Source organism: Corynebacterium mucifaciens (genome assembly GCF_012396315.1).
Taxonomy (GTDB): domain Bacteria; phylum Actinomycetota; class Actinomycetes; order Mycobacteriales; family Mycobacteriaceae; genus Corynebacterium; species Corynebacterium mucifaciens.
This window is the reverse complement of the sequence record NZ_JAAXPF010000001.1, coordinates 1-56,381: the sequence shown is the minus strand read 5'-3', so window position 1 is coordinate 56,381 and position 56,381 is coordinate 1. Positions and strand designations below refer to the sequence as shown.

Sequence of the window (56,381 nt, the reverse complement as noted above, 5' to 3'; positions counted from 1 at the left end):
CCAGCCGCGTCGTTATCGGACACCGTGATCGCGGCGCGAACGTCGCTCTCCAGCCCGGGCTGTGTACGCGTAGCCGCGACAGCGATGGGCACCTTCATCGTGGACCATGCGGGGGTGGCATCAGTGAACCCAGCTGTCACCGGGCCTCGCTCCCCTACCGTAGCCACGCCGATCTCACCGCCGAACGCGGCCGTGACGTCGGCCACCGTGGCGTCGAGAAGCGCTTTCGCTTCGCCTGAGGCCACCGGTGCTTCTGGGCCGGGGGCATCCGACGTCAGCGGCGCAGAGGCAGGAGTCTCGGCCACGAACGACGTCGAGGTAACCACCACAGTGTCCTGTTCGCTTGCGCCTGAGCACCCGGCAAGCACGGAGCATGCGATCCCGAGCGCGCCCGTTAGGCGGCTGGCCTTTACCAAATGCGCACCCGGGCGTTGTTCCCGCCGGAGCAATATACGACTTCGTCACCGGAGCACGACATACGGTAGGTCAACTTGGTTTCTGGGCTATACGCGCTCACCGTGACCTCCGTCGTGCCCGTGCTGGCGTAAGCATCCTGAAACGCCGCGAACACGTTGGGAGCGAAACTTGCGGTGGTCACACTTGTGTCTGGCGCGTAATGGGAATACGTGCGCTTTTTCGCCGCCGGCTCAGGCGCGGGCGCCACGGACTCCGGCGATTGGGCGCTCGAGCCTGGAAGGGTGTGTCTCCACGACCGTGCTGGTCACCGGCTCGCTGGTGTGCGTAAACGCCCCGGAGCCTCCCAGAAACGCGAGTACGCCAACGAGCGCGGCGAGCAGGAGTGCAACGAGCAGAGCAACCACGTATTCGGCCCGCCTCGCTTTTCCGGTTGCTGGTAGCCGGCCGGATACTGTTGGCCGTAGGGTGGCTGCGGATACTGCTGACCGTACGGCTGCTGCTGGTACTGCTGCCGCGGCACGGCGCCGAACTGCTGCGTGGCCTCGTTGTTCGGACCCGCCGAGTGCGGCTGGTCAGGTGTCCACTTGCTGGAGCCTTGATTCGTCATGCCCGCGCCTCCCGTACGGCCCCTGCACGGCACCGTTAACAATCACTGCTTTCGTCTGTGAGAAGCCTAGCAGCGCGCTGTGGGCAAGTCGCCGCGCATTGCGGCAAGCCCGTCGGCGAGCTCGCCGAGCATGCGGAAGCTGCCTTCGTACCCCTTCGTGTTGTGGGCAGTGATCGCCACGGCGATGTCGCCGTTCGGCCCAGGGATGAGACCGAACTGACGGGCCAGGTGCCCACCCTGGTAGGTGTACCACCCGCCCTTGTAGCGGGCGCCGCCGATGCGCCCCAGCCCCCAGTGCTGGTAGTCCACGATGCGCCCCATCATGTCCAACACCGGCTCGTGGCCGGGCACGCAGCGCAAGCCGGAGGCGAACTCGGCCTGGTCGCTGGTGGTCCACAACGTGCTCATTCTGGCCGTAACCGGGGTCGACGTCCGTGAACCCGCTTCCTGGATCACGCGTTCGTACCCAGCGGCAGGCACGCGGGCGAACATGCGGTGCGCAGCCGGGTTGTCGGAGCGCGTCACAGCGATCTCCGCATCGGGGTACATGGACTGATCCTGCCGCAACGCCGCGATGGAAAGCGGCACCTTCATGGTGGAAAACGCCGGCACCGGGCTGTTGTCGCCCGCGGTGAAGCCGCCGACGGACACCGCCGCTCGCCCACCGTGGCGCGCCACCACATCCGCCACAAGACGGTCCAGCTGCGCTTGAATTTCCGCGGCAGATGCCGCGTGATGCTGACCCGACGCAGTCAACGGCAGCGGCAGACGCACCGCGTCACGCACCTGCTGCGGCAACTGGTTGTACGTCTGCACAAAGGGCTCACCAACCACCGGGATCTGTTCGATCGCGGTGTAATTCGGCACGGAGGACGTGGGAAGCGCGAGGCCCGCGGTGAGGGCCAGCGCAGCGACCTTGGAGGGCACGATACTGCCTTTCTAGTGGGCGAAGTGACGGGTGCCGGTGAGGTACATCGTCACACCCGCTTCCTTGGCGGCGGCAATTACTTCTTCGTCACGGATGGACCCGCCGGGCTGGGCCACGGCCTTCACACCAGAATCCGCGAGCAGCTGGAAGCCGTCGGCGAAGGGGAAGAACGCGTCGGAGGCCGCGACCGCGCCATTGGTGCGGTTGTGGCCCTCGTCGAGCGTGTTCGCGCGGTCGACGGCGAGTTTCGCAGAATCAACTCGGTTGACCTGGCCCATGCCAATGCCTACCGACGCCCCTTCGGCCGCAATCAAAATGGCGTTCGACTTCACGCATCGCACGGCGCGCCACGCGAACTCGAGGTCCGCCAGCGTCTGCGCGTCAGCGGGCTCGCCGGCTGCAAGGGTCCAGTTCGCGGCGGAGTCGCCCTCCGCCTGGAAGCTGTCGCGCTCTTGGACGAGCCAGCCGCCGGCGATCTGCTTGCGCTCTTCGGTCTGTTGCTTGGGCTCGACCTGAAGGATGCGCAGCTTCTTCTTTGTTTGCAGCAGCTCCAGCGCGTCCGCAGCGTAGGACGGCGCCACCACGACCTCGGTGAAGATCGGCTTGATCTGCTCGGCCAATTCCAGCGTGACCTCGCGGTTACAGGCGATCACCCCGCCATACGCGGAGACCGGGTCGCAGGCGTGTGCCTTCTTGTGCGCGTCCGCAATCGAGGTGTCGGACACCGCCACGCCGCACGGGTTGGCGTGCTTGATGATGGCGACGCACGCGCGCTCGTGGTCCCAGGCGGCGCGCCACGCTGCGTCGGCATCCTGGTAGTTGTTGTAGCTCATTTCCTTGCCGCCGAGCTGCTGCGCGGCCGCAAGGCCCCAGCCTTCGCCCTCGAGGTGCGCAGCCTGGTGCGGGTTCTCGCCGTAGCGCAGCGGCGTCGTGTCCGGGCCGGAAACGGGGCTGTCTGCCCCCAGCTGCGAGGCGAGCCAGGCAGATACCGCGGTGTCGTACCGCGCGGTGTGCGAAAAGGCGTCGAGCGCGAGGTGCTTACGCTGCTCGAGCGTGAAGCCGCCGTTGTTGACGGCTTCCACAACGTCGCCGTACTGCTGCGGGGAGGTCACAACTGCCACGGACGGATGGTTCTTCGCCGCGGCGCGGACCATCGAGGGGCCGCCGATGTCGATCTGCTCGACGCACTCATCATAGTTCGCGCCGGAAGCGACGGTCTCCTCGAACGGGTAGAGGTTGACCACCACCAACTGGAACGGCTCAATCCCCAACTCCTCCAGCTGGGCGACATGGCTGTCCTTGCGCAGGTCTGCCAGGATGCCGGAGTGCACGCGCGGGTGGAGCGTCTTCACACGGCCGTCGAGGACCTCCGGGAACCCGGTCAACTCCGCCACCTCAGTCACGGCAACGCCAGCATCAGCGATGCGCTTGGCGGTGGAGCCGGTGGAGACGATTTCCACGCCTGCCTCGCCCAGCGCACGGGCCAGATCCTCCAGCCCGGTCTTGTCGTACACACTGATGAGGGCGCGCTTGATGTCCCGCTTCGCCTCAGTTGACATTGAACACAGCCTTTCCGTTGACGATGTCGGCGTTGCGCAGCAGCTCCACAATTTGCTCCCGCTCAGCCTTCTTAATGCGCTCGTGCAGCTCCGCCTCAGTGTCCCCCGCGTCCACCTCGACCGCTCGCTGGGCAATAATTCGCCCGCTGTCCAACCCGGCGTCCACGTAGTGCACGGTGCACCCGGTCACCTTCACCCCGTGCGCCAGCGCGTCTTTCACCGCATGAGCGCCCGGGAAGGAGGGCAGCAATGATGGGTGGGTGTTGATGGTGCGCCCCTCAAACTGCTCCAAGAACGCCGGCCCGAGGATGCGCATGAAGCCCGCGGAAACGACGATGCCCGGCTCGGCCGCGGCCACCGCCGCGGCGAGTTTGGCGTTCCATTCGTCGCGGTTGGCCTCCATTGGCACCACGGCTGTGCGGATTCCGGCGTCTTCCGCACGCTGGATTCCGGGGCACATCTGGTCCGCCACTACCAGCTCAACCCGGTAACCCGCCCCTTGGGCGTCGAGAATCGCTTGTAGCAACGTGCCAGTACCCGAAACGAGGACAGCCACCGATTTTGCAGAGTCACTCACGGCGAACAGTCTAACTACCGCTACGCGCGGTCGCGCGTTGCCTCACTAAGGCCACCCCGCGCACGAGCGCGCCCGTCAGCGCCACCCACACAAACAGCAGCGACGCCAGCGCAAACGGCTCTGCGCCCACAAGGCCGTACGCCCCGGCATCGCCCGATGCGAACACACCGACGAGCGCGCCGAAAAGCGCGGCCCACGTTGCGGCTGCAGCGACATCCTCGAGGCGCAGAGGCTTTGCGACGAAGGCCAGCGCAAGCACCGTCGCCGGTACGACCAGCACCACTGGCGCCCACTGCGGCATGGTTGCCGGGATCGCGGCGAAGAGCGGCAGCGGCGGGTACGGCACGTTCGAGGCGACGAAGACGCTGACGTCCGCTCCCCCATATTTGAAACTGCCTCCGAGCATGAGGGTTAGCTGGGCTATGACCGCATTTGGCAGATACAGCACGCTTAGTAGGAGCAGCGCGACCGTGTCGCCGGCTCCGAGCTGAGGATACTGCGCGAGCAGGTCACTGACCCGGTTGTAACCCAGCGCAAGAGTGACCACGTACACAACACCCGCTGCGGCGAACAGGCGCGTACCCAGGCGAGCCGCGCTCGCCGCGGCGTCAACCGCCTCCACCGGCACCCCGCGGCGCTTTGCCAGGGCGCGCCACACCACGCGGCGCACGCCGAGGACGAAGCCGACGAGATGCACAATCACCGGGCACATAAGCGCGAGTGCCACCGGCGGCATTTCTACCGCGTACACGTGGGAGGCGTCGAAGACCATAAACAACGCGATGATGCTCAAGACCAGTGGTGCCCCCAGCACGAGGCCGAGCAGTGCCAGCAGATCCAAAACGCTGACGCGCCCCGCGGTCGCCTTTCGTACCTGGGCCGCAACCACGGCCACCACGCCAATGACGGGCAATAAGGGCATCGCCGACAACGTGATGCCGTCGATGCGAAGCGGCACACCATGGAGCGCCAGCCAGGCCTCACCCACCGCACCTGGGAGATACGTGAGGCTCCAGCCGCCGACCAGAATCACCGCGAAACACACTGCAATAACACCGAGCACGACCGCGAGATTCGGCACGAGCGCATTCGGCGCGTAGTGGCGCAGTCGTTCCTGTGTAGTGGCGGGCGCCGCGTCTGGCTGCGCCGTGCGCTTGATGCCGGTGATCTTGCGGGTCGATCCGCCCCTACGGCTTTGGCGGCGGGCTTCCGGCTGACGGGGCCTCTGACTGGGTGTAGTGCTCATCGTGCTTTACTCTGCCACCCTGGCTTTCCGGCCTTGCACAGTGACACCCGAGCCTCAGTTCCCGCCGCCGTGACATGTAACGCTTCGCGGCCAGCCAGCGATGTACAAGAACTTTCAGTTTCTATCTTGCTCCGGTGAAACCGATTCGTTACAGTAACCTCTCGTAGATAACAGGAAGGTCACATTCCACCTGTGAGCAGCAGAAGAAAGTGACCAACGCAAGATCTCGAAGAGGGCACATGTTCAACTCCACAAAGCAGGGTGGCAAGCACCGCAAGCAATCCGCCAACAAAGGGCGCGTTGCCGTTGTCGCGGCAGCCACCGGTGCCGTTTCCACCGCTGGTTTTTCTGGTCTCGTCGCCGGTGCCATCACCAGCAACCAAAGCGATGATCAGGATGTGAACATCGAGCTCGCGGCTGATACCGACGAGCTGCAGACGAGCGGCACCACCGAAAATGCCGCGTCCGCGGAAGCAGCTCCGCAGATCTTGGCCATCGCCGAGTACAAGCCGGTAGAGAACCTTTCCGAGCAGCTGGACAAGGCCGTCCACCACTCCGAGGAGGTCGCCCGCCTGGACGAGGCTGCACGCGCGCCGCTGTTTACCAAACCCGCGGATGGCGCCTACACCTCGGGGTTCGGCGCGCGCTGGGGCACGTCGCACAACGGTGTCGACATCGCGAACGCCCTGGGCACCCCGATCTACGCCGTCGCCGGCGGCACCGTGATTGACTCCGGCCCGGCGCAGGGGTACGGCAACTGGATCCGCATCCGCGACGAGGACGGCGCGATCACCGTTTACGGCCACATGCAGTCCCTCTACGTCTCCGTCGGCGACGTTGTGCAGCCTGGCCAGATCATCGCTGGCATGGGCAGCGAGGGCTTCTCCACCGGCTCGCACGTCCACTTCGAAATCTGGCCCGACGGCGTAACTCCGATCGACCCGGCCTCGTGGCTGGCGGCCCGCGGTATTACCTTGTAAGCCACAACGGCGCGCTCTCACGCGTGGGGCCGTCCGCACCAACACCGGTGCGGGCGGCCCCACGCGCCGTTTCGGCATGTCGCGGGGGTAACCGCGTCACCCCCTCAGAAATACCATTGACAACATTTTTCACTCCAGCAACACACGTGGTGAGCTGTATGGACGCTGGAATTTCTCCGACTTTTCGAACAAACGTGCACGTCACAGCGTTGCGACAGGGGCTTTCAACCGTTAGATTCGACGCCTGTGTGCGTGGCCGAGACCGCGCCTGACCCGTTTACAGCGTGAGAAAAGGTATCCCTCCACTATGAACCGACGTCTCCCTTCGAGCCTCGCAGCCGTCTCGGCCGCAGTGGCGTTGGCACTTGTCATCGCCCCCACCCCCGCCAATGCCGTGACCATCACGATCGGCGGCACCCCCATCTCCGACGCAAACCAGGCTCTCGACGCGGCAACCAAGGCGGCGGACGCGATTAAGGAAAGTGGCGCGACGATCACCGCTGGCGAATACAAGGTTGTGTACGACCCCCGCGCCCTCGATGCCCCGCTGGCAGCCGCGTTCGCGCCGGCCCAAAGCAGCGACTGGGTTGCGCCGCAGCGCGGGCGCACTGCTGACGGCCGCACTGTTGTGCTTCCTGCGTCCGGCCGCTGCACCTCCGGGTTCGGCTCCCGCTGGGGCACCGTGCACCAGGGCATCGACATTGCCAACTCCCTTGGCACCCCGATCTACGCGGTGATGGACGGGACGGTCATCGCCGCTGGCCCGGCCCGCGGTTTCGGCAACTGGGTTGTCATCAAGCACGACGGCGGCGAAGTGTCGGTCTACGGCCACATGCGCTATTACGACGTGTCCGTTGGACAGCGCGTGAGCGCCGGGGAAAAGATCGCCTCCATCGGCAGCGAGGGCCAGTCCACCGGCCCGCACCTCCACTTCGAAATCAAGCCTGACGGGCAGACCCAGGTGGACCCCGTGCCGTGGTTCGCGGCCCAGGGAATCCGGATCTAACCGAACTAGAGCTTCTCCATCGGGACGCCGCCGATTGTGATCAGGCGAACCGTGCCCGAGGAGCCGAAGTCGATGGTGACAGTCTCGCGAACGCCAGCACCCTCAACCGCCATTACGGTTCCGAGCCCGTACTTGGCGTGGTTGACCCTGTCACCCACCGCCAGATTGAGGTTCTTGTGCACCTTCGTGCCGGTGCCGCCGCGTCGAGCACGGGGCTGGGTGCGGGTCCGCGAGGTTGCGGGGGCGCCCCATGCGTCCGAACTGAATGAGCGCTCCGGTTCCAGGCGGCGCCAGTCGATGAGATCCTCCGGGACCTCTGCGAGGAAGCGGCTGGCAGGGTTTGTCACCGGCGAACCCCACGACGCACGCAGGATGGCCCGGGTGAGGTAAAGCTGCTTCTTCGCGCGGGTGATGCCCACGTACGCCAGACGGCGCTCCTCCGCGAGCTCCGCAGGGTCCCCGAGGGCGCGCAAGTGCGGGAACTGCCCGTCCTCCCAGCCGGTGACGAACACCACCGGGAACTCCAGCCCCTTCGCGGTGTGCAACGTCATCAGCGTGACCACACCCTGCTCATTGTCCGGCAGCTGGTCTGCGTCCGCAACAAGCGAGACCTTCTCTAGAAACGCCTGCAGCGACCCCGGGGCAGGCTCCCCTTCTTGCATGACCTCCCCGAGCTCCTCATCCGTCATGTACGCCACCTGGTTCGCAGCCTCGGAGGAAAACTCGCGCGCGACGGAGACCAGTTCGTTCAAGTTGTCCAAGCGGGCGCCGTCCTGCGGGTCGTTGGACGCCTCGAGCTCCCCGCGGTAGCCGGTGTCGTCTAAGACACGTGTGATTAGGGCGCCGAGGTCGGGCATGCCCGTCACCTCGTTACGCATATCAGGCATGGCCTCGCGAATCTGCTGCATCATTTCGACGAAGCCGCGGATGGCGTTGACCGCGCGTGCGCCTAGCATCTCGACGTTGCCCTCCGAGGCGTCGATAAGCGCCCGCCCGAAGCTCACGCCTGCGTTGTCGGCGTGGAGCGCGACCATGGCCTGCGCCTTGTCGCCGATGGCGCGCTTCGGCACGTTGACGATCCGCCGCAGGCTCACCGTGTCATCCGGGTTTTCCAGAACCTTCAGGTAAGCGACGATGTCGCGGATCTCGCGCCGCTCGTAGAAGCGTGTGCCGCCGACAACCTTGTACGGAATCCCCGAGCGGATGAAGATGTCCTCCAGCGCGCGGGACGCATTGTTGGTGCGGTACATCACCGCCATATCCGAATATGGCACCCCTTTGTCGGCGAGCGCATCGATCTCGGAGGCCACGAAACGCGCTTCATCGTGCTCGTTGTCGGCGACGTACCCGACGATCTTTTCGCCGGACCCTTGATCGGTCCACAACTTCTTCGGACGGCGCCCCTCGTTCTGCGCAATGACGGCGTTCGCGGCGCCCAGGATGTTCTGGGTGGAGCGGTAGTTCTGCTCGAGCATGATGGTGCTGGCATTCGGGTAGTCCCGCTCGAACTCCTCGATATTGCGGATGGTCGCGCCGCGGAACGCGTAGATCGACTGATCCGAATCGCCCACCACGGCGAGCTCCGGCGCGTCCGGGCCGGCGCCGACAAGGGTGTGGATGAGCTCGTACTGGGCGTGGTTGGTGTCTTGGTATTCGTCCACCAGCACGTGGCGGAAGCGGCGGCGGTAGTAATCCGTCACCTGCGGGTGTTCCTGGAAAATCCTCACGACCTCCCCGATGAGGTCGTCGAAATCGAGGGCATTGGACCGGCGCAGGCGGCGCTGGTACTCCACGTAGACCTTGGCCACGGTGGTCTCGAACGGGTTGTGGGTGCGCTCCGCATTCGTCAGCGCCTCGTTCGGGCCAATAAGCTCATTCTTCAAGTTTGAGATCCCGTTGGCCAAGGTCCGCGGGGTGAACTTCTTCAAATCCAGGTTGAAGTCCTTGGCGATCATGCCAAGCAGGCGGCGCGAATCGTCCGAGTCGTAGATGGTGAAGTTGGTATTCAGCCCAGGTACGAGCTGCGCCTGTTGCCGCAAAATGCGCACGCACACGGAGTGGAACGTGGCCACCCACATCCGCCCCGCCTCTGGGCCGACAAGCTGGCTCACCCGCTCCTTCATCTCAGCCGCGGCTTTGTTGGTGAAGGTGATGGCGAGGATCTGCCACGGCGCAACACCACGGTGCTGCAACAAGTAGGCGATGCGCCGGGTGAGCACCGCAGTCTTGCCGGAACCCGCACCTGCGACGATGAGCAACGGGCTGCCTTCGTGGACCACGGCCGCCTGCTGCTGCGGATTCAAACCCAGAGTCAGATCAGTCATGGCCGTTACTGTACTAACGCCACCGACACGACCCGCGCGGGTGTTCGAACTGGCATAATCACCTGCCATGAGCGAGCTTGAAATCCGCATGCCTTCCGGCACAGATGACCCACTTTCGGACGCGGAGATTCAGGCGTACCGCAAGGAGATCGACCGGCTAGACCGCATCATCCTTGACGCGGTGAAGCGCCGCAGCGAGATTTCCCGGGCGATTGGCAAGACCCGGATGGGCTCCGGCGGCACTCGCCTAGTGCACACGCGTGAGGTGGCCATCATCAACCAGTTCCGCGACGAGCTGGGCGAAGAAGGCCCCGGCTTGGCGCAGATCCTCCTGCGGCTCGGCCGGGGCAAGCTGGGGTAGTTCCCGGGCGTCGCTCCGGGCGACGGGAGTGTCGGTTAGTCCTCGTCCAGCGAGTCGAGGACGACGTCGAACTCCAGCAGCTCGGCGGACTGAGACACCGGCTTGCGGGGCTGCTCCCCTGCGCTTTCGCCGTGCCCGGCGCGGCCGGCACCTTCCCACCACGCCTGGTACGACTCCTCGTCAGCCCAGCGGGTGACCACGAAGTAGCGCTCCTCGCCCTTGACAGGGCGCAGCAGCTGGAAACCTTCAAAACCGCGGTGGCCGTCGATGGAATGCTTGCGTGCGGCGAAACGGCGCTCCAGCTCCTTGCCGGCCCCCTCTGGGACAGTGATTGCGTTGATTTTCACGATGCTCATGGTCGCCATTATCCACGCGGGGTGACTTCCGCACGCCCTCTTCGGGTTTTGACTACCTTTGTTCCAGGATCAACCAACCGCCACCCGGAAGGCCGACATGCACAACATCACGTCCACAAAAAGCTGGGGCGCGCTGGAAAAACTTCACGCGGAGAAGTCCCGCACCACATTGAGAGACCTGTTCCAAGCGGATGCGCAGCGCGCCCAGCGCTACACCTTCGACGCTGCGGGCCTGCGGGTGGATCTGTCGAAAAACCTGGTGGACGACGACATTGCAAGGCACTTGCTCGCGCTCGCCGATGAGGCGGACCTGGGCAACCGCATCGCCGCGATGTTCCGCGGCGAGCACATCAACGCCACCGAAGACCGGGCTGTGTTGCACACTGCCCTCCGCGCCCCGGCTGGCACAAAGCTCACTGTGGACGGCCAAGACGTCGCCGCAGACGTGCACGAGGTGTTGGGCCAGATGCGCGAATTCGCTTCGCAGCTGCGAAGCGGCGAGTGGGTTGGCCACACCGGCAAGACAATCACCAAGGTGGTCAACATCGGCATCGGCGGCTCCGATCTCGGCCCGGCAATGGCGACGCGAGCGCTGCGTACGTACGCCACCGCGGGGATCACCGCAGAGTTCGTCTCCAACGTGGATCCGGCGGACATGACCCGAGTACTCGGCGAGTTGGATGCAGAGCGGACGCTGTTCATCGTCGCGTCCAAGACGTTTACCACCCAGGAGACGCTAGCCAATGCGCACGCTGCGAAGCGCTGGCTGCTGCAGCAGTTCGACGGCGACGAGTCCGCAATTGCCAAACACTTCGTGGCCGTGTCCACTAGCGAGGAAAAAGTCGCCGAATTCGGCATCGATACCGCCAACATGTTCCCGTTCTGGGACTGGGTCGGCGGGCGCTACTCCCTGGATTCCGCAATCGGGTTGAGCCTCATGGCGGTCATCGGCCCCAACGACTTCATGCGGATGCTAGACGGGTTCCACGCCATGGACGAGCACTTTCGCCTCACCCCGTTCAGCGAGAACGTGCCGGTCTTGATGGGGTTGCTTAACGTGTGGTATCGCAACTTCCACAAGGCGCAGACGCACGCCGTCCTCCCCTACTCCCAGGACCTCGCGCGCTTCCCTGCGTATTTGCAGCAGCTCACCATGGAGTCGAACGGCAAGCACACGCGTATCGACGGCGCAAGCGTCGACCACGACACCGGCGAGATCTACTTCGGCGAGCCGGGCACCAACGGCCAGCACGCGTTTTTCCAGCTCATCCACCAAGGCACCACGCTCGTGCCAGCGGATTTCATCGGCTTTGCCAAACCGCGCCAAGACCTTCCCACCGCATCCGGTGAAGGATCCATGCACGATCTCCTGATGGGCAATCTGTTCGCGCAGACGAAGGTGCTGGCATTCGGCAAAACCCAGCGAGAAATTGAGAACGAGGGTGTACCGCACGCGCTGGCACCGCACAAGGTCATGCCGGGCAACCGACCGAGCACCACCATCCTCGCGGAGGAGCTTTCCCCGCACAGCCTCGGCGCGCTCATCGCGTTGTACGAGCACATCGTGTTTGTCGAGGCCGCCATCTGGGGCATCAACGCATTCGACCAATGGGGCGTGGAGCTGGGCAAATCCCAAGCCAACGACCTCGCTGCAGCCGTGGCTGGGAAAGAACAGCCCGCGACGGGCGATGCATCCACAGACAATTTGATCACCTGGTACAGGGAGCACCGTTAATGGGCGACGCAATTTCATCCGAGTCCTATACCCCGCGCCAACGCACCACCTACAGGCGCCGGCTCGAAGACGAACTGGAGCGTTTTGACCGCCACCTGCAAGGCGCAGAGTTTGTGGACCACGGCACGATCGGGCTGGAGCTCGAACTCAACCTCGTTGACGACGCCATGCGGCCGCACCCCAACAACCAGGCGGTGCTGGCGCTGTTGGACGACGAGTACCAGTCCGAAATCGGCGCGTACAACGTGGAGATGAACCACCCGCCGTTGAGCATTGCGGGTGACGGCCTCGCGCGGCTTGCCGACGGCGTCGCCGAGCGCCTCGCCATCGTGCGCAATGCCGCCGAAGAGGCGGGCTCGCACCTGGCGATGGTGGGCACGCTTCCCACCATGAGCTCGCAGTTTCTGGACAGCGACGAGTGGATGACCCGGGAGAACCGCTACGCCGGGCTGAATAGCTCCATCCTGGAATCGCGCGGCGAGCTGGTGAAAATTGACTTCCGGCGCGACGAGAAATACACGCACTACTTCGAGACCATCGCGCCGGAATCGACGTGTACCTCGATGCAGCTGCACCTGCAGGTAGCGCCGAACCGCTTCGCAAGCGCGTGGAACGCCTCCCAAGCGATTGCGGGAGTGCAGGTGGCCTTGTCGGCGAACTCGCCGCTGTTTATGGGCCACAAGCTCTGGCACGAATCGCGCATCCCGGTGTTCAAGCAGGCCATCGACACCCGCACCAAGGAGCTTGTCAACCAGGGCGTGCGTCCGCGGGTGTGGTTCGGCGAGCGCTGGATCACCAGCGTGTTCGACCTTTTCGAGGAAAACGTGCGTTACTTCTCTCCCCTGCTGCCGGAGGGACGCGCGGAGGCAGGCGCGCCGTTCATGAACGGCGACAACCCGGGCTTGCACTACCTCAACCTGCACAACGGCACGATCTGGCGGTGGAACCGGCCGATTTACGATCCGAATGGGGAGGTCAGCCACCTCCGCGTAGAGAACCGTCTGTTGCCCGCCGGGCCCACCGTGACCGACATCGTTGCAGATGCGGCGTTCTACTACGGGCTGGTTAAGGCGTTGAGCAACCAAACCCGCCCGGTGTGGTCGCGTTTGAGTTTCGACGCGGCGGAGCGCAACTTCCTCGCTGGCGCCAAGCACGGCATCCAGGCGGAAATGGAGTGGCCGACGCTGGGGTCGGTTGGCGTGGCGGAGCTCGTCGAGAAGCATTTGCTGGAGCTGGCGTCCGAGGGCCTGCGCTCGCTTGAGGTCGATCAAGCGTGCGCGGACGAGTACCTCGGCGTGATCGAGGGAAGGGTGCGCACCCGCCAAAACGGCGCTGTCTGGCAGCTCGCCGCGCTGGAGCGGGTGGCGTCCGAATCGAAGCCGCTGACGAAGGAGCGAACCGAAGGCTTGGCCCGTGTTGTGCGCCAATACCTAAAGAACTCGCAGGCAGACGCGCCGGTGCACACTTGGACGCTCGAGGTTGAGTAGGGCAAGATAGGCCCAATGCAGAGCATCATCGACTGGATTGTGGGTCTGATGGAGACCCTCGGTGCGCCCGGCGTGGGCGTGGCGATCCTTTTGGAGAACCTGTTCCCGCCGATCCCCTCCGAGGTGGTGCTGCCGCTCGCCGGCTTCACCGTTGCGCAGGGCTCGCTGAACATGTTGAACGTGTTCATCTGGTCTGTCCTGGGCTCCGTCATCGGCGCCTACGTGCTGTACGGCGTCGGTGCGTGGCTGGGGCTGGAGCGACTGCGCAAGATCGCGGACTGGATGTGGCTGGTGCGTGCCTCCGACGTGGACGCGGCGATGAACTTCTTCCACAAATACGGCAAACCCAGCGTGTTTATCGGCCGGCTCATCCCCGGCGTGCGCTCGCTGATCTCCATCCCCGCTGGCCTGGACCGCATGAACCTGCTCACCTTCGGCCTGTGGACAACGCTGGGTTCCGGCATCTGGAACGCCATCCTGATCTACCTGGGCTACATCCTCGGCGATAACTGGGAAAAAGCGACCGGCTACGCGGACACGTATTCCAGCGTCATCTACGTGGTGCTGGCACTGATCATTTTGGGCTTCCTGGTGTTCTTCATTCGCCGTGCGGTGCGGGAGCGCCAGGCTCAGGCTGGCACTGCGGGCACCACCAAATAACCCGCTCGAGGTCCCCTTCCCCACCGAGGAAGCCCTTGGTGATTAAGGTGCCGCATCGACTGCACGGCTTGTTGTTGCGGCCGAACACGTAGCTCGTCTCCCCCGCCCGTTTGATCCCTGTGGTCACGCGGACGGGGGCGTCTTTATTGGCCCACATCAGGCGTCGTGCCAGGCGCACATGCTTCTCGACGTCCACGTTCCGCACCAACTCTGCCGGGTGGGTACCGGCGAGAAAGTTGATCTCCGCGCGGTACTCGTTGCCGATGCCGGCGAGCTTCCGCTGATCCAGCAGCGCGCGCCCAATCTCACGGTCGGGTTCGGCCTGGATGCGCCGTACCGCCTCCTCCTCGTCGAAGTTCGGGTCGAGCAGGTCTGGCCCGAGGTAGCCCATCTCCTGGTCGTACTCCCTCGCCGGGAAGACGCGGACTAGGCCGAGCCAGAAGCCGACCAGTTCGATGTCGGCCTTTGGCGCGTCGCTAAGCCTGAGCACCACGCGTGCGGCGTGGCCGGGCTTTTTCCACCTGGCGCCGGCGCGGTGCATGGACCAGGTGCCCTCCATTTTCAGGTGAGTGTGCAGAATCTGCGGCTGGTGGCCGTCTTTGCCAAACTGCATGAAGAGGTGTTTGCCGTAGGGCCAGACGCGCTCGCAGGTCATGCCGGTGAAATCAACGGTGGCGTAGCGCGGCACGCGGATGCTGGTCGCAGTGACCTCGCGGCCTGCCATCCACTGCAGGCGCTTGGAAAGCTGGTAGACAGAATCACCTTCGGGCATAGTGACGTCTATGTTCCGCTTTCTGCGCAGTATCTTCAACACTGGCCCGACGCCGGAGGAATCGCTGGTGGGTTTCCTCCCGGACATGGACGCCGCGACCGAGTGGGCGCGCGGGGTGCTCGCGGAGACCGGCACCGACCCCAAGGAGCAGTTTGTGCGCGCGGTGAAAGACGTGCGCGAGGCGAACCCGCGACTCAGACTTGTGGCAGCTAACCACCTGGTCAAGCAGCTAATTTAGCACACCTGTTCTATTTTTGGTTTGATGTGTCGGGCACACCGATACATTGACCCTCAACACCCGCGAAATGTTGCGGAAAGGAGGGTGCGATGTACGAAGTTGCCCAGCTCGTGGACCAGGTCGTCGACGGCTTGTCGCAGTTGCGTCAGCTTCTCGACGATCCTTCGGCCCTCCCCCTCGCCACCATCACCCGCGACATCGCGCGCCTCGAACGCGCGATGGACAAGAAGGCGTACGTGGATGCGTCCTTCGCGCAAGCGTGCGTGCTGGCGGACGCCGGCAAGCTGGTCGGTGCGAACCACCCGGACGCGTACCTGACTGAGAAGCTCGGCATCTCGCGCGGCGAGGCGTACAACCGAATCGCGCGGGCGAAGGCGCTGTTCGCACCGCCGCCTCCGCCTGAGCCGGATTTGGGTGGACTTTTCGAGGAGGACGGCTCGGACGAGGACCGCATCGCCGCTGAGGAGGCCGCGCGCAAGGCCGCTAAGGAAGAAGCGGAGCGCCGCCGAAAGGACCAGGAAGAAGCGCGCAAGCGCGCCGACGAAATTCCGGCCGCCAAGCAGGACATCATCCGCCGCGAGCTAGACAAGCTGCTCAAGGCAGCCGAGGGCGAGCGGATGCGGATCTATGCCCGCGCGATGGAGCAGGCGAAGTACCGCGACGAGAAAGATCTGCGGCAATTGGTCAAACGGCTGGTCGACGAGGCGAACAAGCCGTACGCGAAGGCGAACCCGAACGCGGGGTTTGAGAAGCGCGAGGCATCGCTGGGCAAAGAGAACAGTGACGGCACCTACGGCGTGACGCTTTCACTCACCCGTGGCGACTACGCCCTATACAAGGCGCTCACTGACAAGGGCCTGTCGCCGAACTCCAACATCCCCGAAGAACTCCAGGGCGATCGCGACCCGCGCACGAAGGGCCAGCGCCGCTACGACCAGTTCATGGCCATCCTGCGCCAGTTCGAAGAGGACCAGCAGGCGGCTAACGGTGGCGCAGCATCGGTGGTTGTCTCGGTCACCCTGGACGACCTCGCGGAGGCCGACACCAACACGCTGTTCCAAACGAACGTCGGGGTGGAGCTCAACGCCTTCGATTTGGTTCGGCTGGGCATGGACGGCACGAGCGATTTCCTGCTCACCGTCGACGGTCTGACCGGGGTGCCGCTGCACCTCGGCCGTTCCCGGCGGCTCGCATCGGTGGGTCAGCGCATCGCCATGTTCGCCGTCCAAGGCGTGTGCGCTTGGGCCGGGTGCACGACCGCCATGAGCGAGTGCGAGGCCCACCACATCATCTCCTGGCTGCGCTATGGTGCCACCGACATCGAAAACCTCACCGGCCTGTGCCCCACCCACCACCGGTGCAACAACGACCACCGGGACGGCTCCTTCAACAAGGGGTACATGGACTACGACCCCGACACCGGCGGTGCCGTCTTGGTCAAAGCGGACGGCAGCCGCCATACCAACACCTCGGACGCGGCCATGCACTCTGCCGTCAACCGGATCCGGGCGAAACGTGCAGCAACGTCGGCTCCACCACCTGCAGAAACTCACTGGCCGACGTCTCCACCGCCACCGGGGCGCGCGGCCCAGGCCAACCATCGACCCACCCACCGGATGCCGTTGCGGCCCTAGAAAGCATGCGCTTCCAATGTGAACTAGTCATCGAAGCTCAAACCGTCCGGAGGCTCAGCCCTGTCGTCGTCCAGCTCCCCCAGTGCCTCGGCCACGCTCCGGCCGCGCCGCTTCGGCGGCGCCGCAGCCTTGCCGCCGATCTTCACGCCCTTGTGGCTCACGGTCGCGCCGTAGCCCTTCAACTCGAATGCGGGCCCGCCGTTTAGTTTCTCCACCCCCAAGGGCTGCATCCGTCCTGCCCTGACAGCCTGCGTCAGCGCGTCGATGACGAGGGGCATCGGGTCGTCAATCCCCTCCGGGAACGCGTCGAAGAACGTGGTCATCGTTTTGCCCCCGCGGGTGACGTGGGCGGCGAGCAGGCCGTCGATGAGCACCACCATTGCGCCTGCCGAGCGGGTAGGGCCCTGCTCCGGCCACGGGAGCGCGGCACCGTAGGGGTTCGCGGGGTCGGTCGCCGCGAGCACGTGCACGTGCGGGTTTTTCGCGCCCGACGGCCACCCGACCAGGTCGTCAGAATCCTGATGCCCGCGCAGCCGATCAATGGTCGCAGGCGTGGAGAACTGAGAGGCACCCAATCCGTCGACGAGGTAACCGCGCATCGCTTTGCCGCTTTCCTCAAAACCCGACAGGGTCTTGTAGGCCAAGGCGAACCCGCCGAGGATGTCCTCCGCCACCACAGACCCGCGGGTGACCACCCCGTAGCGGTCCAGCAGCGACTCCCCCAGCGCCACCGAGCAGCGCGTCGCGTCCGCGTCCGGCTCCGGCGTGAGCGACCAGCGGCCGATCATGTCGGGCGGGGTGAGCGTGGCAAAGCTGGTGCGGCCCGAGCGCACCCTGCTTCTCGACGGCCTCCGCTTCGCCCGGTGCGCCGTCTTCCCGCCAGCCAGGCGCGCCCGGATAGGGGCGAACGAGTCTGGCGACAACAACCCAGCCTCCACCAGATCCCACATGGCCTCCCGGAGCTCCTCGGTGGTCGTTGTCGGCTCAAGCAGATCCTGGAACAGGAACCCGCCGCCGCGGCGCACCTTTTCCATCACTTGAGACTGGGTGAGCGACAACAGCGGCTCGTCCACCTGCGGCATGAGCTGCGCGGCGTAGTCGGCGGGCAGCAGCATGATCCACGGGTCGCGAGCGCCGGCCTTGCCCGCGCCGACGATGCTGATCTCGCCGCTGGCCGTGAGCTCGTCGAGCATGACGGGCGAATAATCCCCCACGCGGGCGGGCAGGATGTGCGATTCCCAGGCGGACGCGGGCAGCCGCACACCGGCTAATTGCTCCAGCACCGAGTACACGCCGTCCGCCCCGCGCAGCGCGGGCACAACACCAGCCGGCGCGACGTTCGACCACGCCGGCAGGAAGCGCCCGTACGCCGACTGCGAGACCGGCCGGGTCTGGGCGCGCGCCGCCGCCAGCGACCGCGAACGGATGATCCGCAGGACCTCAGCGGCAACGTATTCTTCCTCGTCGATCCCCTGCCGGTAGCGCCCGGGGATGACTTTGTCCTTCTCTATGAGCCGCGACAGCGGCTCGTGGGCAGCGCCGACCGCCAACCCGAACGCGTCCGCCAAGTCGCGGAGCGTGAACGGGCCGCGGGTGCGCACCCAGCGGCCAACCAGCTGCGCCAGGGCGTCAGGGATGGTCTGCACCTGCGCGGCCACGCCGGGCGGGACGGGCACGCCGAGGGCGTCGCGGAGCAGCGGCGCGTCGAGGGTCTGCGCGACGTGCTCCCGGCCGCCGATGCGCACCCGCATCATGCGCCCGTGCAGGCTCTGTTCGAGCGAGTTCAGGGGCACCGTGGTGTAGAGGCGGAGCGCGTCGATAGGCACGGGCCCCACGATGCGCAGGGTGTCCGCGAACTGCTCCGACGTTTCGGCGCGGCCCACGCGCCGCAGCGACGCGTCGACCTCCTCGATGATGTCCGCGTCTAAGAGTTCGCGCAGCTCAACGGTGCCGAGCAGCTTGGCCAGCAGCGACGGGTCGAGCGACAGCGCCGCGGCGCGCTTCTCGGCCAGCGGGGTGTCGCCCTCGTACATGAACGCGCCGGTGTAGTTGAACAGGAGCGACGACGCGAACGGGCTTGGCGTATCCGTGGTCACCTCGGCGATGCGCACCCGGCGGGTGTTGACGTCCCGCATGACCTCCTGCAGCGCGGGGAGGTCGTAGACGTCTTGGAGGCATTCGCGCACCGTCTCCAGAATGATGGGGAACGACGGGTAGTTCCGGGCGACGTCGAGCAACTGCTCGGCGCGTTGGCGCTGCTGCCACAGCGGTGCGCGCTTGCCGGGGTTTCGGCGCGGCAACAGCAGCGCACGGGCGGCGCACTCGCGGAAGCGGGAGGCGAACAGCGCCGAGTTGCCCACCTGCTCGGTGACAATGTCGGCGATCTCGTCCGCGTCGAACTGGAACAGGCTGCCGTCCGGCTCCTTGTCCCCCTGCGGCAGGCGCAGCACGATGCCGTCGTCGCCCGCCACCGCCTGGGCGTCCATGCCGGTCTCCTGCGCCACACGCCAGCCTGTCGCCAGCGCCCACGCGGCGTTAACCCCTTTGCCAAACGGGGTGTGCAGCACCACCCGCCAGTCCCCCAGCTCGTCGGTGAACCGCTCGAGCACCAGCGTGGTTTCGTCCGGCAGGATGCCGGTGGCCTCCTCCTGCTCCTCGAGGTATTGCAGAAGGTTCTTGCGGGCGCGCTCGTCCAGGCTGGGGTCGAGGGAGCTTTTTGCTTCTCTGCGGAACGCGCCCAGGGCTTTCCCGAGTTCATAGGGCCGGCCCAGCCCGTCGCCGGTCCAGAACGGCAGGCGCCCGGTGTGCCCCGGCGCAGGAGACACCTGCACCTGGTCGCGCGTGATGTTTTCGATGCGCCAGCTCGAGGCGCCGAGGGTGAACACATCGCCGACGCGGGACTCGTAGACCATTTCCTCGTCCAGCTCCCCGACCCGGCGGGGGGCCTTGTCCCCTTCCTGCGAGCCGAGCAGGAAGACGCCGAACATGCCGCGATCCGGAATGGTGCCCGCGTTGGTCACCGCCACCCGCTGGGCGCCGGGACGGGCCTTCAAGGTGGAGCCCTCGAGGATGGCCCGCGGGCGCAGCTCGGCGAAGTCCGTGGAGGGGTAGATGCCGATAACAAGGTCGATCACCGAGTCGTACACCTCGCGCGCGAGGTCGCGGTACGGCCACGCGCGGCGGACCGTGTCGTACCACTCGTCGACATCCAGGTCCTCCACCGCAACCGCGGCGACGGTTTGCTGCGCAAGCACATCCAGCGGGCTGCGCGGGGTGTGCAGCTCCTCGATGAGCCCCTCGCGCATCCGGGGCACCGTCACCGCCGTCTGCACCAGGTCCGAGCGGTGTTTGGGGTAAAACGCGCCCTCGGACACCGCGCCCACCGAGTGCCCGGCGCGCCCCACGCGCTGCAACCCGGATGCGACCGACGGCGGGGATTCGACCTGGATCACCAAATCCACCGCGCCCATGTCGATACCCAGCTCCAGCGAGGACGTGGACACCACCGCGCGCAACGAGCCTTCCTTCAGCATCGTCTCGGTCATCGCCCGCTCGTCCTTGGACACCGAGCCGTGGTGGGCGCGCGCGATCACCGGGGTGGCGTGGCCTGCGGTATCCACGGATTTCATCAGCTGCGCCGGGGGCCGACGCGTTGCGGGGCTTAACGCCTCCGGGTCGTGCTCTTTCGCCCACAGCTCGTTGAGCTGGCTGGTCAACCGCTCGGCGGTGCGGCGCGAGTTCACAAACACGACGGTGGAGCGGTGCTCCATCACCTGCTGGTACACCGCCTGCTCGATGTGCGGCCAGATCGAGTTGGTCGCGCCGGGCGGCGGCGGAGACGACTCATCGTCGTCGGACAGTGCGTCGTCGAAGATTGCGTCGCCGATGGTCGAGGCGTCTTCGGGCACGGGCAGGTCGGACATGTCGTCCACAGGCACGCGCACGTCCAAGCGCCAGCGTTTCTCCGCCGGCGGGTTGATGATGGTGGTCTTGGGCCCGAGGAAGTTGGCCACCGCCTCGATCGGGCGCACGGTAGCGGAAAGCCCGATGCGCTGGAAATTACCCGCGAGCCGTCGCAGCCGCTCGAGCGACAAGGCGAGGTGCACGCCGCGCTTCGTGCCGGCGAGCGCGTGGATCTCGTCCACGATGACCGTGTCGACAGTTCTCAGGATGCCCGCCGCCTTGGAGGTGAGCATGAGGTAGAGCGACTCGGGCGTGGTGATCAAGATGTCAGGCGGCTTGCGCAGCTGCCGGTTGCGCTCGCTCTGCGGGGTGTCGCCGGAACGCACCGCCACGGAGATGTCCGGCATGTCGCGGCCCAGGCGCTGCGCCACGCGGGCAATGCCGTTGAGCGGTGCGCGCAGGTTGTTCTCCACATCCACACCGAGCGCCTTGAGCGGGGAGATATAGAGGACACGCACGCCGCCGTGCGTGGAGGCGTGAGCGCCGTCGATAGGCAGGGCCTGCTGCCCGGCGCGCTCCACGAGAGCGTTGAGGGACCACAAAAACGCAGCCAGGGTCTTACCGGAGCCGGTTGGCGCGACAACGAGCGCGTTCTCGCCCTGGCTGATTGCCTCCCACGCGCCCTCCTGGACTTTGGTGGGCGCTTCGAACACCTCCTCGAACCACGTGGCCACCTGCGGGTGGAAGCGGGAGAGGATTGGCGAGCTCATTGTGCAGACTTTAGCCTGCGTAGCCGAGTGGGCGGTAGAGTCGGACGCATGACTGCTCAGTACTCGGATTCCCGGCTGACAAACCTCATTGCGGAGGGCACTGGGGAGATCCTCAAAGGCGTGCGCGGGGTGGGGCTGCTACGCGGCCGCGAGCTCGGCGAGGCGGGCGACGAGCTCGCGCAGAATTGGATTGCGCGCGTGCTTGCGCAACACCGGCCCGAGGACGGTTTCCTGTCCGAGGAGGCCGCGGACGACCACGACCGGCTGAGCAACGACCGCGTCTGGATCGTCGACCCCCTCGACGGCACGAAGGAATTCGCCACCGGCCGCCAGGACTGGGCGGTGCACGTCGCGCTTGTGGAAGACGGGGTGCCCACTCACGCAGCGGTGGGGCTGCCGGACCTGGGCGTGGTGTTCAAGTCGTCCGACGTGCGGCACGTCTCGGGCCCTTTTGCGGGCAAGGTGGCGATGTCGCGCAACCGGCCCCCGGCCGTGGCCGCGCACGTTGCGCAGGCGCTGGGCTTCGATGCGGAGCCCGTCGGTTCTGCGGGCGCGAAAGCGATGCACGTGCTGCTCGGCGACTACGATGCCTACGTTCATGCCGGCGGGCAGTACGAATGGGACCAAGCCGCACCGGTGGGCGTCGCGCTGGCCGCCGGGCTGCACGCCTCCCGGCTCGACGGTTCCGCGTTGCGCTACAACAACGCCGACACCTACATTCCGGACATCGTGATTTGCCGCCCGGAGCTCGCCGACGACATCTTGGAGGCGGCGGCGCGCTACCGCGACGAGCACGGAACCTTCGAAGGAGTAGCCAAGTGATTTCCACCCCGTACGAGGATCTGCTGCGCGACGTCCTCGAGCACGGAACCGAGAAGGGCGACCGCACAGGCACCGGCACCCGCTCCGTGTTCGGCCGCCAGATCCGCTACGACCTGTCCGAGTCCTTCCCCCTGCTGACCACCAAGAAGGTGTACTTCAAGGGCGTCGTGGGCGAGCTGCTGTGGTTCCTGCGCGGCGATTCAAACGTGCGCTGGCTGCAGGACAACGGCGTGCGCATCTGGAACGAGTGGGCGGACGAGGACGGCGAGCTCGGCCCCGTGTACGGCGTGCAGTGGCGCTCCTGGCCCACCCCGGACGGCGGGCACATCGACCAGATCGAGGAAGTGCTGCGCACACTGAAGGAAAACCCGGATTCCCGCCGCAACCTCGTCTCCGCCTGGAACGTGGCAGAGCTAGACAAGATGGCGCTCATGCCCTGCCACCTGCTGTTCCAGCTCTATGTCGCCGACGGGCGGTTGTCTATGCAGGTTTACCAGCGCTCCGCCGACATGTTCCTCGGCGTGCCGTTCAACATCGCCTCCTACGCGCTGCTGACCCACATGTTCGCGCAGCAGGCGGGCCTGGAGGTCGGCGAGCTGATCTGGACGGGCGGCGACTGCCACATCTACAACAACCACGTCGAGCAGGTACGCGAGCAGCTCTCCCGCTCCCCGCGCGAGTACCCGCAGCTGCGCCTGCGCAAGGCGGCGTCCATCTTCGACTACGATTTCGCCGACATCGAGGTCGTCGGCTACGACCCGCACCCCACCATCAAGGCGGAGGTTTCCGTATGACGCAGCGTGTGACCCTGGGCGCGATCTGGGCGCAAAGCCTGGACGGCGTCATCGGCGACGGCGCGGGCATGCCCTGGCACCTGCCGGAAGACTTGAAGCACTTCAAGGAGATCACCTTCGGCCACCCCATCATCATGGGCCGCCGGACGTGGGAATCGTTGCCCACCCGCCCCCTGCCGGGGCGTGCGAACCACGTGCTGTCGTCGCGCCAGCCGGGCACGTGGTCGCGCGGCGCGTACGTCTCCCGCGACATCCCCGACCTAGAAACGGACGCGTGGATCATCGGCGGCGCGCAAGTCTACGAGGCCACCATCGACGAGGTGGACGTCATCGAGCGCACGCTTATCGACGTCCATCCGGACATCCCCGCATCCAGAGCCGTCTACGCGCCCCGGATCGACGCGGACTTCGCGCTCGGCCGCGACGGCGAGTGGCGCACCTCCGAGACCGGCCTGCGATACAAATTCCAACGCTTTGAAAGGATCTGACATGACTGTAAAGACCCCCGAAACCTCCTCGCCCGTCACCATCTTCGCCGCCGACTGGTGCCCGTTCTGCCGCAAGCTGCGCGAGCGCCTTGACCGCACCGAGACGCCCTACGACGTGGTGGACGTGGACGCCGACGGCATGGGCGAGGTCAACGAATGGATCAAGTCCGTCAACGACGGCAACCGCATCATCCCCACCGTGCTCTACTCCGACGGCACGCACGCCACCAACCCGGAGGCTTCCGCTGTGCGCGCGAAACTGCGCGAACTCACCGGCGAGGCGTAGCCGCTACCCCGCCTGCACCACAACCATCCAGATGGCGACGAGGTGCAAAACGGCCGCCACGACCGTCGCGGTGTGGAAATGCTCGTGGTAGCCGTAGTAGCGCGCTGACCTCCCCGGCCACTTAAAGCCGTACACCAGCGCGCCGAGGGTGTAGATCACCCCGCCCGCGAAAAGTAGCCACACCACCGCCGCACCCGCCTCGCGCCACAGGGTGGGGAGGAGCGGGACGATGACCCACCCCAGCCCGACGTAGACCACCACGTCCAGCCAGCGCGGGTGGTTGATCCACACGAGGTTGAGCACCGCTCCCCCGATGCCGCCCGCCCATGCGACGGCAAGCATCACCGCCGCAGTCTTCGTCTCGAAGACGGTCAGGCACAGCGGCGTGTACGTGGCGGCAATGAACACCGAGATCGTGGCGTGGTCCGCCCGGCGCCACCACTGGACGGCGCTGGCGGTACGCCACGGCCAACGGTGGTACATCGCGGAGACCCCGAAAAGCAGAAACAACCCGGCACCGTACACCGTGACCCCGAGGGCCTGGACCCACCGCAGCGTCATCCACGCGAACGTGATCAGCACCGCCGCCGCGAGCGCCGAGAGTATTGCCGCGCCGAGGTGGAACCAGCCGCGGATGACAGGACGCGCGCCTCGATCCGCCATAACGTAGCTGCGCTGCACTTGGCCCTGCTGGAGTGTGTGGTGCGGTCTCGTCGCGGTCACGGGTCACCTCCGCTGTCGTCGTTGACATGGCTTTCGCCTGAATCCACCTCTAACCTACGGCATGGTAGGTACTTCAGCCGAAGTCCCGCAGGGCCGCCTCCGCCGCCCACCATCCGGGCATCCCGTGCACGCCGGCCCCCGGCGCGGTCGACGCCGACGCGAGGTAGAGCCCCTTGCGCAGGCGGTGCGGCTGCCGCATGAGAAGCTGTGCGCCGTCCATGGCTCCGCCCGCGATGTCCCCGCCCACTACATTCGGGTTCCACGCCTCCAGCGCCGCCGGGGATGCCTCGATCCTCTGCCTCACCACATGGCTGAAGCCCGGCGCGAACCGCTCGATCTGCCGCTCGATTTTCTCCGCCACCTCGCCGGGGTAGCGCTCGCGGTAGCCGTGCGGCACGTGGGCGTACGTCCACAGCACCAGCCCACGGGAGGGGTCGGCGGCGTACTGCTGGGCGGCCATGACAAACGGGCGCTCGGGCATGATGCCGTTGGCCACGGCCCTCTCGGCGCTGACAATCTCGTCCACGCGGCCGCCCACGTGTACCGTCGCCGCCTGCCCCACCCGGGGGTCCGCCCACGGCACCGGCGCATCGAGCACGAAATCCACCTTGTGCACCGCCGGGCCGTAGCGCCACCGGCGCATGGACCTTCTGCGGCGGGTGGGAAGCGAAGCGCCGTCGATAGCCAGCACCTGCGATGGTGTGAGGTTGAGTATCACCGCGTCCGCCTCCGGCAGCTCGCGCACCTCCTCGCCGCAGCGCACCACGCCGCCATGCTCCTCCACGAGCCTGCGCAGTGCAGCGGTGATCGCGCCGGAGCCACCCTCGGCCACAGGCCACCCGCGCGTCATCCCCAGCGCCCCGAAAAGCAGGCCGAAGGCGCCGGTGAGCGGCCGCGAAGGCGACGTGATCGCGTGCGTCGCACTGCCGGCGAAGAGGGCACGGGCCTCCTCGGTGCGAAACACCGCGTGCCCGAGCGTCGCAGCCGGCAGCACTCCTCGTGCGCCGAACCGCGCTAAGGCCACCGGGTGCCTCGGCCACCGCGGCATGGGTGCGAGAACGTCGGTCAGGATACCGTCGATACTGTCCACCACCGGCCGGTGCAACCGTGTCCATGCGCGCCCGTCCCCGCCAAGCCCCGCCGCCGTTGCCTCGAGCGAGCCCTCAAGCAGCGCGGACGTGCCCTCGAGCGGGTGGGCCATCTCGAACGGAGCGCGCAGCCAGCGCACGCCATAGTCTTCCAGCCGCAGCGCGTGGAAGGCCGGGCTTGCGGCGCCGAAGGGGTGGCAGGCCGCGCCGAGGTCGCGCAGCGCGCCGCCTTCAAGCTGCTGCGTCGCGGCAGCGCCACCGACGCTGCTCGAGCGTTCTCGCACGTCAACCCGCCATCCGTCCACGGCTAGGCGCGCCGCGGCCGTCAGCCCGTTTGGCCCGGCGCCCACAATCACTGCGGTTGGTTTCACCGCGCCCATGGTAAACCCGCGTACCCTTTCGTGGCCGGGGAAGCGAGGAACTTTCGTGCCAAGAACGTTCCGGCCGCGTGCACGGGTGCCGCTGCCTCCTCCGCCCGCCCGGCCCATATCCGCCGTGAGCTGCGCTTTTGCGAGCGCGCTGCAGCGTGCCAACCACAGCAAGGCAGTGTACTTTCGTTCCGCCGTGGCACCTTCGTTCCCACCCTGCTGCGACCTCTTCCGCGGGTATTGCGCCGCCATTAACCTCCCTGTCTGTTCACTGCAGATCTGGCCTGCAAGCTGCAATTGGGTTGGGAGAATTCGATGAGGAAAACGCCGCGGCACCTGGTCGCCTCGCTGGCAGCGTCGGCTGTCCTCTTGGCGTCCTGCGGCACCGATTCAGCGTCGGATTCGACGCGTTCGGCCTCGCCTTCCTCTGCCCCGGCGGCGGACACGGGCTGCGCTACGGATACAGCCCGGTCGACGAGTGGCAGGAACGGATTCGCCGTCGCCACAACGCACCCGCAGGCCGCGTGGGCCGCGTGCACCGTGCTCGCCCAGGGTGGCTCAGCCGCGGATGCCGTAGCGGCCGCCCAGCTGGCATTGGGGGTTGTTGAACCGATGTCCTCGGGCCCAGGCGGCGGGGCGCTCGCGGTTTACTACGACGCCCGCACCCGCTCGCTCAGCTCCTACGACGGCACCGTCGTGGCGCCCAAGGACGACACCGGTGACGCGCTTTCTGCTGCCGGCGTGCCGCACACCCTCGCGTTGCTCGCATCCTTGCGCGCCGATTACGGGGTGTTGGACGCGGCGAGCATCGCGAAGCCCGCGCAAGATCTCGCCGCGGACGGTTTCAACGTCTCGGAGCGGTTCGCGGACGCGGCCGCGAGCGACGGCTCACCGCTTACGGACACGGACCTGGCCGAGAAGCTGTACGGCGCTGAGGGCGCCGACGGCATCACCGCTGGCGAGACGCTGACCAACAGGGCGTACGCCGACTTTCTCGGCTCCTGGGTCGATGCCGACGGTGCGTTGTCGAAAGGCACTATCGAGTCCCTTGCGAGCGAGCTGCCCGATGTCGCCGGACGGGCGAACTTCGCCCGGGAGTGGCACGACGCCACCGCTGCCGAGGTTGATCCGCTGTGCGTTCCCTTCCAAGACACGGAGGTATGTGGCGTGGGATCCCCCGCCACGGGGACCCCGATCGTCGCACAAACGCTGGGCATCTTGAACCGCCTCGACCCGGCGCGCCACGAGCCGTACGACAACGACGGGCTCCGCGTCGCCCGGACGACAGCGGCGCACGAGATCATCGAGGCCGAGCGCATCGCCTTCGCCAACGCGAATACGTGGGCAGGCGACCCTGCCGGAGACAAAGCGCAAAAGGCCATCGCGGACGGCTACATCAACGACATTGTCACCGACCGCCGCACGCTCAAGGACGAGGCAAAGTCGATCCGGAAAAAACGGGCCCTGAAAGAACCCGAGGCGGAGCGCCTGGATGGTGTGGCGGGCAAGTACCGCGACTTCGAGGAAGAGGGCACCGCCCAGATAAGCGTCCGAGACGGCGACGGCAGCTTCGCCTCGGTGACGACGACGCTGCAGAAGAACTTCGGTACTGGGCTGACAGCAGGGGGCTTTTTCATCAACAACTCCCTGGACAATTTCGGCGGCGACGACCAGCGCGAGCCGAATGTCCGCGCACCCGGGCGGCACCCGAAAACGACGATGTCCCCGCTCATCATCACCGATGACGGCGGCGACCCGGTGGCGGCGCTCGGCTCACCCGGCGGCAAATCCATCCCGTCCTACAACATCAAAACCACGGTTGCGCTGACCGCCTGGGGCCTCGCCCCTGACCAGGCAGTCACCCTGCCGAATTTTGGCGCGACCGGACGACATTCCGCCTACGTCGAAACACCGAAGCACGAGGACCTTCCCCGCGATATGAAGCGAATGCGCAAGGTCCTCGAACGGTGGGGCCACAGCCTAAACACCGGGGAAGCAGACAGCGGTACGTCGGTTGTCACGTTCATCGACGGGACTGTGGCTGCCGCCGCCGACCCTCGCCGGGGAGGAGCCGCCGCTGCTAGTTCGGCCCCATAGACCCACCCCAGTTTCCTCCAGTCCGTCTTTCCCGCATCCACCCCAATCGTTTTGAAAAGGTATTCCCAGAATGCTGAGCATGATTAGCCTCTGTGCCGCTGGTGTCGCCGCGCACGTTTCCTACCTCCACACCTTCCACTCGCGCCACCGCTCCCGCCTGGACGGCTTGCAGCACAACATCCACATCAACGGCATCCGCGGCAAGTCCACCGTGACCCGCATGATGGGGGCCGTGCTGCGGGAGGCAGGGCTGCGCACGATCTCCAAAACGACGGGCACGTACGCCTGCGTCATCGACTGCGAGAGCGGCGAGCACCCGATCAAGCGCACCGGTCCCGCAAACATCGCCGAGCAGTACTCGTTTATCCGCGAATGGGTCACCGAGGACGTGGATGCTTTGGTGGTCGAGTGCATGGCGGTGAAGCCGAAGTACCAGAAGGTCTGCCAAGAAACCATCCTGCAATCGCCAATCACGGTCATCACCAACGTGCGACTGGACCACCAGGAGGACATGGGCGACACCCTGGAAGAGATCACCGCCTCCTTGTGCAACACGGTGCCGTTCAACGGCACCGTCGTCACCGCGGAGCGCAATCCCCGCCTCGTCTCCATCATCGAGAAGTTCGCGCAGGAGCGCGGATCCCGCGTCATTGTCGCTGCCCGCACGGATCTCTCCGAAGGGCTCGTCCCCTACTTCTCCTACCAGCAGTTCGAGGAGAATGTCGCCGTGGTGCTCGCCGTCGCCGAGCTCATCGGCATCGACGCCCAAACCGCTGCGCGCGGGATGCTGGCCGCGGCCCCCGACCCGGGCACCACGGCCGTTCAGCGCATCCCGGTTGGGGATTCGTCCGTCACCGACCTCAAGTGGGTGCCGATGTTCGCGGTCAACGACTGGGAGTCCACAGTTCGCGTGTTCCGCTCGGTAAGCGCGGAGAAACTCAGCGACGACGCTTCGCGCGTGGTCATCCTGAACAACCGCTCGGACCGTACCGACCGCGCCCAGATGTTCAACGACCTGATCAGCACGGACCTGCGCGAAGAGATCGACCGCGTGGTGCTGTTCGGCGACCTGCAGGATGTGGTGAGCCAGCAGCTCGTGGACAATGGCCTGCCTGCGGACATGGTGGTGACCACCGGCGATCTGGAAAACGCGACAGGCGAGGCGCTCCTGCGCCGGGTCATCGACGGCCTAGACGGCGACGTCGCCGTCTTCGGCATGGTCAATATCCACACCGATCACGCTACTGAGCTCATCCGCTACTTCGACGCTGCTGCCACCGAGGACGCCGCACCGGGCGCAAGACCGGTGGCGGAGCAGGAACAGTCGGCGATTGCAGAGCTCACCTCCGACGTGGCCGCCTTCGGCTACGAGGGCGCGGAGTTCATCGAAGACCACGAGCCCGAACTGGAAACAACCGAGACGAAGATGGCGGCGTGACCATGAACCTTGCGTTTCTTCCCACCGAGTACGGCTTCACGGTCGAAGCCATCCACTACCTGTTCATCACCGGTCTTTTGGTGAGCTACATCTACTACAAGAAGACCAGCATTTCCTGTGGCGGGTCGCTCGCTGTCGCCTACCTCGGGGCGAGCATCCTGTGGCCGGTTGCGATCGTATCCACCATCGTCATCGCCTTGATTTCCTACGTGACAGTGAAGCGGGTCGTGCTCCGTCTGTGGCTGCCCCGGCCACGCCAGATCTTCGGCATCGGCCTGCTCGTGGGCATCTTTTACGGCGCGATCTGGCTTGCGGTGGCCACTGCGGTGTTCGGGTCGGATTCCGTCCCCTCACAGATCGCCATTGTGGGCGTGATCATCCCCGGTATGCTCTGCAACTCGTTCAACAAGCAGGGCGTGGCCAAGACCCTCGTCCCCATGCTGTGGATGCTCCCGTTGACGGGCGTAGTGGGGCTTGGCCTGGCCTCGTTGTCGTACCGAATCTCCGACGCCGGCACCATCGGCCGGATGTTCGCTCCCGCCGAAGCTCACCCGACGCTAACGTTCGCGCTCACGGCGCTGTCGGTGCTCATGGCCGTGCTCATTCAAGACGGCCCGTTCTCGAAGCTGAAGCTGCGCACTGGCGGTTACGTCACCGTCGGGCTGATCGTTGCCACGATAGGCCCGTGGCAGGTCGTCGTCCTTATGGCCGCGGCGGTGCTTGTGACCTACCTGGTCTTTGTCAACGTCACGAAGCTCGTCCCGGCGCACGGCAAGGACCGGTTCGTCGTGCTGATCATGATCTCGTCTGTGTCGGTGCTGACGATCGAGTACGTGCTGAACACGCTCACCGGTGTGCAGTTCGACGGCGCCCGCAACATTGTGTACTGCGCGTTGCCGGCGATCGTGGCCAACGACCTCATCCAGTACGGCCCGAAGAAGACCGCCGGTGGAATGGCCATCTCGGCGCTTGTCACCGGCGCGGTTGCGATCCCCGGTTTCGCACTCGCCGCCTAACGCAGCCGCCTCGCGGATAGGGCCAATCAAGCACCAACAAGCGAAGACCCCGAGAGCCTGCTAACGCAGCGCCTCGGGGTTTCTCTATGCAGAATGTGGCGCCCCAGAGAGGAATCGAACCTCCGACACCTTCTTTAGGAGAGAAGTGCTCTATCCACTGAGCTACTAGGGCAATGGCGCTAGGTTACCGCAGTGCCGCGGCAACCTAGAAACCACGCTACTTCTTGGGAATACCGGCACCCCACAGTGCCGCCGCGATGAGCGCGGGCTGGCCGAACAGCCGGATCAGACGCGCACGGTCGTTGTCCAACCCCGGCATATTCTGCTTCTCCGCGTACTGCGCGATGTTGCCTGGGTAGATGAGCCAGTACAGTGACGCCAACCCGATACCGGTGAGCTTCTTCTGCTTCGGCAGCAGCAGTTGTGCAAGGCCGGCAGCGATCTCGACGTAGCCCGAGGCGACAACGACGAAGTCCTTCTTCATCGGGAACCAGTTCGGCACCTGCGCCTGGAACGGTTTACGGGCGAATGTGAGGTGGCTAATGCCTGCTGTGGTCATCATGACACCCAGTGCTTGGCGGGTGCGCTTTTGCGACGTTTCCCGGTCTGAGAAAAAACCCATGATTGGCAACCTTTCTTGTGATTTGGTGGTCTGCCCCAGCATAGACCCGCACGCTGGCGCACTCTGGCGCGTTGCGTGGTTAGTGGTCTACGGGAGCCTCCACTCCGACGCCGGTGAGGGAGCGAACCTCCATCTCGGCCTGGAGCTGGTCGAAGTTGTCCGGCTTACCCAGGTAGGTGCCGACGATGCCGGCTAGGAAGCCAAGCGGAATGGACACAAGGCCGGGGCTCGAGAGCGGGAAGATAGCCCAATCCGCGTTCGGGAACATTGAGGTTGCGCTGCCGGACACCGCCGGGGAAAGCGCAATGAGCACCAGCGCGGAGATCAGGCCGGTGTAGATCGACGCCACCGCGCCGGTGGTGTTGAAGCGCTTCCAGTACAGGGAGTACAGGATGGTGGGCAGGTTCGCGGACGCCGCAATGGCGAAAGCCAGGGACACCAGGAAAGCAACGTTCTGCTGCATGGCAAGAATGCCAAGGATGATGGAGACGATGCCAAGCACGACCACGGTGATGCGGGAAACGCGGACCTGCTCCGCCTCGGTGGATTGACCGTCGCGAAGCACCGCGTCGTACACGTCGTGCGCAATCGACGCGGACGCCGTGATGGCGAGGCCGGCGACCACTGCAAGCACGGTTGCGAATGCCACCGCGGAGATCAGCGCCATGAAGATGGAGCCGCCGAGCTCGAATGCCAGCAGCGGTGCCGCCGAGTTCGCGCCGCCTGGCGCGGCGAGGATGCGGTCCGGTCCGACGAACGCGGCAGCGGCGTATCCCAGCACAAGCGTGAGCAGGTAGAACGAGCCGATGAGGACGATGGCCCAGGTCACGGATTTACGGGCTTCCTTGGCCGTCGGGACGGTGTAGAAGCGCATGAGCACGTGCGGCAGGCCCGCGGTACCGAGCACCAGCGACAGGCCGAGAGAGACGAAGTCCAGCTTGGAGGTGGTGGATCCGCCGTACTTCAGGCCGGGCTTGAGAATATCCTCGGCCTGGTACCCCTTCTCCGCCAGGTAGCCGGATGCTGCGTGGGTGTCGATGGCCCGGTCGAATACCGCCGTCAACCCGCCCTTCGCAAGGATGAAGGCGAGGATGGACATAATCAGCACACCCGCGATGAGCAACACCGCCTTGATCATCTGGACGTACGTGGTGCCCTTCATGCCCCCGACGAGGACGTAGACGATCATGATCACGCCGACAATGCCGACGCAGATCGCCTGGGCGGTGAAGGAATGCAGGTCGAGCAGCACAGAGACGAGCGACCCAGCGCCGGCCATCTGGGCGATGAGGTAAAACAGCGACACGAACAGCGTGCCGAACGCGGCCGCGACGCGGACCGGCTTTTGCCGCAGACGGAACGACAGCACGTCCGCCATGGTGAAACGGCCGACGTTGCGCAGCGGCTCCGCCACCAACAGCAGCGCGACGAGCCACGCCACGAAGAATCCGATGGAGTACAAGAACCCGTCGTATCCGTTCAGCGCGATTGAGCCCACGATGCCCAAGAACGATGCGGCGGAGAGGTAGTCACCGGCGATGGCAAGGCCGTTTTGCGTGCCGCTAAACGACGCTCCTCCGGTGTAGAAATCCGCCGATTCGTTCGTGGTCTTACCGGCGCGGGCAACGATATAGAGGGTGATTGCGATGAAGACGCCGAAGATCGCAATGTTCAGAACCGGGTTACCGGTGCCCTCACCGGTCTCGGCGGCGAGCAGGTACGTCTGCATGGTTTAACCCTCCATCTCTTCGCGGATATGAGCCGCGCGCGGCTCGATATTCTTGTTGGCCCACTTCACGTAGATCCACGTGATCAAAAACGTGGTGAAGAATTGGGCGAGGCCGAGCCACAAGCCGACGTTGAGCCCCAGGAAGTTCTGGGCCATGGCGTCAGGGGCGAAAGTTGCAATGACGACGTAGAAGACGTACCAGAGCAACGCCGCAATCATCACCGGGAACGTGAAACCGCGGAAGGTGCTTCGCAGTTCCTGGAATTCGGGGCTTTGCTGCATCGCGACAAACTCGCCAGGAGTTGGCTCGCGACGCTTAAGGGCAGCTGTGGAACCGGCCATTGCCTCGATCCTTTCTTTTTGCACAGAAACATGGACTTTGCCGTGTCGAAGTATGGGATCTTCGACTCAACAACGTAAATGTAACCTAGCACACACACCACGCTTTAATGTCGTGTTCATCTCTCGCCGTGGTCCCCGGTATGCAAAAACCGCCCAGCTGCACGAATGCAGCTGGGCGGTGCTTAACCCCCGAGGGGACTAGCCCGGGAACGTCAGCGGGTCACCGGACAGACGCTCCCCGGTAACGCCGTCGAGTGCGGCCACGTCGTCGTCACTCAGCTCAAGATCCACGGCGCCGAGGTTTTCCACCAGACGCTGCGGGCTGGAGGTCTTCGGCACGACCGAGCACCCCAGCTTCATCAGGTACGCCAACGACACCTGTGCAGGCGTTGCCTCGTGCGCATCGGCCACCGCGCGGATCACCGGGTCGTCGAAGTTCGAGCCGCGCGCAATAGGCGCCCACGCCTCGGTCACAATGCCGTGCTTATCGTGGTACGCGCGCAGCTCAGGCTGGGTGAACCCGGCGTGCAGCTCCACCTGGTTGAGCACCGGGGTGATGCCGGTGGCCTGAATGATCTCGTCGAGCACCTCCGGGTAAAAGTTCGCCACGCCGACCGACTGCAGTTGACCCATCCCCTGCAGCTGCGTGATCTGCTCGAACGCCTGCACGTATGTCCCGTGCTGCGGCCACGGCCAGTGCACGAGGTACAGGTCCACGAAGTCGAGGTTCAGGCGCTGGAGCGACTCTTTATAGGCCTCGGCGACGCGCTCTTGATCGTCGTTCCACAGCTTCGTGGTCACGAACAGCTCTTCACGGGTGACGTCGCCAGCCTTGATGGCGTTGTTGATCGCCTTGCCCACCTCGACCTCGTTGTCGTACAACGCAGCGGTGTCGATGTGGCGGTAGCCCAACTCGATGGCGGTTCGCACGATCGTTTCCACCTCGTCGCCCGTCAGCTTGTACGTGCCCAGGCCAAGGAGGGGGAAATCGTAGCCGTCGTTCAGTGTCGTCACTGGGATACGCATCGCGGATCTCCTAGCTGGCGTCGAGCAGGTCGATGATGAACACGAGCGTGCGGCCGGACAGCGGATGTCCGCCACCTGCGGGGCCGTACGCCTTCTCCGGCGGGATGGTCAGCTGCCGGCGGCCGCCGACCTTCATGCCCGGAATGCCTTCCTGCCAGCCCTGGATCAGGCCGGTGAGCGGGAACTCCGCAGCCTCGCCGCGGTCCCAGGACGAGTCGAACTCCTCGCCCGTCTCAAAGTCCACGCCAAGGTAGTGCACCTTCACAAACCCGCCCGCGACGGCCTCTGCGCCGTCGCCGACAGTGATGTCCTCGATGACGAGATCTGCGGGTGCCGGGCCCTCCGGTTTGTCAATGAACGGCTTTTCCATAACGTTGCAACTCCTTGCAAGTGAATACGCGGTTCACACGAAACCGCCGAGAACTTCCTCCCGAAAGTATAAGGGAAGCGAAGTTCTCGGCGGTGCAGCGTCGATGCGCGAAGCTTGTCAGCGCTTACCTGGTCAGCCTATCGCTGGTCGCGCGGCACAAAGTCGCGCTGCTGGTAGCCGGTGTAGATCTGGCGCGGGCGGTTGATCTTGGTGTTCATTTCAAGCTGCTCGCGGTACTGGGCAATCCAGCCGGGCAGGCGGCCGATGGCGAACAGGACCGTGAAGAAGTCCGTGGGGAAGCCCATGGCGCGGTAGATCAGGCCCGTGTAGAAGTCCACGTTCGGGTAGAGCTTGCGCTGGATGAAGTAGTCGTCGTTCAGCGCAATGTCCTCGAGCTTCATGGCCAGGTCGAGCAGCTCGTCGCCGCCGAGGTGGTCGAGCACCTCGTGCGCGGTCTCCTTCACGATGGCCGCACGCGGGTCGTAGTTCTTGTACACGCGGTGACCGAAGCCCATCAGGCGCACGCCCTTTTCCTTGTTCTTCACGCGGTTCATGAAGTCGGTGGCGTCGCCGTCGTGGTTGTTCTTGATGTCCTCGAGCATCTCCAGCACGGCCTGGTTCGCACCGCCGTGCAGCGGGCCGGCGAGGGCGTTGATACCGCCGGCTATGGAGACAAACATGTTGGCCTGCGCGGAGGCGATCATGCGCACGGTGGAGGTGGAGCAGTTCTGCTCGTGGTCCGCGTGCAGGATGAGCAGCTTGTCCAGGGCCTTGGTCACAACCGGGTCGACCTCGTAGTCCTCGGTCGGGTACCCGAACATCATGCGCATGAAGTTCTCGCGCGGGTTCAGCGAGTTGTCCGGGTACATGTACGGCTTGCCGCGGGATGCGCGGTAGGCGTAGGCCGCGAGCATGGGCAGCTTGGCCATGAGGCGCACGGTCGCCTTGTCCAGTTGCTCCTCGTCCAGCGGGTCCAGCTGGTCCTGGTAGTAGGCGGAGAGGATGTTCACGGAGGACGCGAGCACGGCCATCGGGTGCGCGTTGCGCGGGAAGATATTGAACGCGGCCTTGAAGTCCTCGTCCAGCAGGGTGTGGTGGCGCAGGTCGGAGTTGAAGCTCTCCAGCTCGTCGGTGGTGGGCAGCTCACCGTTGATAAGCAAGTAGGACACCTCGTTGAACGTGGCGTTCTCCGCCAGGTCCGCGATGTCGTAGCCGCGGTAGCGCAGGATGCCAGCGTCGCCATCGATGTAGGTGATCTTGGACTCGGTGGAGCCGGTGGAGACGTAGCCCGGGTCGAAGGTGACCAGACCGGTCTCGCCGAGGAACTTGCCCAGCACGACACCGTCGTTGCCCTCGGTGGCGTGCATGATGTCCATCTCGTACTCGCCGCCCGGGTAGTGGAGTACGGCCTTGTCCTTGTTCTCAGTAGCCACTGATTTCCCCTTCCAGGTAAGTTTTCTCGGCTGACGTTGGGAGTGCTCCCCTGCAACCTGTTCTACGTAGGGCACTCTAGCAAAGTTTGTGACGCGCCCGACAACATTTACGGCTGGAAGGGTGCACCACAGATACCATGCATAGCCGTGCATACTTACCCGCAAATACCAGCGCACGTGCTCCCCCGCGACGGCCGCTTCGGATCAGGTCCAGCAAAGGTCCGCCCGACGCAGCTCGACGCCGTCGCCCGTTCGGGGGCAATGGGCACGTCGCACCGCCAGACCCCTGTGAAGCACCTCGTCGCCAGTATCCGCTCCGGACTGTCCGATCTTTTCGGTCTCCCCGACGGCTACGAGGTCGCCCTCGGCCTCGGCGGCACGACCGCCTTTTGGGACGCGGCGACCTTCTGCCTGGTCCAACGCCGCTCCGCGCACTTGAGCTACGGCGAATTCTCCGCGAAGTTCGCCGCCGCGTCCGCCCGCGCCCCGTGGCTCGCCGACCCGGCGATCACGGAGGCGACCGACCCAGCCCTCCTGGCCGACGTTGAGGCCGACGCCATTGCCTGGGCGCACAACGAGACCTCCACCGGCGTCGCCGTGCCAGTCACCCGGCCGAACGATGAGGCGCTCACGCTTATCGACGCCACCTCCGGCGCCGCCGGCCTCCCCGTGGACATCACCGCCGCCGACGCGTACTACTTCTCGCCGCAGAAAGGGTTCGCAGCCGACGGCGGCCTGTGGCTGGCGTGCCTCAGCCCCGCTGCGATCGAGCGCATCGAGCGCATCCACGCCGAGGGCCGCTTCGTCCCCGCGTTTTTGGACCTGCACATTGCGCTGGAGAACTCCCGGAAGAACCAGACGTACAACACCCCCGCCATCGCAACGTTGATCATGCTGGATGAGCAGATTCGCTGGATGCTGGACCAGGGTGGACTAAATGCCATGACCGCGCGCACCGCCGCATCCGCAAACTACCTCTACGCCTGGGCCGACGCGCACGAGCTCGCAACCCCCTACGTCCAGGACCCCGCGCTGCGCTCCCAGGTGGTGGGCACCATCGATTTCGCCGACACCGTCGACGCCGGCGCGCTCGCGGCCGCCCTGCGCGCCAACGGTGTGGTTGATACGGAGCCGTACCGCAAGCTGGGACGCAACCAGCTGCGCGTGGGCATGTTCCCCGCCGTGGACCCGGAGGATGTGCGTGCGCTGACCGAAGCGGTGGACTGGCTGCTAAGCGCCGGTGTGGGCAGCCGATAAGACCGTGAGCAGTCCGTTAAGCTGGACGCGTATCTGTCCAGCGGAAAGGTGACCCATGCGCGAGCTGTACATCCTGGAGGAGGAGTCGACGGAGACATTCTTCGTCCTCCGCGACGACAACGGCATGCGCTATCAGTTGGCGCGCACCCAGCTCGAGCCTTCGCTTAGCGACGCCCGTTCCGCCGCACCCGAGACAGCGTCCGAACCGGCAGCGGAGCCGTCCGCTGAGCTGGCTGCAGAGCCCGCCGTACCCGAGCCCGCCCCCGAACCGGCGCCCACCCCAGTGGAGCGCACGCTTCCAGAGCCGGACCCCCTCTACGCCACCCCACTGTCGATGCGGCCGAACGAGATCCAGGCCCGCCTGCGCGCGGGCGCGTCCGCTGCTGAGTTGGCTGCGGAAATGGGGGTGGCCGAAAGCCGCTTGGACGTCTACGCCCACCCCGTGCTTTTAGAGCGCGCCCAAGTGGCCGAGGCCGCCAAGCAGTCCCACCCGGTGCGCGAAGACGGACCCGCGAAGCAGACCCTCTTCGAGATCTTGGCCACCGCGTTCGCCGCCCGCGGGCACTCCGTTAGCGACGCGGAGTGGGACGCCACCCGCGAGCAGGGCGACAGTTGGGTTGTCCACCTCACATGGAAGGCCGGGCTTACCGAGAACGAGGCGCTGTGGACCTTCACGCGCACCATGGGTTCCGGTGCCCAAACCGAAGCTCGCAACGCCATGGCCGCGGATCTGACCGACCCGAACTTCGCGCAGCCGGTGCGCTCCCTCTCAGCGGTGCGTGCTGATATCGCAGACGGCGCGGACCTTGCCGACGCAGCTGCAACAGACGAGTCGGGGGAAGCAACGGGGCAGGGTCAACCGGAGGTCGTCGATAGGCAGGATGATGTGGTCGAGGGCGACTTCCTGCGCGACCCCAGCGAGGACGGGCAGCCGAAACAGCGCCGGCGCAAGGCCGTCACGCCGCACTGGGAGGACGTGCTGCTCGGCGTGCGCACGAATACCAAGCGCCCGAAGCGGTAAACCTCTTAGGATGTGGCCATGAGTTTCCCAGCGGTCGTTACGTTTTGGTATGTCAACTCCGCCGATCCTGCCGGCGTGCTCGCGCGCGAGCCGAAGGCGGACCGCGGGTTCGGCCGGAAGTTGCTCGCGCAAGTTAACCCCGCGTGGCCGATCACGCCGATCGGCTCGTTCCCGCTGAACCGTTCTTCAGTGCCTGGGCGCGACGAGTTCTACATCGCGGGTTTCCCCGGGGTCTCTGTGGTGCGGATGGTCGTGGACGACGCGTCGGCCCTCTCCAGCGGCTCACCGTGGTTGACTGCCCTGCCCGCCTCCGACGTCTTTGTCATTGCGGCGGGGACGGAGAGCGACTACGGCGGGTTCGCCCACTTCACCGGCGAGACCGTCACACGGAGCTTCTGTGCCACCCGCAACCACGTCATCGAAGACCACGGCCTGCCGGAGCCGTTCGAGGCCCCGTTCTGGGCTGGGGAGCGAGCGGAGCAGGCCGGGGGCATTGCACTGCCGTTCGAACCGAAGGACCTCGCGCTGGCGGCGGAGCGGCACTGGTTGGGTGTCGCCATCGGCGAAGACGGCCCGGACATCAACGTGGTGGGCTACGCGGTGGACGGACGCCCGGAGCCGAAGATTGAGGAGCACACGGCGCCCGCCGTGAAATCTACGGATGCCGCGGCCGCGAAGTTGGCGGAGACGTCGAAGGCGTACGACGACTACGAAGACACCCCGGAGGAGCAGACGGGCGACGAGTTCGCCGAGCTGGCCGACGCATCGGTGGCCGCGGCAAAGCGTGTCGGGCGCGGCCTGCGCAAGCGCTGGGCGCAGTTCCTGGGTGCGCTGCGGCACCGCATCCGGCACTTCGACCGCTAGCGCATCCGTTCGTAGAACGCGATAGCCGCGGACGTCGCAACGTTGAGCGAGTCCGTGCCCTCCGCCATCGGAATCTTCGCCCGCACATCGGTGGCGCGCATCGCGTGCGTGGTCAGCCCCGGCCCTTCCCCGCCGACGAGGAACGCCACCTTGTCGTGCCCGCCGATCGCGTCTTTGAGCTCGACGGCGTCGTCAGCTGGGGTGAGGGAAACGAGCCACCACCCTGCCTCGCGCAGCTGGTCCAACGAGCGCTGCCACGTCGTGGGGGTTCCCTCGAGGTGCGCGAACGGGGTGCGCAGGACGTGCCCCATAGAGACACGGACGCTGCGCCGGTACAGCGGGTCCGCGGTGGACGCGCCGAAGAGCACGCCGTCCACGCCCATGCCGGCGGCGTTGCGGAAGATGGACCCGATGTTCTCGTGGTCGCCGACTCCCTCCAAAATCACCAGCGTTCGCGCGCCCTGGATTACCTCGCCCACGCTGAGCGGCTCCGGTTTGTCGGCGGAGACCAATAGGCCGCGGTGCATGTCGTACCCGGCGACTTCCCCCATGATCTCGCGGGTGATCTCGTAGACCGGCACGCCGCGCGATTCCAGTTCCGCGCCGTAGTGCTCCATGAACGAGGCAAGGCGTCCGCCGAAGCCGAAGGCGGCGCGAACCGGGAAGCGGGATTCCACCAACCGGCCCGCCACCAACGGCCCTTCCGCGAACACCAGGTTCTTTTCCTTGTCGGAGTGTTTGAGGTCGCGGATGTCGTCGAGTCTGGGGTCTGCTGGGTCGTGGATGGGGTGCAGCATTTACCCGATCGCCGCCAAGATCGGGCCCTGGGCGAAGTACACCACGAACAGGGCTGAGATGAGCCACATGATCCAGTGGACATCTTTCGCCTTGCCCGCGAACACACGCATCAGGGTAAAGGCGATGAATCCGACGCCGATGCCGTTGGCGATGGAGTACGTCAGCGGCATAGCCACGATGGTCAAAAACGCGGGCAGGGCGACCGTGAAGTCGTTCCACTCAATCTGGCCAACCTGCATCATCATCATTGCGCCGACAACCACGAGGACCGGCGCAGCGGCCTCGATGGGCACGATCTCGTACAACGGGGTGAAAAACATCGCGGCGAGGAACAGCACGCCGGTGACCACGTTGGCCAAACCCGTGCGCGCGCCGTCCGCGATGCCGGCTGACGAATCTACGAACACCGTGTTGGAGGATGCGGAGGCCGCGCCGCCGACAACCGCGCCGAAGCCTTCGGCCACGAGGGCGCGCTTCATGTCCGGCAGCACGCCGTTTTCATCCGCTAAGCCGGCCTGGCGGCCAAGCGCGGTCATCGTGCCCATCGCGTCGAAGAAGTTGGCCAGTACGAGCGTGAACACCAGCAGGGACGCGGAGATGACGCCGACGTTGACAAACGCGCCGAACAGATCCACGTCGCCCACGATGGACAGATCCGGGATGCCGCCCAGGGAGTCTGGCAGCGACGGCACGGCCAAGCTCCAGCCCTCCGGGTTGTCCGCGGAGGAGCCGGCGCCGGTGAGCTGCTCCACGATCATCGCGATCACGGTGGTGATGACGATTCCGATGAAAAGGCCGCCGCGAACGCCGCGCACGACCATGAACGCGCAGATGAACAGGCCCAGGATGAACACGAGGGTCGGCCACGAGGAGATGGAGCCGCCCGTGCCCAGCTGGACTGGAACGGTGGTCATGGCGGCATCGGGCACGCGGCGGACAAAGCCTGCGTCGACAAGCCCGATGGTGGCGATGAACATGCCGATGCCCACGCTCATGGCCACCTTCATCGAATTCGGGATTGCGTTGAACACCGCGGTGCGGAAGCCGGAAACGGCTAGAAGGACGATGATGATGCCGTCGATGACCACCAAGCCCATCGCCTCGGGCCAGGTCAGCCCCTGCTGCCCCACCATGGTCACTGCGACCAGCGTGTTAATGCCCAGGCCTGTTGCGATACCGAACGGGTACTTCGCAATCACACCGAACAGAATGCTCATCACGCCGGCGGCCAACGCGGTGGCTGCGGCAACCTGCGGGATGCCGAGCACGACACCCTCACGGTCCGGGCTGGTGCCGATGATCAGCGGGTTGAGCAGCACGATGTACGCCATCGCGAAAAACGTCACTACCCCGGCGCGCACCTCGGTGCCCACCGTGGATCCGCGCTCGGTGATGTGGAAGAAGGAGTCCAGCGCGCCGCGCGGCTGCGGCTGTTCCTTATGCAGTTTTGCTCCCGTGGTGGTACTCACGTCGCAACAGTTTCGCACCCTGCCTGCGAAAACGCCAATCGTTGGGGCGCCCCAACGATTATTCCGCGACGGTGGTGTCCGAGTGCGCCCCACAGCCGTAGGAGGATGCCACCACATGCCCGTCCGCCGAGTACTCGTTCGCGCAGATGCCGAAGTGCTCCCCCACCGGCTGGTCCAGTGGGATGTAGAAGGCGCAGGAACGGCACGACAGCGCGGCTTTCTCCGCAAACTCGCTGTTCGGCCCGAAGTCCCCGGTGCGCCAGCGCTTCTTCGCGTCTTCTAGGCCCGTGACGGTGAGGTACCGCTTGGTCTCCCTGCCAGTGAAGGTAACGGCGTCGCGGGAGAAGGAGTCGTCGGTCACGCGGTCGTCGTCAGGCGCGAGCTCCATGATGTCGCCGGGGCCGAGGTCCCCCGGGCGCAGGCGCTCGGAGTACGGCACCCAGTCCGGCGCCTCGAGCGCACCCTGCGACGGCACGAGCGCCACCTCGTTGACGGTGACCCAGTCGGAACCGTCGGCGCATGCGACCACGGCGTTCCACTCCCAGCCGGCGTAGCCGGGCACGTCCGCGGCGAAGCGGTGGGTGGCCACGTTGCGGCTCAGGCCGGTGACGCCGATGTGCTCGCCAACCTCGCCGTCGGCGACGTCTTCGAGCGCCTCCCGTGCCGTCGCGATTGCGTCCTGGGACAGCAGGGGGCTGCGCTTTTTGGATTTCCGGGAACGATTGTTGGATCGTGACACGGTTCCCCATTATTGCCCACGTGGTGCAGGATGGTCGGCATGGGTCGTTTCACTGTCGCCGCCGTCTGCTCCGCGATTGTACTGCTGGCGGGCTGTTCTTCCCCCGAGTCAGCCGGCCCGGAAATACAGCGCCTCACCGCCCACGTCGAGCAGCGCCTGCCCTTCGACAGCGCAAGCTTCACCCAAGGCCTCGAAGTGGCGGAGGACGGCACGATCTACGTGGGCACCGGCCAAGAGGGCGAATCGCGCCTCTACACCCGCACGCCGGACGGCGAGGAGTTGCGGTCGGTGGCGTTGGACCCGGAATTCTTCGGCGAGGGCATCACGCGTATCGACGACATACTGTGGCAACTCACCTGGCAAGACGGCACCGCCATCCGCCGCGACGCCACCACGTTGGAAGAAACTGGCCGGGCGTACTACGACGGCGAAGGATGGGGCATCTGCGCCCGCGGCAACGAGGTGATCTTTTCAGACGGCACAGCGCAATTGCGCCGCATGGACCCGGACACCTTTGAGGAGCGCGAACGCTTCACGGTGACGTTGGACGGCCAGCCGGTCACGGGTCTCAACGAGCTGGAGTGCGTTGGCGACGAGGTCTACGCGAACATCTTCACCACCACCAACATCATGCGCATCGACGCGCGCTCAGGGAAGGTCACCGCCGTCATCGACGCCTCAGGGTTGCCCAACAACGCGGAGCCGGACCCGAACAACGTGCTCAACGGCATCGCGCACATCCCCGGTACCGAGGAGTTCTACCTCACCGGCAAGCGCTGGCCCGACATGTACCGCGTGACGTTCCAGGACGAAGACGCCGCCAAGTAGGATTGCCCGCCATGGCACAACAACGCGCGTCTTCGCAGCAGTGGAAAGTTCTGGCCATCGCCCTAGTGGGCGTGCTCGCGCTGGTGGGGGCGGTCTACGCCTACCTGCACTACCAGGACAGCAAGCCCGGCACCCCGGTCCGCGACCTCGACGTGGCTGTGACGGCGGGCGGCCAGACGGAGCAGATCCCCGTGTACACCGTCTGCGAGCTGGACGTGGAGTGCCCCGGCGGGGAGCCGCCGAGCGTGCGGCTGCCCGACCAGGGCGAGGTCACATTCACCGTGCCCGGTGAAATCGAGCGCAACAGCTGGCGCCTCTTGCTCATCTACGACGACCCCGCAGCCAACACCGAGCGCGTGTTCACCTCCGGCGAGTCCGGCGAAGAGACCGCGCCGGCGGTCACCGAATCCGGAGCGAAGCTCGTCGTCGCGGAAATCACCACCCTGGACATCGAAAAAGGCGATGACGGGGAGGAAACTCCCGTCATCGCCACGTGGTCTGTCGGCTTCAACTAGTCCGTTAGGCGGGGATGGCCGAAGGCGCGTCGCTAAGCGTCCAGCTCGCGGGCGACCGCGCGCAGGATGCCTGCGACCTGGCGGCCCTCCTTGCGGTCGGGGTAGCGCCCGTTAGTCAGCGCGGGCTGCACCTGCGTCTCAATCAAGGTCATCACGTCCGCGAGCATGCTGCCCAGCTCCTCGGGCTTGCGGCGGTGCACCGGACGGCGCTTCGGCTCCTCCAGCACTTTCACGCGCAGGGCTTGCGGGCCGCGGCGGCCAGCGGCGAAGTCGAACTCGATGCGCTGGCCGGCGACGAGCTCGTCCACGCCATCGGGCAGCACAGACTTGCCGATGAAGACGTCCTCGTCGCCCGGGTTAGACGCGAAGCCGAAGCCCTTGTCGGTGTCGTACCACTTCACCTTTCCAATAGGCATGGCATCCTCCTTCAGGTTCCGGATCGGCCCGCACGATGCGGGCCAAAATAAAGGGTTTACATTACACCGCGAAGCCGATCATAGCGACTGTGATGCAGAACACCGCGCCACTCGGCAGCTAGTGCGACCAGCGGGAATCCCCCGCCTCTAGGACGCGAATGCGCCATTTCGTGCCGGTTACGTGACACAATCGTTACAAATGGTTAGGCTGTCCCGAGAATTGGCGGTCAACGACGAGAGGAAACACAACATGGGACGCCACTCCAAGAAGACCACCTCCGCGGGCAAGCGGGCGCTGGCAGGTACCGCGGCAGCCGCAGCACTGGCAGGCGTCGTCGCCCCGCAGGCGACCGCCGCCCCGGACTCCGACTGGGACAAGCTCGCGCAGTGCGAGTCGGGCGGCAACTGGGCCATCAACACCGGCAACGGCTACTACGGCGGCCTGCAGTTCTCAGCCAGCACCTGGCGCGCCTACGGCGGCCAGCAGTTCGCCCCGTACGCACACCAGGCAACCCGCGAGCAGCAGATCATCGTGGCCGAGCGCACCCTTGCCGCGCAGGGCTGGGGCGCATGGCCCGCTTGCTCCGCACGCTACGGCCTGAACTCCGCGCCGACCAACCGCGACGCGCAGGCCACCCGGCCGGCGCCGAAGCCCGCCCCGGCGGCCCCGGCTACGCAGAAGGCCTCCACACTTGAGGTCGACGCCTTGTACGGCCAGATGCGCGACTCCGTCAACGCGCTCGGCTTCCAGGTGCCCACAGCGGTCAAGGACAACTACGCGGCCAACCGCCACGACTACAACGCCTTCTACACCGCCAACAAGGCGCTCATCGATGCAGCGTTGGCGGGCGACTACCTCAAGGTCGCAGGCATCATCGGTGCCGACGTCAACGCTCGGGTCACCGCACACGTCGACGACTTCAACGCGCAGGTCAACAACACGCTCGCTTCCCTGCAGCAGACCTACCTGCCCCGCTAAGCGCTGGGTATGCAAGAACCCGCCCGCCTGCACCGCGCAGACGGGCGGGTTTTCTGCTGCCGGGGTCACCTCCCGGATCGTCTAGCGGCCTGCTAGACGATCCACTCGCTCAGCTCGTATTTCCCCAGGTGATAATGAACTCGGCTTTCAATAACGTGTTGATCGTCTAGCGGCCCGCTCCCGCTACTAGATTATCCGTGGCCCGGCGCCCGCGAACACGAAAAAAGGTGGCCCCACCGCTCGTGGGGCCACCTTGAGCGCGCCGCTGCTTAGCGGTTGATGCGCGTCATCGGGTGGACGTAGCCGGTCTCTTCCGCCGGAAGCGGCAGGATCAGCTCGTCGCCGAACGGGCTGGAGGCGCCAGTGAGCTTGGAAGAAATCTCGGTGACCGGGTGGCCGTTACCAGGGGTGTGCGTGGGCCACGCGGGGTTTGCGCGCCCGATCTTCTCTACATCTTTAGCCATGCCAATCATTCTCTCACGCCCTCTGCGAAAACGCACGTAAACTCACCCCCGCAATGTCTACCTTCCCCGAATATTTGCATTCGCTTGACGACGATCAGCTTCGCGCCCTCATCCGTTCCCGCCCGGATGCCTTCTTCCCCACCCCGCCGTCTACCGGGTCGTTGGCCACCCGGCTGAGCCTGCCCGGATCTGCCTCGCGGGCGCTACGGCAACTCTCAGCCGCCGACCTCGCAGTGCTGGAGAAGCTGGCGGACGCCGGAGCGGAGCTGGACTCGGTGGGCGCGTCCGGATTCGGCGACGTTGAGCACCTGCGCGAGCTTGCCCTGGTGTTCGGGCCGCTCGAAGGGTTACGCGTCGCGCCCGGCACGCTGTCCGCGCTTCCCCCCGGGTGGCGTGTGACCGACACACTGCCGGACGGGGCCACCGAGGCACTCGCCGAGCTCCCGGCGCGCGAGCGAAAGGTGCTGGAGACGCTGGCCGCCTCCGGCGGGGTCGGCACCACGTCCGCGGCTGGCCCGGACGCTGATCCTTCGGCGCCCGTGCCACGCCTGCTCGCTGCCGGGCTGCTCGTGCGGGTGGATGCCAACACTGTGCGCCTGCCACGGCCAGTGCGCGACGCTATGCGCGGCCTGCCCCCACGGGAGTTTCCGCTCACCCCTCCCGCAGTGCCGCCCGTGGATCAGCACAGCGTGGACGAGGCGGCGGTGGCACAAGGCCTCGATGCCGTGCGGCAAATGCGCCAGCTGGTCATGGCGCTAATGGACACCCCGGTGGCATTAAACAAGGACGGCACCGTCGGCGTGCGCGCGGCGGCGAACCTAGAGAAGGGTCTCGGCTTCGACCCGCGCCTGCTCATCACCGTTGGCGAATCCGCGGGGCTGATCGGCCGCGGCAACGTGGATGACCAGGACGTGCTGTCCGCCACGCGCGACGCGTTGACCTGGATCGACGCCACCCTCGCAGACCAGTGGGCCATCCTCTTGGTTGGCTGGGCCGCATCCCCGTGGCGCGTGGACACGGATGCGAAGCTGCTGTCTGCGGACATGCACGCGCCAGCGGTGCGCAACGCCCGGTTGACCATCCTGCGCCACGCCGGCCGGACGGAGCAGCTCCTCTTTTACGCCCCGCTGGAGGCGTCCGGGTTCTCGCCGCAGCTCATTCAGGCGGTGGTGGAGGAAGCTGAGTTCGTCGGCGCGCTCGCCGGCACCCCGGATCTGGCGCAGTCCACTCCCATGCGCGCTCTGCTTCAAGGCGACGACGTCTCGTCGGCCGCAGCGTCGCTGGTGCCAGCGTCCGTGGACACGCTCATCGCGCAAGGTGACATGACCATGCTCGCCCCCGGGCCGCTGGAGCCGGACATGGCCTCGTTCATCGAGCGCATCGCGGAGCTCGAGTCCCCGGGCCTGGCCAGCGTGTGGCGGGTCACGGAGGATTCCGTGCGCCGGGGGCTCGACGAGGGGCTCACAGCGGAGGATGTCCACTCCTGGCTCACGCAGCACGTGCTCGGCGAGGTCCCGCAGGCTATTTCTTTCCTTGTCGACGACACCGCCCGCACTCACGGCGCCATCCGCGCCGGCAGCGCGTTGAGCTACATCCGCTCAGCCGACCCAGCACTAATCGCCACGGCCGCCGAGCGCTGCGGGCTGCGCATCCTCGCCCCCACCGTCGCGGTGTCGGAGTTGCCGCTGAGCAAGCTCATGTCGGATCTCCGCGCCGCAGGTATGCAACCCACCGCGGAGGACAACAACGGCGCCACGCTCAACATGGCGCCCGAGCCTGCACTGGTCGCGGCGACCCCGTCGACCCTGCCGCGCGCGCCCCGAGCCACCGACGAGCAGGTCGACGCGATCGTGGCCAAGCTGCGTGCTGCCGGCACAGACTCAGCCACGGAATCGGGCGGCACCACCTTTGAAACACTGCGCGCGGCGGCGCGGGCCAGGCGGCACGTGACCGTAGGTTTCGTCGATAAGCAGGGCCGCGGTCGCACGCTCACCGTGCTGCCGCTGTCGGTGAGCGCGGGGCAGGTCGACGCCTTGGACGAGGCCGCCGACCAGGTGGTGCGCATCGCGCTGCCGCGCATCACCAAGGCCGTGCTGGCCTAGCGGCTCACCCGCTCGAGCACCTCGAGAATGTGCTCGTAGTCCTTGCCTGTTGCTGCGGTCAGGCCGAGCTCGCACGTGCGGTTCGAGGAGGCGTGGCAGGTCGAGCCCAGCTCCGAGACCTGCTCGGCCTCGCGCTTCGTCGCCGCGTGCGTGAGCTCGGGGTGCAGCATGCCGCGGTCGCCCGCGTAGCCGCAGCAGTTCCACTCGGCGGGCACGCGCACGTCTTCAGCCGCGGCCCCAGCGACGCGCTTCAGCGTATCGATGATGCCGAGGTGCGTCGTCGAACACGTCGGGTGCAGCGTCACCGAGTCCACCTTGTGCGCCACCTCGAGCCGCTCGAGGACCTGGTCCTCGACGAACTCAATTGCGTCGACGACGGTGATGCCGATGCCCTCGGCCATGTCTTGGAAGCCGTGCGTGCAGCTCGACGCGTCCACGACCACGGGCAGACGCCCACCGTCAGTAGCGGCGATGAGCTGGTCGTTGACGCGGCGCTGCATAACGTCGTGGCCGGTGCTCATGCCTTTCGACGCCCACGGGGTGCCACAGCACATCCCGTCGATACCCTCCGGGACAACGAGGGAGAGTCCCGCGCGCTCCACGAGCTTGGCGAACGCCTCGGAGGCGCCCACGCCGCTGCCCTGCGGGCCGAACATGGAGTTCACGCACGCGGGGACGAACACGCCGGACGGCTCCACACCCGGCGCGCCGATCTGGGTGCCGAACGCCTTGGAGCGCTTCACCCCGCCCTTGGACAGCTCGGGGCGGTACTGCGGCACCGTGTCTTCGCCCGCTAGGGCACGGGCCACGTCGGTGACCTTCTGCACGAGCTTCGTGGGCATGTAGTACGCCCCGGTCAGCGCAGCCGACGCCAGGGTGTTGCCCGGCCCCCACGCCTTCGCGGCGGCCGTCCAGCCTGCGGATTCCGCCGCACCCGCCTGGCCGCGGCGCAGCGACTTGATGAACTTGCCGGTGTCGATCTTCACCGGGCATGCGGTCACGCACATGGAATCCACGGCGCAGGTGTCGATACCGTCGTACTGGTACGCCTCGTCGATGTGCTTGACCAGCTCGGTGTCGCCGTCCTGGATTGCCTTCGCGCGGGCGCGGCGCACGACGATGCGCTGGCGCGGGGTCATGGTGATGTCGCGCGAGGGGCACACCGGCTCGCAGTAGCCGCACTCCACGCACGAGTCGATTTCATCCTCCACCTGCGGGTTAAGCTTGAAGTTCTTCATGTGCTCGCGCTCGTCGTCGGTGATGATCACGCCCGGGTTCATCACTCCGCGCGGGTCGGCGGCGCGCTTGAGCTCCACCATCACCTCATACAGCTCGTCGCCGTACTGGCGGCGCACGTACGGCGCCATGACGCGCCCGGTGCCGTGCTCGGCCTTGAGGTTGCCGCCGGCCCCCAGCACCAGGTCGACCATGTCCTCGTTGAACCCGTCATAGCGGTTCAGGTTGTCGTCGCCCTCGAACCGGTCGGTGATGAGGAAGTGGATGTTGCCGTCCTTGGCGTGGCCGAAGATGACGGCGTCGTCGTAGCCGTAGGCGTCGAAAAGCTGCTGCAACCCGCCGCACGTGTCGGCGAGGTCGCCCACCGGGACTGCGATGTCCTCGAGCAGCGCGGTGGTGCCGGACGGGCGGGCCTCCGCGACCTGGGCGTAGAGGCCCTTGCGGAAAGCCCAGGCCTTCGCGGCCTCGGCGGCGTCGGTGGTGAATGCGGCCGGGGTCTCCAGGTCGAGATCGGCCAGCAGCTTGGATCCAGCCTGTTCCAGCTCCCGCAGCTGCTCGGTCTCGTTGGCGTGGTACTCGATCAAGAGCGCCGCCTGGCCGGACAGCTCGAAGCCGGTGATCTGCTCCGGCACGGAGTCGAAGGTGCGCCCGACGCCGATGGAGCGGGAGTCCATCAGCTCCAGCGTGGCCGCCTGCGAGTCAAACAGCGCGGGCAACGAGCGCGTTGCCGCGTCCAGCGTCGGGTACACCGCGATGGTGGTGGTCTTCAGCCTCGGCACCTCAACCGTGCGCAGCACAGCCTCCGCGATGAACGCGAGCGTGCCCTCGGACGCGACCAACAGGTGCATGAAGATGTCCAGCGGAGAGTCGTAATCGACGAACGCGTTGAGGCTGTAGCCCATCGTGTTCTTCAGCGCAAAGTGGCGCTCGATGGTTTCCACGGACTCGCGGTTGTCGCGTACGCGGCGCTTGAGGCGCTCCAGCGTATCGACGAGCTCCGCCTCCTCCCGCGCAAACTGCGCCTCCGCGTCCTGGTGCGCCGTATTGATCACGGTGCCGGACGGGAGCACAAAGGTCATGGACTCGATGGTGTTGTACGTGTTGAACTTTGTGCCGCAGGCCATGCCCGATGAGTTGTTCGCAATCACGCCGCCCAGCGTGGCCGCGCCCTCGGAAGCCGGGTCGGGCCCAATCTTGCGACCGTACGGGGCGAGGTGCGCGTTGACCTGGCGCACCGTCGACCCCGGCTGGACCCGCACACGCTTGCCGCCGTCGAGCACTTCGACGCCGCGGAAGTGCTTGCGCACGTCCACCAGCATGCCCGCGCCTCCGGCCTGCCCGGACAGCGAGGTGCCGCCGCCGCGCAGCACCACCGGCGCGCCGGAGGAGGCGGAGGCGCGGAAGGCTGCAGCCACGTCGTGGGCGGTGCGGGCTTCCACCACTACATCCGGGGTGTAGAGGAAGTGCGACGCGTCGTGGGCGTACTTGATCCGGTCGATCGGGCGGGTGGAAAGCGCCTGGTCGGAGCCGAGTTCGCGGGACAAATGCTCTATGGGGGAGGAAATGGTTGTGGTCATAAATCCATGCTAGCCCTCCGGGTATTTGCCACGCAGATTTCCCAACCATTGACAAAGCATTGGGTTTATACAACACTTTGTTTCATGTCACCGAAGAAGCTACCGAAGGACCCGATATTTAACCGGGTCCGTGTCCTCCGCGCCGAACGCGATATGACACGGACCCAGCTCGCAGAACTGATCAACGTCAACCCGCAAACCGTCGGCGCGCTCGAGCGCGGCGACCACTCCCCCAGCCTGGACCTCGCCTTCCGCGTTTGCGAGGTCTTCGACCTCCCCGTCGAGGCCGTGTTCTCCCGCACCGAGTTCTCCCCCATGTCGAAGGAGCTGTATACCAAATGAACCGCATCGACACCATCCGCGCCCAGGATCCGTTGAATACGAAGCGTTTCCGCAACCCCCGTGACACCCGTCGGCTGATCGTCCTGTTCTTCACCGGCATCGCCGTCGCACTCGCGGGCACGGTCGCAGTCCTGGCCACGAGCACCCAGTGGCCCGCCCTCATCGCCCTTGTCGCGGGAATGCTGACCAGCATGTACTGCTGGTCCATGCTGCGCGGCGCCAACGACCACATCGACACCGCCCCAGACGACCAGGTCGACGAGTACGAGCGCCACGTCCTAGACACGTGGCGCAAGCGCGCACTCAAGGCATACTCCGCACTCACCGGCATCGGCGGTTTCGTATTCCTCATGCTTGGGGTCCTGCGCGACACGCCAAGCTCCACCGCACTCTCGGCCGCCGGGTACTTCATGCTGTTCACCTTCCTCATCGTCTACCCGCTGCCCATGGTCGGCTTCGCTGCTACGTTTAACCGGAAGGAGGACAAGTGACCACGATAGAAATTCGGGACCTGCGCAAACGCTTTGGCGAGGTCCAAGCCCTAGACGGCATGAGCTTTACCGTCCACGACGGTGAAATTTACGGCTTTGTCGGCTCAAACGGCGCCGGCAAATCCACCACCATGCGCATCGCACTCGGGGTGCTCGCCGCAGATTCCGGCGAGGTGCTACTTGACGGGCGCCCGCTTGACGACGACACCCGCCGCCGCATCGGCTACATGCCCGAGGAGCGCGGCCTGTACGGCAAAGAGAAGATCCTGGACCAGCTGGTCTTCCTGGCCAAGCTCCACGGCGTCGACGGCGCCTCCGCCAAGCAGCGCGGCACCGAGCTGCTCGAAACACTGGGTCTCGGCGAGCGACTGAATGACAAGCTCGACGACCTCTCGCTGGGCAACCAACAACGCGTCCAGCTCGCGGCGTCGCTGATCCACGACCCGGATGTACTGATTTTGGATGAGCCGTTCTCCGGCCTCGATCCCGTCGCCGTGGACGTGATGAGCACGATGCTGACAAACCGCGCGCGCCAAGGCGTGCCCGTCATCTTCTCCTCGCACCAGCTTGACCTGGTACAGCGTTTGTGCGATCGCGTCGGCATTGTCACCCGCGGCCGCATGGTGGCCGAAGGCACCGTCGCCGAGCTGCGCGACCAAGGTCCCATTCGGTACCGAGTGGGCACAACTGCCCGCGGCTGGATCCCCGAGGGCGTGGCGCTTGTCCACGATTCCGCAGACCACGTTGTCCTCGAGGCCCAGAGCCTTGACGACGACCAGCGCATCCTGCAATCCGCCATGGCGGCGGGCCCCGTCCACGAATTCACCCGGGTCGTGCCCGACTTGGCAGAGCTGTTTAAGGAGGTCGTGCACTAATGACAACCCAACGCGCGTACTCACCAATGCACACGATCACCACCACTGCGGCGCGTGAAGTGCAGATTTTGCTGATGAAAAAGGGCGTGATCGCCACCCTGGCCATCCTGCTCCTTGCGGTGGTGGGCCTGATCGGCTTTGGAACGTGGCAGAAGAACAAGGAAGATGCTCCGGAGGCGACTGCGGTGGCGGCCGTCGGCGTCGATACGCAGCTGCTCTCCGGCTCCGGGTACGAGCCCCGCGCTGCCGCCGACCGCGACGAGGCGATGCGGATGGTGCGCGATGGCGACGTCGACGCAGCGCTCGTGGCTGACGGCGACCAGTGGCAGGTGATTTCGGACGGCACGCCTTCTGTCAGCGTCATGAGCGGTATGGAGTCGCTTGCCGAGAGCTACACCCGCTCCGAAACGCTCGCTACGCTCGGCATTTCTCCCGAGGACTACGACGCCGCCTCCCGCACCATCGATGTCGTGCCGGTGGACGTGGACGACGCCACGGGCGGCGAAGACACCGAGCAGCACTTTGTCAGGCTCCTCACCACCTTCGCCGCCCTAATGATGGTGATCTTCACCGTGATCACCTTTGCCGCGCAGGTGGGCAGCCGCGTGACCGAGGAGAAATCCTCCCGCGTGGTCGAGCTCGTACTCGCTACCGTGCGCCCGCTGGACTTCCTGGCCGGCAAGCTCCTGGGCACGCTCATACTCGGTTTTATCGCCACGGCCCTGCTGTTGGCGGTGGGCGGCGTGGGCCTGAAGGTGTCGGGGCTTGTGGACGACGTCGAGCTCGACTGGTCCGTCTTCCCGGTTCTTTTACTGGCGTGGCTGCTATCCATGCTATTCTTCGGCGCTCTCTACGCAGCCGCAGGCGCGATGGTGCAGCGCACCGAAGACCTGCAGTCCACCCAGATGCCCATCCTCGTACTCATCATGGCCAGCGCGTACATCCCCGCCTTCGGCTGGATGAGCACCAGCGCGACCTGGATGCAGGTGATGAGCTGGATCCCGCCGTTTTCCATCTTCGCCGCGCCGCTGTCGTATGCGGCCGGGGACTTCACCGCCCTCCAACTCACCGGATCGTTCGCCATTGCGACACTGGCCACGGTGCTTGCGGTGTGGGCCGCCGCCCGCATTTACGAGCGGACGATTCTGAATAACGGCAGCGTGACCAAGTGGTCGCAGGTGCTGCGTCGGGCGTAAGCCTGTGGTACGGGTCTAGCGGAGCTCGTCGATAAACGCTTGCGCATCGGCGTCACCGCGCTCCGCGGCCTGGCGGACCACTTCGAATTTCCGCTCCCGCTCCTCCACCAGGCGCAAGCCCTCGCGCAGGACTTCGCTGGCGGAGGCGTAGCGGCCGTCCTGGATAAGCTGGGCGATGAACGTGTCGTAGCGTTCCCCGAGTACAACTGAAGTGTTCTTGGCCATAACGGCCACGCTACAACCTTGAGGAGTACTCCACATGGCTCTCGGCGACGGCCCGCTCATCGTTCAATCGGACAAGACCGTACTGCTCGAAGTCGCGCACCCGGACGCGCCCAAGGCCCGCGCAGCCCTCGCCCCGTTCGCGGAGCTCGAGCGGGCGCCCGAGCACATCCACACCTACCGCATTACGCCCCTCGCGCTGTGGAACGCGCGCGCCGCAGGCTTCGACGCCGAGCAAGCGGTGGACGCGCTAGAGCGCTACTCCCGTTTCCCCGTCCCCCAGTCGCTGCTGGTGGACGTCGCCGAGACCATGGCCCGCTACGGCCGCCTGAAGCTGGTCAAGCACCCCGCCCACGGGCTAATCCTGGAGGCGGACGACGCCGCCATCCTCACCGAGGTCAGGCGCAGCAAGAAGATCCAGCCGCTCATTGCCAAGCCTATCGACGACCTCACGGTCCCCGTCCACCCCTCCGCCCGCGGCCAAATCAAGCAGGAGCTGACCAAGCTGGGTTGGCCCGTGGAGGACCTGGCCGGCTACGTCGACGGCGAGTCCCACCCAATCGCGCTGAACCACGACGGCTGGCAGCTCCGCGACTACCAGAGCTACGCCGCCGAATCCTTCTGGGAAGGCGGATCCGGCGTAGTCGTGCTGCCCTGCGGCGCTGGCAAGACCATTGTGGGCGCCGCCTCCATGGCGCAGGCGCAGACCACCACTTTGATCCTGGTCACCAACACGGTCGCCGGCCGCCAATGGCGCGACGAGCTGCTGCGCCGCACCACGCTCACACCCGAGGAGATCGGGGAATACTCCGGCGAGCGCAAGGAGATCCGCCCCGTCACCATCGCAACCTACCAGGTGGTCACCCGAAAAACGAAGGGCGAATACAGGGCGCTCGAGCTCTTCGATTCCCGGGACTGGGGCCTGATCATCTACGACGAGGTCCACCTTCTCCCCGCGCCCGTCTTCCGCATGGCCGCAGACCTGCAATCTCGCCGGCGGCTCGGGCTCACGGCCACCCTCGTGCGCGAGGACGGCCGAGAGGACGACGTGTTCTCCCTCATCGGCCCGAAGCGTTACGACGCCCCATGGAAAGAACTCGAGATGGCCGGCTACATCGCTACCGCCGAGTGCGTGGAGGTGCGCACCACGCTTACCGACGAAGAGCGCCTCACCTACGCCACCGCGGAGACCCGGGAACGATACCGGCTGGCGGCCTGCTCGGCGGGCAAACTGAAAGTCGTCGACAAGCTACTGGCCCAGCATGCGGGGCAGCAGACGCTGATCATCGGGGCGTACGTGGACCAGCTCGAGGAGATAGCGCAGCGCATCGACGCTCCGCTGATCGACGGCAAGACGACGACCAAGAAGCGCGAGCAGGCGTTCCAGGCATTCCGCGACGGGGAGATCTCGACGCTCGTGGTGTCCAAGGTGGCCAATTTCTCCATCGACCTACCCGAGGCCGCGGTGGCCATCCAGGTCTCCGGCACATTCGGTTCGCGGCAGGAGGAGGCCCAGCGGCTAGGACGCCTGCTGCGGCCGAAGGCAGGCGGCGCCGAGGCCGTGTTCTATACCGTGGTCGCGCGGGATACGTTGGACGCGGAATACGCGATGCACCGCCAACGCTTCCTCGCGGAGCAGGGCTACGCGTACCGGCTGGTGGACGCGGCCAACCTCTAGACTTACATGCCATGAGTGGCATGAAAGTATTCAAGTTCGACGTCGACGAGGACTTTGCCAAACAGCACAACGAAATGGTGCGGGACACCCGTAGCCTGGTCGCATCTGGCATCGCGATCTTCGTTATCGCCCTGATCGCCGGCGTCGCCGTGTGGTTCCTGGTCGATTCTTCGTCGCCGTGGCACTGGCTCGGCTCCGTAGGCCTCGTGCTGTTCGGAGTGCTGATGCTCGTGGTGGCGCTTCTGATCCCACGAAGCGTGGGCAAGACGCAGGAGCTCTACGACGCGCACCCCCTCGCCCCCGCCATCATCACCGAACGAGCCGGCACCACGGTCACCCTGACCGCGCTGGTGAACACGCAGGTGGACCCAGCCTCGCGACCGCTCTGGGCCATCACGTCACGCGTGATGCAGCCCCTCCCAAACACCCCCGACAAGGTCGGCACCAAGGTGCCCGTCGCCGCCATCGGCGCGCAGCGCTCCGCGCGCGACCAGCAGCACTGGCAGACCATCACCCCTATGCCCATCGCCTGGGGCACGCCCGACGAAGCCGTCGTTGCCCAAGCCCGGAAGTCCATCCCCCAAGAGCAGTGGAACGAACTCGACCGAGCCCGCCGGAAAGCCGATCTGGTAGAGCGGTCCAAGAACGCACTCGTGGAGCTCTAAGACCCACCTCCGTTCCGCCCTTCGCATTCGCCCGCAACCGGACCCGGTCGCGGGCGTTTTACATCCGGCACCCAGAGTGCGCAAATTACCCGGGGTTTCTGGCGGGCCCATCTGGGTTCGAACTACCCTCACCGCCGCCGGCTCTTCTGCACGGCCCAGATTCTCTGGGCCCCGGTGTAGAAGTTGACATGCACGGGCAATCCCGCCCGCATCACCCCAGGCCAGTATCGCGCCGTGTCAACACTTACGAGACACCGCACACAAACGAAAGGGCACCCGCCACCACACCAACCCCACGGGGCATCTGGTGTGGTGGCAGGTGCCACAACATATCAAGTTTTACGCGTCGGCGGTAACCTACTCTCCCACTCCCTCCCGGGAGCAGTACCATCAGCGCGGGCGGGCTTAGCTTCCGGGTTCGGAAAGGGACCGGGCGTTTCCCCGC

General features: G+C 65.9%; 53 protein-coding genes, 1 tRNA gene and 1 rRNA gene (1 of these 55 running past the window's edge). 28 read left to right on the top strand and 27 right to left on the bottom strand.

Annotated features, from left to right (window positions below; genetic code table 11):
- The 6 genes from HF989_RS00275 to HF989_RS00250 form a co-directional block, all read right to left on the bottom strand.
- Positions 1-326 carry the beginning of a serine hydrolase gene (locus HF989_RS00275; protein WP_168683386.1) on the bottom strand. Its footprint begins 463 nt before the window's first position, so 326 of the gene's 789 nt are visible here — the first part of the coding sequence; its start codon is at positions 324-326; its stop codon lies off the left edge, out of view.
- Between the two features lie 321 nt (positions 327-647).
- Positions 648-821: a hypothetical protein gene (locus HF989_RS00270; protein WP_168683385.1), complete on the bottom strand. Its 174-nt coding sequence runs from the start codon at positions 819-821 to the stop codon at positions 648-650.
- A 269-nt stretch (positions 822-1,090) separates the two neighbouring features.
- Positions 1,091-1,951 carry a serine hydrolase gene (locus tag HF989_RS00265; protein WP_168683384.1) on the bottom strand — a complete coding sequence of 287 codons (861 nt, stop codon included), beginning with the start codon at positions 1,949-1,951 and terminating at the stop codon, positions 1,091-1,093.
- Between the two features lie 12 nt (positions 1,952-1,963).
- A complete protein-coding gene (gene purH / locus HF989_RS00260) occupies positions 1,964-3,511 on the bottom strand; it encodes a bifunctional phosphoribosylaminoimidazolecarboxamide formyltransferase/IMP cyclohydrolase (protein ID WP_168683383.1) in 1,548 nt (515 codons plus the stop codon).
- Positions 3,501-4,088, bottom strand: a complete 588-nt coding sequence (gene purN / locus HF989_RS00255) for a phosphoribosylglycinamide formyltransferase (protein WP_343033494.1) — start codon at positions 4,086-4,088, stop codon at positions 3,501-3,503. Before purN ends, purH begins: the two co-directional genes overlap by 11 nt.
- A gap of 10 nt (positions 4,089-4,098) precedes the next feature.
- Positions 4,099-5,334, bottom strand: coding sequence for a cell division protein PerM (locus HF989_RS00250; protein ID WP_168683382.1), 1,236 nt, complete (start codon positions 5,332-5,334; stop codon positions 4,099-4,101).
- Between the two features lie 239 nt (positions 5,335-5,573).
- Here HF989_RS00250 and HF989_RS00245 point away from each other — a divergent pair, with 239 nt between their 5' ends.
- Together HF989_RS00245 and HF989_RS00240 are read left to right on the top strand one after the other, a co-directional pair.
- Positions 5,574-6,314, top strand: coding sequence for a M23 family metallopeptidase (locus HF989_RS00245; RefSeq protein WP_168683381.1), 741 nt, complete (start codon positions 5,574-5,576; stop codon positions 6,312-6,314).
- A 307-nt stretch (positions 6,315-6,621) separates the two neighbouring features.
- A complete protein-coding gene (locus HF989_RS00240) occupies positions 6,622-7,320 on the top strand; it encodes a M23 family metallopeptidase (protein ID WP_168683380.1) in 699 nt (232 codons plus the stop codon).
- A gap of 5 nt (positions 7,321-7,325) precedes the next feature.
- Here HF989_RS00240 and pcrA read toward each other — a convergent pair whose 3' ends face one another.
- Positions 7,326-9,644 (bottom strand): DNA helicase PcrA, encoded by a 2,319-nt coding sequence (gene pcrA / locus HF989_RS00235; protein WP_246233723.1) that lies wholly within the window; start codon positions 9,642-9,644, stop codon positions 7,326-7,328.
- Between the two features lie 67 nt (positions 9,645-9,711).
- On the opposite strand from pcrA, the gene HF989_RS00230 reads away from it, so the two are divergent.
- Positions 9,712-10,005: a chorismate mutase gene (locus tag HF989_RS00230; RefSeq protein WP_038610462.1), complete on the top strand. Its 294-nt coding sequence runs from the start codon at positions 9,712-9,714 to the stop codon at positions 10,003-10,005.
- Positions 10,006-10,040: 35 nt separating this feature from the next.
- Here the strand turns inward: HF989_RS00230 and HF989_RS00225 are convergent, their stop codons facing one another.
- Complete coding sequence (locus HF989_RS00225) at positions 10,041-10,361, bottom strand: antibiotic biosynthesis monooxygenase family protein (RefSeq protein ID WP_168683378.1); 321 nt, start codon at positions 10,359-10,361, stop codon at positions 10,041-10,043.
- Positions 10,362-10,458: 97 nt separating this feature from the next.
- Between HF989_RS00225 and pgi the strand changes: the two genes are divergently transcribed.
- From pgi to HF989_RS00210, 3 genes are read left to right on the top strand one after another with little or no spacing between them, the layout of a single operon-like run.
- Positions 10,459-12,096, top strand: coding sequence for a glucose-6-phosphate isomerase (pgi, locus tag HF989_RS00220; RefSeq protein WP_168683377.1), 1,638 nt, complete (start codon positions 10,459-10,461; stop codon positions 12,094-12,096).
- Complete coding sequence (locus tag HF989_RS00215) at positions 12,096-13,583, top strand: glutamate-cysteine ligase family protein (protein ID WP_168683376.1); 1,488 nt, start codon at positions 12,096-12,098, stop codon at positions 13,581-13,583. The genes pgi and HF989_RS00215 overlap by 1 nt, the downstream gene beginning before the upstream one ends.
- A gap of 15 nt (positions 13,584-13,598) precedes the next feature.
- Positions 13,599-14,243 carry a DedA family protein gene (locus tag HF989_RS00210; RefSeq protein WP_168683375.1) on the top strand — a complete coding sequence of 215 codons (645 nt, stop codon included), beginning with the start codon at positions 13,599-13,601 and terminating at the stop codon, positions 14,241-14,243.
- Here HF989_RS00210 and HF989_RS00205 read toward each other — a convergent pair.
- Positions 14,182-15,015, bottom strand: coding sequence for a DNA-formamidopyrimidine glycosylase family protein (locus HF989_RS00205; protein ID WP_168683374.1), 834 nt, complete (start codon positions 15,013-15,015; stop codon positions 14,182-14,184). The two genes, HF989_RS00210 and HF989_RS00205, sit on opposite strands and share 62 nt — an antisense overlap.
- Before the next feature lie 10 nt (positions 15,016-15,025).
- Here HF989_RS00205 and HF989_RS00200 point away from each other — a divergent pair, with 10 nt between their 5' ends.
- Entirely contained in the window at positions 15,026-15,253 is a 228-nt protein-coding gene (locus HF989_RS00200) for a hypothetical protein (RefSeq protein ID WP_168683373.1), read from the top strand.
- An 89-nt stretch (positions 15,254-15,342) separates the two neighbouring features.
- Positions 15,343-16,887: an HNH endonuclease signature motif containing protein gene (locus tag HF989_RS00195; RefSeq protein WP_168683372.1), complete on the top strand. Its 1,545-nt coding sequence runs from the start codon at positions 15,343-15,345 to the stop codon at positions 16,885-16,887.
- A gap of 23 nt (positions 16,888-16,910) precedes the next feature.
- On the opposite strand, the gene HF989_RS00190 is transcribed toward HF989_RS00195, so the two are convergent.
- Positions 16,911-21,560, bottom strand: a complete 4,650-nt coding sequence (locus HF989_RS00190) for an ATP-dependent helicase (RefSeq protein WP_168683371.1) — start codon at positions 21,558-21,560, stop codon at positions 16,911-16,913.
- A 48-nt stretch (positions 21,561-21,608) separates the two neighbouring features.
- On the opposite strand from HF989_RS00190, the gene HF989_RS00185 reads away from it, so the two are divergent.
- From HF989_RS00185 to HF989_RS00170, 4 genes are read left to right on the top strand one after another with little or no spacing between them, the layout of a single operon-like run.
- The gene (locus tag HF989_RS00185) at positions 21,609-22,382 is read left to right on the top strand and encodes a 3'(2'),5'-bisphosphate nucleotidase CysQ (RefSeq protein ID WP_168683370.1); all 774 of its coding nucleotides are present in this window, start codon (positions 21,609-21,611) and stop codon (positions 22,380-22,382) included.
- On the top strand, positions 22,379-23,176 hold the full coding sequence (locus HF989_RS00180; RefSeq protein ID WP_168683369.1) for a thymidylate synthase: 798 nt from the start codon (positions 22,379-22,381) through the stop codon (positions 23,174-23,176). The genes HF989_RS00185 and HF989_RS00180 overlap by 4 nt, the downstream gene beginning before the upstream one ends.
- Positions 23,173-23,664: a dihydrofolate reductase gene (locus HF989_RS00175; RefSeq protein WP_168683368.1), complete on the top strand. Its 492-nt coding sequence runs from the start codon at positions 23,173-23,175 to the stop codon at positions 23,662-23,664. The genes HF989_RS00180 and HF989_RS00175 overlap by 4 nt, the downstream gene beginning before the upstream one ends.
- Position 23,665: 1 nt before the next feature.
- Positions 23,666-23,950, top strand: coding sequence for a mycoredoxin (locus HF989_RS00170; RefSeq protein ID WP_168683367.1), 285 nt, complete (start codon positions 23,666-23,668; stop codon positions 23,948-23,950).
- 3 nt (positions 23,951-23,953) lie between these two features.
- Here HF989_RS00170 and trhA read toward each other — a convergent pair whose 3' ends face one another.
- Both trhA and HF989_RS00160 read right to left on the bottom strand, forming a co-directional pair.
- Positions 23,954-24,613 (bottom strand): PAQR family membrane homeostasis protein TrhA, encoded by a 660-nt coding sequence (gene trhA / locus HF989_RS00165; protein WP_168683667.1) that lies wholly within the window; start codon positions 24,611-24,613, stop codon positions 23,954-23,956.
- A 133-nt stretch (positions 24,614-24,746) separates the two neighbouring features.
- A complete protein-coding gene (locus HF989_RS00160; RefSeq protein WP_168683366.1) occupies positions 24,747-26,141 on the bottom strand; it encodes a phytoene desaturase family protein in 1,395 nt (464 codons plus the stop codon).
- A 303-nt stretch (positions 26,142-26,444) separates the two neighbouring features.
- On the opposite strand from HF989_RS00160, the gene HF989_RS00155 reads away from it, so the two are divergent.
- From HF989_RS00155 to HF989_RS00145, 3 genes are all read left to right on the top strand, one after another.
- Positions 26,445-28,226, top strand: a complete 1,782-nt coding sequence (locus HF989_RS00155) for a gamma-glutamyltransferase (RefSeq protein WP_168683365.1) — start codon at positions 26,445-26,447, stop codon at positions 28,224-28,226.
- A gap of 79 nt (positions 28,227-28,305) precedes the next feature.
- On the top strand, positions 28,306-29,664 hold the full coding sequence (gene pgsB, locus HF989_RS00150; protein ID WP_246233722.1) for a poly-gamma-glutamate synthase PgsB: 1,359 nt from the start codon (positions 28,306-28,308) through the stop codon (positions 29,662-29,664).
- Positions 29,665-29,666: 2 nt separating this feature from the next.
- Positions 29,667-30,680, top strand: a complete 1,014-nt coding sequence (locus HF989_RS00145; protein WP_246233734.1) for a poly-gamma-glutamate biosynthesis protein PgsC/CapC — start codon at positions 29,667-29,669, stop codon at positions 30,678-30,680.
- Positions 30,681-30,776: 96 nt separating this feature from the next.
- On the opposite strand, the gene HF989_RS00140 is transcribed toward HF989_RS00145, so the two are convergent.
- The 7 genes from HF989_RS00140 to HF989_RS00110 all read right to left on the bottom strand — a co-directional run bounded on the left by HF989_RS00140 (position 30,777) and on the right by HF989_RS00110 (position 36,202).
- Positions 30,777-30,852 (bottom strand) — tRNA-Arg (locus tag HF989_RS00140).
- Between the two features lie 45 nt (positions 30,853-30,897).
- Positions 30,898-31,302, bottom strand: a complete 405-nt coding sequence (locus tag HF989_RS00135; protein ID WP_168683362.1) for a DoxX family protein — start codon at positions 31,300-31,302, stop codon at positions 30,898-30,900.
- Positions 31,303-31,381: 79 nt separating this feature from the next.
- Complete coding sequence (locus HF989_RS00130; protein ID WP_168683361.1) at positions 31,382-33,031, bottom strand: solute symporter family protein; 1,650 nt, start codon at positions 33,029-33,031, stop codon at positions 31,382-31,384.
- 3 nt (positions 33,032-33,034) lie between these two features.
- Positions 33,035-33,373: a DUF485 domain-containing protein gene (locus tag HF989_RS00125; RefSeq protein ID WP_168683360.1), complete on the bottom strand. Its 339-nt coding sequence runs from the start codon at positions 33,371-33,373 to the stop codon at positions 33,035-33,037.
- A gap of 198 nt (positions 33,374-33,571) precedes the next feature.
- A complete protein-coding gene (locus tag HF989_RS00120) occupies positions 33,572-34,399 on the bottom strand; it encodes an aldo/keto reductase (RefSeq protein WP_038610407.1) in 828 nt (275 codons plus the stop codon).
- Positions 34,400-34,409: 10 nt separating this feature from the next.
- Positions 34,410-34,769 (bottom strand): FKBP-type peptidyl-prolyl cis-trans isomerase, encoded by a 360-nt coding sequence (locus tag HF989_RS00115; RefSeq protein WP_168683359.1) that lies wholly within the window; start codon positions 34,767-34,769, stop codon positions 34,410-34,412.
- A gap of 137 nt (positions 34,770-34,906) precedes the next feature.
- On the bottom strand, positions 34,907-36,202 hold the full coding sequence (locus HF989_RS00110; RefSeq protein ID WP_168683356.1) for a citrate synthase: 1,296 nt from the start codon (positions 36,200-36,202) through the stop codon (positions 34,907-34,909).
- Positions 36,203-36,349: 147 nt separating this feature from the next.
- Between HF989_RS00110 and serC the strand changes: the two genes are divergently transcribed.
- Genes serC through HF989_RS00095 form a run of 3 tightly spaced genes read left to right on the top strand, consistent with a single transcriptional unit; the run spans position 36,350 to position 39,344 of the window.
- Complete coding sequence (gene serC, locus HF989_RS00105) at positions 36,350-37,459, top strand: phosphoserine transaminase (protein ID WP_144242401.1); 1,110 nt, start codon at positions 36,350-36,352, stop codon at positions 37,457-37,459.
- A gap of 55 nt (positions 37,460-37,514) precedes the next feature.
- On the top strand, positions 37,515-38,480 hold the full coding sequence (gene sepH, locus HF989_RS00100) for a septation protein SepH (protein ID WP_038610400.1): 966 nt from the start codon (positions 37,515-37,517) through the stop codon (positions 38,478-38,480).
- Between the two features lie 18 nt (positions 38,481-38,498).
- Positions 38,499-39,344 carry a DUF6928 family protein gene (locus HF989_RS00095; protein ID WP_038610398.1) on the top strand — a complete coding sequence of 282 codons (846 nt, stop codon included), beginning with the start codon at positions 38,499-38,501 and terminating at the stop codon, positions 39,342-39,344.
- On the opposite strand, the gene HF989_RS00090 is transcribed toward HF989_RS00095, so the two are convergent.
- From HF989_RS00090 to HF989_RS00080, 3 genes are read right to left on the bottom strand one after another with little or no spacing between them, the layout of a single operon-like run.
- Complete coding sequence (locus HF989_RS00090) at positions 39,341-40,141, bottom strand: TrmH family RNA methyltransferase (RefSeq protein WP_168683355.1); 801 nt, start codon at positions 40,139-40,141, stop codon at positions 39,341-39,343. The two genes, HF989_RS00095 and HF989_RS00090, sit on opposite strands and share 4 nt — an antisense overlap.
- Positions 40,142-41,611, bottom strand: coding sequence for an NCS2 family permease (locus HF989_RS00085; RefSeq protein ID WP_343033493.1), 1,470 nt, complete (start codon positions 41,609-41,611; stop codon positions 40,142-40,144). It lies immediately after the preceding gene.
- 58 nt (positions 41,612-41,669) lie between these two features.
- Positions 41,670-42,350, bottom strand: coding sequence for a DUF3027 domain-containing protein (locus HF989_RS00080; RefSeq protein WP_288866540.1), 681 nt, complete (start codon positions 42,348-42,350; stop codon positions 41,670-41,672).
- Positions 42,351-42,389: 39 nt separating this feature from the next.
- Between HF989_RS00080 and HF989_RS00075 the strand changes: the two genes are divergently transcribed.
- Both HF989_RS00075 and HF989_RS00070 read left to right on the top strand, forming a co-directional pair.
- Positions 42,390-43,178: a glutaminyl-peptide cyclotransferase gene (locus HF989_RS00075; protein ID WP_168683353.1), complete on the top strand. Its 789-nt coding sequence runs from the start codon at positions 42,390-42,392 to the stop codon at positions 43,176-43,178.
- A gap of 11 nt (positions 43,179-43,189) precedes the next feature.
- Positions 43,190-43,693 (top strand): DUF2771 family protein, encoded by a 504-nt coding sequence (locus tag HF989_RS00070; RefSeq protein WP_168683352.1) that lies wholly within the window; start codon positions 43,190-43,192, stop codon positions 43,691-43,693.
- A gap of 32 nt (positions 43,694-43,725) precedes the next feature.
- Here the strand turns inward: HF989_RS00070 and HF989_RS00065 are convergent, their stop codons facing one another.
- Positions 43,726-44,109 carry a cold-shock protein gene (locus HF989_RS00065; protein WP_038610385.1) on the bottom strand — a complete coding sequence of 128 codons (384 nt, stop codon included), beginning with the start codon at positions 44,107-44,109 and terminating at the stop codon, positions 43,726-43,728.
- A gap of 199 nt (positions 44,110-44,308) precedes the next feature.
- Between HF989_RS00065 and HF989_RS00060 the strand changes: the two genes are divergently transcribed.
- Entirely contained in the window at positions 44,309-45,088 is a 780-nt protein-coding gene (locus HF989_RS00060) for a resuscitation-promoting factor Rpf1 domain-containing protein (RefSeq protein WP_343033492.1), read from the top strand.
- Between the two features lie 269 nt (positions 45,089-45,357).
- Here HF989_RS00060 and HF989_RS00055 read toward each other — a convergent pair whose 3' ends face one another.
- Entirely contained in the window at positions 45,358-45,552 is a 195-nt protein-coding gene (locus HF989_RS00055) for a hypothetical protein (protein ID WP_168683351.1), read from the bottom strand.
- A gap of 53 nt (positions 45,553-45,605) precedes the next feature.
- Between HF989_RS00055 and HF989_RS00050 the strand changes: the two genes are divergently transcribed.
- Positions 45,606-47,654, top strand: a complete 2,049-nt coding sequence (locus HF989_RS00050; RefSeq protein ID WP_168683350.1) for a helicase-associated domain-containing protein — start codon at positions 45,606-45,608, stop codon at positions 47,652-47,654.
- On the opposite strand, the gene HF989_RS00045 is transcribed toward HF989_RS00050, so the two are convergent.
- On the bottom strand, positions 47,651-50,467 hold the full coding sequence (locus HF989_RS00045) for an FAD-binding and (Fe-S)-binding domain-containing protein (RefSeq protein WP_168683349.1): 2,817 nt from the start codon (positions 50,465-50,467) through the stop codon (positions 47,651-47,653). The two genes, HF989_RS00050 and HF989_RS00045, sit on opposite strands and share 4 nt — an antisense overlap.
- Positions 50,468-50,551: 84 nt before the next feature.
- Here HF989_RS00045 and HF989_RS00040 point away from each other — a divergent pair, with 84 nt between their 5' ends.
- Genes HF989_RS00040 through HF989_RS00025 form a run of 4 tightly spaced genes read left to right on the top strand, consistent with a single transcriptional unit; the run spans position 50,552 to position 53,371 of the window.
- Entirely contained in the window at positions 50,552-50,809 is a 258-nt protein-coding gene (locus HF989_RS00040; RefSeq protein ID WP_168683348.1) for a helix-turn-helix transcriptional regulator, read from the top strand.
- On the top strand, positions 50,806-51,300 hold the full coding sequence (locus tag HF989_RS00035; RefSeq protein ID WP_168683347.1) for a hypothetical protein: 495 nt from the start codon (positions 50,806-50,808) through the stop codon (positions 51,298-51,300). Before HF989_RS00040 ends, HF989_RS00035 begins: the two co-directional genes overlap by 4 nt.
- Complete coding sequence (locus HF989_RS00030; protein ID WP_168683346.1) at positions 51,297-52,175, top strand: ATP-binding cassette domain-containing protein; 879 nt, start codon at positions 51,297-51,299, stop codon at positions 52,173-52,175. The genes HF989_RS00035 and HF989_RS00030 overlap by 4 nt, the downstream gene beginning before the upstream one ends.
- Entirely contained in the window at positions 52,175-53,371 is a 1,197-nt protein-coding gene (locus HF989_RS00025) for an ABC transporter permease (protein ID WP_168683345.1), read from the top strand. Before HF989_RS00030 ends, HF989_RS00025 begins: the two co-directional genes overlap by 1 nt.
- Before the next feature lie 15 nt (positions 53,372-53,386).
- On the opposite strand, the gene HF989_RS00020 is transcribed toward HF989_RS00025, so the two are convergent.
- Positions 53,387-53,596 (bottom strand): type II toxin-antitoxin system ParD family antitoxin, encoded by a 210-nt coding sequence (locus HF989_RS00020; RefSeq protein WP_168683344.1) that lies wholly within the window; start codon positions 53,594-53,596, stop codon positions 53,387-53,389.
- A 34-nt stretch (positions 53,597-53,630) separates the two neighbouring features.
- Here HF989_RS00020 and HF989_RS00015 point away from each other — a divergent pair, with 34 nt between their 5' ends.
- Positions 53,631-55,271: a DNA repair helicase XPB gene (locus HF989_RS00015; protein ID WP_168683343.1), complete on the top strand. Its 1,641-nt coding sequence runs from the start codon at positions 53,631-53,633 to the stop codon at positions 55,269-55,271.
- An 11-nt stretch (positions 55,272-55,282) separates the two neighbouring features.
- Positions 55,283-55,936, top strand: coding sequence for a DUF3239 domain-containing protein (locus HF989_RS00010; RefSeq protein ID WP_246233721.1), 654 nt, complete (start codon positions 55,283-55,285; stop codon positions 55,934-55,936).
- A gap of 344 nt (positions 55,937-56,280) precedes the next feature.
- On the opposite strand, the gene rrf is transcribed toward HF989_RS00010, so the two are convergent.
- Positions 56,281-56,381, bottom strand: a 5S ribosomal RNA gene (gene rrf / locus HF989_RS00005); the annotation flags it as partial.

Bases quoted from the DNA above. Each gene is read 5' to 3' on its own strand.
- HF989_RS00160 (WP_168683366.1), bottom strand. From the start codon at position 26,141: ATGGGCGCGGTGAAACCAACCGCAGTGATTGTGGGCGCCGGGCCAAAC.
- HF989_RS00185 (WP_168683370.1), top strand. From the start codon at position 21,609: ATGACTGCTCAGTACTCGGATTCCCGGCTGACAAACCTCATTGCGGAG.
- HF989_RS00155 (WP_168683365.1), top strand. From the start codon at position 26,445: ATGAGGAAAACGCCGCGGCACCTGGTCGCCTCGCTGGCAGCGTCGGCT.
- HF989_RS00045 (WP_168683349.1), bottom strand. From the start codon at position 50,467: ATGACCACAACCATTTCCTCCCCCATAGAGCATTTGTCCCGCGAACTC.
- pcrA (WP_246233723.1), bottom strand. From the start codon at position 9,644: ATGACTGATCTGACTCTGGGTTTGAATCCGCAGCAGCAGGCGGCCGTG.
- HF989_RS00230 (WP_038610462.1), top strand. From the start codon at position 9,712: ATGAGCGAGCTTGAAATCCGCATGCCTTCCGGCACAGATGACCCACTT.
- HF989_RS00055 (WP_168683351.1), bottom strand. From the start codon at position 45,552: ATGGCTAAAGATGTAGAGAAGATCGGGCGCGCAAACCCCGCGTGGCCC.
- HF989_RS00040 (WP_168683348.1), top strand. From the start codon at position 50,552: ATGTCACCGAAGAAGCTACCGAAGGACCCGATATTTAACCGGGTCCGT.
- pgsB (WP_246233722.1), top strand. From the start codon at position 28,306: ATGATTAGCCTCTGTGCCGCTGGTGTCGCCGCGCACGTTTCCTACCTC.
- HF989_RS00135 (WP_168683362.1), bottom strand. From the start codon at position 31,302: ATGGGTTTTTTCTCAGACCGGGAAACGTCGCAAAAGCGCACCCGCCAA.
- sepH (WP_038610400.1), top strand. From the start codon at position 37,515: ATGCGCGAGCTGTACATCCTGGAGGAGGAGTCGACGGAGACATTCTTC.
- HF989_RS00170 (WP_168683367.1), top strand. From the start codon at position 23,666: ATGACTGTAAAGACCCCCGAAACCTCCTCGCCCGTCACCATCTTCGCC.
- HF989_RS00015 (WP_168683343.1), top strand. From the start codon at position 53,631: ATGGCTCTCGGCGACGGCCCGCTCATCGTTCAATCGGACAAGACCGTA.
- HF989_RS00145 (WP_246233734.1), top strand. From the start codon at position 29,667: ATGAACCTTGCGTTTCTTCCCACCGAGTACGGCTTCACGGTCGAAGCC.
- trhA (WP_168683667.1), bottom strand. From the start codon at position 24,613: ATGGCGGATCGAGGCGCGCGTCCTGTCATCCGCGGCTGGTTCCACCTC.
- HF989_RS00250 (WP_168683382.1), bottom strand. From the start codon at position 5,334: ATGAGCACTACACCCAGTCAGAGGCCCCGTCAGCCGGAAGCCCGCCGC.
- HF989_RS00195 (WP_168683372.1), top strand. From the start codon at position 15,343: ATGTACGAAGTTGCCCAGCTCGTGGACCAGGTCGTCGACGGCTTGTCG.
- HF989_RS00120 (WP_038610407.1), bottom strand. From the start codon at position 34,399: ATGCGTATCCCAGTGACGACACTGAACGACGGCTACGATTTCCCCCTC.
- HF989_RS00115 (WP_168683359.1), bottom strand. From the start codon at position 34,769: ATGGAAAAGCCGTTCATTGACAAACCGGAGGGCCCGGCACCCGCAGAT.
- HF989_RS00240 (WP_168683380.1), top strand. From the start codon at position 6,622: ATGAACCGACGTCTCCCTTCGAGCCTCGCAGCCGTCTCGGCCGCAGTG.
- HF989_RS00020 (WP_168683344.1), bottom strand. From the start codon at position 53,596: ATGGCCAAGAACACTTCAGTTGTACTCGGGGAACGCTACGACACGTTC.
- HF989_RS00210 (WP_168683375.1), top strand. From the start codon at position 13,599: ATGCAGAGCATCATCGACTGGATTGTGGGTCTGATGGAGACCCTCGGT.
- HF989_RS00050 (WP_168683350.1), top strand. From the start codon at position 45,606: ATGTCTACCTTCCCCGAATATTTGCATTCGCTTGACGACGATCAGCTT.
- HF989_RS00190 (WP_168683371.1), bottom strand. From the start codon at position 21,560: ATGAGCTCGCCAATCCTCTCCCGCTTCCACCCGCAGGTGGCCACGTGG.
- HF989_RS00200 (WP_168683373.1), top strand. From the start codon at position 15,026: ATGTTCCGCTTTCTGCGCAGTATCTTCAACACTGGCCCGACGCCGGAG.
- pgi (WP_168683377.1), top strand. From the start codon at position 10,459: ATGCACAACATCACGTCCACAAAAAGCTGGGGCGCGCTGGAAAAACTT.
- HF989_RS00065 (WP_038610385.1), bottom strand. From the start codon at position 44,109: ATGCCTATTGGAAAGGTGAAGTGGTACGACACCGACAAGGGCTTCGGC.
- HF989_RS00245 (WP_168683381.1), top strand. From the start codon at position 5,574: ATGTTCAACTCCACAAAGCAGGGTGGCAAGCACCGCAAGCAATCCGCC.
- HF989_RS00090 (WP_168683355.1), bottom strand. From the start codon at position 40,141: ATGCTGCACCCCATCCACGACCCAGCAGACCCCAGACTCGACGACATC.
- HF989_RS00205 (WP_168683374.1), bottom strand. From the start codon at position 15,015: ATGCCCGAAGGTGATTCTGTCTACCAGCTTTCCAAGCGCCTGCAGTGG.
- HF989_RS00125 (WP_168683360.1), bottom strand. From the start codon at position 33,373: ATGGCCGGTTCCACAGCTGCCCTTAAGCGTCGCGAGCCAACTCCTGGC.
- HF989_RS00095 (WP_038610398.1), top strand. From the start codon at position 38,499: ATGAGTTTCCCAGCGGTCGTTACGTTTTGGTATGTCAACTCCGCCGAT.
- HF989_RS00215 (WP_168683376.1), top strand. From the start codon at position 12,096: ATGGGCGACGCAATTTCATCCGAGTCCTATACCCCGCGCCAACGCACC.
- HF989_RS00175 (WP_168683368.1), top strand. From the start codon at position 23,173: ATGACGCAGCGTGTGACCCTGGGCGCGATCTGGGCGCAAAGCCTGGAC.
- HF989_RS00075 (WP_168683353.1), top strand. From the start codon at position 42,390: ATGGGTCGTTTCACTGTCGCCGCCGTCTGCTCCGCGATTGTACTGCTG.
- HF989_RS00060 (WP_343033492.1), top strand. From the start codon at position 44,309: ATGGTTAGGCTGTCCCGAGAATTGGCGGTCAACGACGAGAGGAAACAC.
- HF989_RS00225 (WP_168683378.1), bottom strand. From the start codon at position 10,361: ATGAGCATCGTGAAAATCAACGCAATCACTGTCCCAGAGGGGGCCGGC.
- HF989_RS00035 (WP_168683347.1), top strand. From the start codon at position 50,806: ATGAACCGCATCGACACCATCCGCGCCCAGGATCCGTTGAATACGAAG.
- HF989_RS00010 (WP_246233721.1), top strand. From the start codon at position 55,283: ATGAGTGGCATGAAAGTATTCAAGTTCGACGTCGACGAGGACTTTGCC.
- HF989_RS00070 (WP_168683352.1), top strand. From the start codon at position 43,190: ATGGCACAACAACGCGCGTCTTCGCAGCAGTGGAAAGTTCTGGCCATC.
- HF989_RS00025 (WP_168683345.1), top strand. From the start codon at position 52,175: ATGACAACCCAACGCGCGTACTCACCAATGCACACGATCACCACCACT.
- purH (WP_168683383.1), bottom strand. From the start codon at position 3,511: ATGTCAACTGAGGCGAAGCGGGACATCAAGCGCGCCCTCATCAGTGTG.
- HF989_RS00130 (WP_168683361.1), bottom strand. From the start codon at position 33,031: ATGCAGACGTACCTGCTCGCCGCCGAGACCGGTGAGGGCACCGGTAAC.